15 protein-coding genes (1 of these 15 running past the window's edge) are annotated in these 57,671 nt (G+C 74.4%); 1 reads left to right on the top strand and 14 read right to left on the bottom strand.

Annotated elements, in window-relative coordinates; genetic code table 11:
- The 14 genes from ACIRQ9_RS34760 to ACIRQ9_RS34695 form a co-directional block, all read right to left on the bottom strand.
- Window positions 1-762, bottom strand: the 5' portion of a protein-coding gene (locus ACIRQ9_RS34760; protein WP_404182825.1) for a thioesterase II family protein. It extends 21 nt beyond the left edge of the window; the window shows 762 of its 783 coding nt (coding positions 1-762); it begins with the start codon at window positions 760-762; the stop codon falls past the left edge of the window.
- 304 nt (window positions 763-1,066) lie between these two features.
- Complete coding sequence (locus tag ACIRQ9_RS34755; protein WP_404182822.1) at window positions 1,067-2,299, bottom strand: cytochrome P450; 1,233 nt, start codon at window positions 2,297-2,299, stop codon at window positions 1,067-1,069.
- An 88-nt stretch (window positions 2,300-2,387) separates the two neighbouring features.
- Window positions 2,388-3,632 carry a cytochrome P450 gene (locus tag ACIRQ9_RS34750; protein WP_404182819.1) on the bottom strand — a complete coding sequence of 415 codons (1,245 nt, stop codon included), beginning with the start codon at window positions 3,630-3,632 and terminating at the stop codon, window positions 2,388-2,390.
- Between the two features lie 49 nt (window positions 3,633-3,681).
- The gene (locus ACIRQ9_RS34745) at window positions 3,682-5,175 is read right to left on the bottom strand and encodes an FAD-dependent oxidoreductase (RefSeq protein WP_404182816.1); all 1,494 of its coding nucleotides are present in this window, start codon (window positions 5,173-5,175) and stop codon (window positions 3,682-3,684) included.
- Complete coding sequence (locus tag ACIRQ9_RS34740; protein ID WP_404182813.1) at window positions 5,172-10,553, bottom strand: type I polyketide synthase; 5,382 nt, start codon at window positions 10,551-10,553, stop codon at window positions 5,172-5,174. The genes ACIRQ9_RS34745 and ACIRQ9_RS34740 overlap by 4 nt, the downstream gene beginning before the upstream one ends.
- Window positions 10,554-10,555: 2 nt before the next feature.
- Window positions 10,556-26,404 (bottom strand): type I polyketide synthase, encoded by a 15,849-nt coding sequence (locus tag ACIRQ9_RS34735; protein WP_404182810.1) that lies wholly within the window; start codon window positions 26,402-26,404, stop codon window positions 10,556-10,558.
- Window positions 26,405-26,418: 14 nt separating this feature from the next.
- On the bottom strand, window positions 26,419-36,696 hold the full coding sequence (locus ACIRQ9_RS34730; protein ID WP_404182807.1) for an SDR family NAD(P)-dependent oxidoreductase: 10,278 nt from the start codon (window positions 36,694-36,696) through the stop codon (window positions 26,419-26,421).
- A 12-nt stretch (window positions 36,697-36,708) separates the two neighbouring features.
- Window positions 36,709-49,602, bottom strand: a complete 12,894-nt coding sequence (locus ACIRQ9_RS34725; protein ID WP_404182804.1) for an SDR family NAD(P)-dependent oxidoreductase — start codon at window positions 49,600-49,602, stop codon at window positions 36,709-36,711.
- Between the two features lie 354 nt (window positions 49,603-49,956).
- Window positions 49,957-51,261, bottom strand: a complete 1,305-nt coding sequence (locus ACIRQ9_RS34720) for a cytochrome P450 (protein ID WP_404182801.1) — start codon at window positions 51,259-51,261, stop codon at window positions 49,957-49,959.
- 308 nt (window positions 51,262-51,569) lie between these two features.
- On the bottom strand, window positions 51,570-52,439 hold the full coding sequence (locus ACIRQ9_RS34715) for a carbohydrate ABC transporter permease (protein WP_404182798.1): 870 nt from the start codon (window positions 52,437-52,439) through the stop codon (window positions 51,570-51,572).
- Window positions 52,436-53,401 carry a carbohydrate ABC transporter permease gene (locus ACIRQ9_RS34710; RefSeq protein WP_404182795.1) on the bottom strand — a complete coding sequence of 322 codons (966 nt, stop codon included), beginning with the start codon at window positions 53,399-53,401 and terminating at the stop codon, window positions 52,436-52,438. Before ACIRQ9_RS34710 ends, ACIRQ9_RS34715 begins: the two co-directional genes overlap by 4 nt.
- Entirely contained in the window at window positions 53,395-54,711 is a 1,317-nt protein-coding gene (locus tag ACIRQ9_RS34705; RefSeq protein WP_404182792.1) for an ABC transporter substrate-binding protein, read from the bottom strand. Before ACIRQ9_RS34705 ends, ACIRQ9_RS34710 begins: the two co-directional genes overlap by 7 nt.
- Complete coding sequence (locus ACIRQ9_RS34700; protein WP_404182789.1) at window positions 54,708-55,694, bottom strand: GNAT family N-acetyltransferase; 987 nt, start codon at window positions 55,692-55,694, stop codon at window positions 54,708-54,710. The genes ACIRQ9_RS34705 and ACIRQ9_RS34700 overlap by 4 nt, the downstream gene beginning before the upstream one ends.
- The gene (locus ACIRQ9_RS34695; protein WP_404182786.1) at window positions 55,691-56,926 is read right to left on the bottom strand and encodes an exo-beta-N-acetylmuramidase NamZ domain-containing protein; all 1,236 of its coding nucleotides are present in this window, start codon (window positions 56,924-56,926) and stop codon (window positions 55,691-55,693) included. Before ACIRQ9_RS34695 ends, ACIRQ9_RS34700 begins: the two co-directional genes overlap by 4 nt.
- Window positions 56,927-57,210: 284 nt before the next feature.
- Between ACIRQ9_RS34695 and ACIRQ9_RS34690 the strand changes: the two genes are divergently transcribed.
- Window positions 57,211-57,525 (top strand): hypothetical protein, encoded by a 315-nt coding sequence (locus ACIRQ9_RS34690; protein ID WP_404182783.1) that lies wholly within the window; start codon window positions 57,211-57,213, stop codon window positions 57,523-57,525.
- Window positions 57,526-57,671: the final 146 nt, after the last annotated feature.

Raw genomic sequence — 57,671 nt, 5'->3', positions numbered from 1 at the left:
GCGACGGAACTCCGCCAGGTCCTCGGTCAGCGCGCGGACCACCCCGGCCTGCTGCTCGGCCAGGTAGAAGTGGCCGCCGGGGAAGTCGCGCAGGGTGAAGGCGCCCTCGGTGTGCTCGCGCCACTCCGCGGCCTCTTCCAGGGTGACCTGCGGGTCGTCGTCGCCGACGAGCACACTGATCGGGCAGCGCAGCGGCGGTCCCGGCCGGTACCGGTAGGACTCGACCGCCGTGTAGTCGCCGCGGACCGCGGGCAGGATCATCTCGATGACGTCCGGGTCCAGGAGCAGCCGTTCGTCGGTGCCGTTCAGCCGGCGGATCTCGTCGACGACCCCCGCGTCGTCCATCGACCGGACCCCGCGGTCGCGGACCTCGGGCGGCGCGGTGCGGCCGGAGGCGACGAGCCCCAGCAGGTCGAGGGAGGCCCGCTGCTCGATCCGCCGGGCCACCTCGAAGGCCACGCAGGCGCCCATGCTGTGCCCGAACAGCACCAGGCGGCGCCTCGGCAGCGTCTCCAGCACGGCGAGGATCTCGTCGGCCAGCCGGGAGATCGAGGTGCGGGGCGGTTCGGACCGCCGGTCCTGACGGCCCGGGTACTGCACGGACAGCACGTCGGCGACCGGAGCCAGCGCGTCGGCGAGCGGACGGAAGTAGCTGGCGGAGCCGCCCGCGTGCGGGAAGCAGACCAGCGTGAGGTCGGTGTCCCGCGGCGCCGGGCGGTAGCGGCGGATCCAGAGTTCCTGTGCGGTCAGGGTGTCGGTCATCCCCGTGGTCTCCCCGTGGTTCTTCGAGTGGTCGTGTGCCGTGCGCGGGACGCCGGGCGCGGACCGCGGTCGGCGCGGGGCCGGGTTCGGGCGTTCGCCTCGTCCTTCGGACGGGCTCCGCGGCCTTCGTACGGCTCTGTGAGCGGTTGCTGTGTGCGGTCGCCGTGTGCGGTCGCCGTGTGCGGTCGCCGTGTGCGGGGCCCAGGCCCCTTTCCGTAGGCGTGGCGAGGGTGCCTCCGGGTGAGCGGGCCGGGTGCGTGCGCGCCGGAGGACTCCGGTGGGCCCGCACCCGGTCGGCCGTCGGTCAGGCGGTGACGCGGACCGGCAGTTCGGCCAGGCCGCGCATGATGATGTTGGGCACCCGGGCCGGGCTGTCAGTGACCGGCTCCAGGTCGAGCGCGGCCAGCGCGGACACCGCGGCCTGCGCGGTGAGCCGGGCCAGCGGCGCGCCGACGCAGAAGTGGATGCCGAGGCCGAAGCCGAGGTTGCGGCCCGCGGGCCGGTCCAGGCGCAGTTCGTCGGGGTCGTCGTAGACGTCGGGATCGTGGCTGGCCGCACCGATCATCAGCATGACCTGCTCGCCCGGCTGGATGGTCTGCCCGGCGATCTCGGCCTCGGCCAGCGCGACCCGGGAGATCATCTGCACCGGTGTGTCGAAGCGCAGCATCTCCTCCACCGCGGCGGCCACCTGGCCGGGACGGGCCCGCAGCCAGTCCCGCTGGTCGGGCCGCCGGAGCAGCGCGAGCATGCCGTTGCCGATCAGGTTCACGGTGGTGGCGTACCCGGCGGAGAGCAGCAGGGTGCACGTGACCTCCAGTTCCTCGGGGGTCAGGGTGTCGCCGCCCTCCTCCACGGCGACCAGCTCGCTGATCAGGTCGGTGCCCGGTTCCGCCCGGCGGCGCTCGGCCAGTTCGCCGATGTACCGGTACAGCTCGGCGCGCGCGTTGTCGCGCTTGGCGATCTCCTCGGGGCCGAGCAGGAAGCTCGGGTCGAGGCCGCGCGCGATGTCGCCGGACAGCTCGTCGAAGCGGGCCGCGTGCTCGGCCGGCACGTCCAGGAGGGCGTTCTGCATGCGGCCGGGCAGCGGGTGCGCCACCGCGCTCATCAGGTCGATCGGACCGTCGCCGGCCTCGGCGCGCGCCGTCTCGATCAGCTCGCGCACGACCTGCTGGGCGGTGGTGCGCATCCGGTCCACCTGGCGGGCCGCGAACGCCTTGCTCACCAGGGCGCGGATGCGGGTGTGCTCCGGCGGGTCGGAGAAGATGAACGGCCGCACCACCGTGCCGTCGGCCTCGGTGCGGAAGTGGTCGGCGACGGTCGCGCCGTCGCCCCAGCCGAAGCGCTGGTCGCGCAGGACGGCCGAGCAGGCCTCGTGTCCGGTCACCGCCCACAGCCCGAGCGGCGTACGGGTCACCGGGCCCTTCTCCCGGATCTGCGCGTACACCGGGTAGGGGTCGGCCAGGAAGGCCGGGTCGAAGGGGTCGAAGGGCAGCAACTGGGCTATGAAGCCCGGGTCCAGCATCGGTGCCTCGGTCATCGCTGTCGTTCCCAACCCCGCGCGGGGACGGCCGTCGCCGCGCGGACGAGAGTTTCGGTACGGAGAGGGGCTTCAGGGGGCGGAGGGGTCAGCCGGCGGCGGCCGGGGCCGCGGCGGTGAACGTCACCGGCAGCTGGTCCAGGCTGTTGGCCACCAGGCTGGGCGTCCAGGTCAGCTTCTCGTCGGGGACGGCGAGCCGGAGGTCGTCGAAGCGGTCGAACAGGGTGCGCAGCGCGATCCGCGCCTTGAGCCTGGCCAGGGGCGCGCCGATGCAGAAGTGGGTGCCGTGGCCGAGCGCGAGGTGCCGGGAGGCGTCGCGGTGGATGTCCAGCGTCTCGGGGTCGCTGAACTGGTCCGGGTCGTGGTTGGCCGCGGCCAGCGAGATCATCACGTGGTCGCCCGCCTTGACCTTCGCGCCGCCCAGCTCCATGTCCTCGGTGGCGAAGCGGTACACCACGGTGAACACCGGGCTGGTCAGCCGCAGCAGTTCCTCGACGGCCGGGGTCAGCCCCTCGGGGTCGGCCTTGAGTTCGGCGAGCTGCCCGGGGTTGCGCAGCAGCGCGAGGATGCCGTTGGAGAGCAGATTGATGGTGGTCTCGGCGCCGGCGAGGAGCAGCAGCATGACGGTGGAGCGGATCTCCAGGTCGGCGAGCGCGTCGCCGTCCTCGTTGGCCTGCACCAGACCGGAGATCAGGTCGGGGCCGGGGTCGGCGCGGCGCTGCGCGGTCAGTTCGGTGAGGTACTCCTCGAACCAGCCGACCGAGGCGACGACCTCCTCGGGGCTGGAGGAGTTGCCGAGGCCGACGAAGATGTAGGTGTTGCGCTCGAACTCCTCGACGTCGGCGAGCGGTACGCCGAGCATCTCGTAGAGCACCGTGGAGATCAGCGGGGAGATGAACGAGGCCTTGAGGTCGGCGGTGCCGGCCTCGGCGACCGCGTCGAGCAGTTCGTCGGTGATCTGCTGGATCCGCTCGCCGAGGTCGGCGACCCGGCGCGGTGTGAAGGCCTTGGAGACCAGTCTGCGCAGCCGGGTGTGCTCGGGCGGGTCGGCGAGGTTCATGTGCTGGTTGAGGATGGACTTGCGGCCGTCGTAGCCCACCGAGGGCCACAGCTCCGGAGCCGCGTTGTCGAGGTGCTTGCTGAGCTTGCGGTTGGTGAGCGCGGCGAGCGCGTCGTCGTAACGGGTGATCATCCAGACCGGGTTGCCGTCGGGCAGCAGCAGTTGCTCCACGGGGCCGGGTTCGGGAAGTCCGGGTGCCCAGGGGCGGGGGGCCGCCGTGGCGTCGGCGTGCACGGGACAGCCGGTGGCCGGCGCGCCGTCGGGGTGGGGCATGTCGTGTCCTCTCGTCGTGGGGTGCTCGGCTGGTGGGGTGCCCGGACCGTCAGCGGGTCGGGGCCTGGGACGACGGGGCGGGGGCCAGCGCGGCGAGCTTCGCGGCGACGCCGGGGAACCGGTCGGCGGAGCCCGCGGCGGCCACGTAGCCGTCCGGGCGCAGCAGCACGAACTTCTCGGTGGTGCCGTCCAGCGGGAAGTGGGCGGCCAGGTCGGGCAGCCGGTCGGCCAGCTCGGCCGCCCGCGCCGCCAGTCGGGTGTCCTTGCCGCCGTAGGTGATCAGCTGGAAGCGGCCGGCGAGTTCGTCGGACGGTTTGGGGATCCAGCGGGGGTCGCGGGTGCCGGGGCGCGGCCGGGCGCGGTCCGTGCCGCCGAACAGCACGTCGGGGTAGTGGCTGCGCCAGCCGGCCAGCATCGGCGCGTAGCCACGGGTCAGTACGCCGGTGGCGTCGAGCAGCCGCCAGGTCAGGTCGCGGATCCGGCGGGCGACCGGGCCGACGACGGCCTGACGGGCCATGCGGCCGGTGGCCTGGAGGGTCTGTTCGATCGCGGCGCGGCGCTCGGGGTCGTAGGTGTCCAGGACCGATTCGTCGAGCCGGCCGTGCACCACGCCGGCCAGTTTCCAGGCCAGGTTGCGGGTGTCGGGGATGCCGAGGTTGAGGCCTTGGCCGCCGATCGGGCTGTGCACGTGGGCGGCGTCGCCGACCAGGAAGCAGCGGCCGGAGCGCAGCGCGCCGGCCACCCGCTCGTCGCTGGCGAACAGGGTGACCGTGCGTACCTCGGTGAACCGGAGCCCGCCGGGGCCGCGTTCGTCCAGCAGCGCCTGGGCCTGCTCGGCGGTGGCCTCGGTGCCCTCCGGGACCGCGCCGGAGACCCGGAACTCGCCGCCGGGCAGCGGGGCGATCAGCGCGACGCCGGTGTCGGCGAGGAAGTAGTGGATCTCCTCGGTGCTGATCCCGCCGGTGCCGGGCTCGCCGGTGATGCGTCCTTCGGCGAGCAGGAAGGTGGCCGGGAACCGCGCCCCGGAGAAGTCGATGCCCAGCTGGTCCCTGACCTGGCTGTGCAGGCCGTCCGCGCCCACCACCCAGTCGGCCTCGATCTCGGCGGTGGAGCCGTCCGCGCGGCTGCCGGTGACGGTCACCGTGTGGGCGTCGGGGACGACCTTGGTGACGCGGGTGCCCCACTCGACGTCGACGCCCCGCTCGGCCAGGGTCTCCGCCAGCAGCCGGCCGGTGCGTTCCTGGGGCAGGACCAGCGGGGCGTTGGCCTCGCCGAGCGGTACCCGCACGCTGCCGCCGGAACCCAGGTGGTAGTGGAGTGCGACGGGCTGGACGCTGTCGCGGGCGGCCCGCTCGGCGAGTCCCAGTTCGCCGAGCACCTCCCGTACCGGCGGCCACAGCAGGATGGCGCGGGAGCCGGTGTGCGGGTGGTCCGCGGCGTCGACCACGGTGACCGCCACGCCGAGCCGGCTGAGCTGGGCGGCCATGGCCAGGCCGCACGGGCCCGCGCCGACGACCAGAACGGTGGTACGTCGATGTGTCATTGCTTCTCCAGCCACTCGTGCACCGCCTGGGCAGTACGGTCGGCGTGCTCTTCCAGAACGGTGAAGTGGTCGCCGGCCAGCTCCACCACGTCGTGCGGGTAGGCCCAGGTGGCGGGCGGGCGGTCGAATCCGGTGAGCGGTCCGGTCGCGCGGGCCAGCAGGACCGGCGTCGCGGAGCCTGCCGGTTCCCAGTCGGTGAGCAGCCGCAGGTACCCGCCCATGGCGGTGAGCCGGGCGTCGGTGACCGCGCCGTTCTCGGCCAGCCTGGTGAACATCTGCTCGAACAGGGCGGCGCCGTCGGTGACCAGTTCGCGGCCGAAGACGAAGGTGTCGAGGAGGACCAGCCCGGCGGCCGGCCGGCCGCGTGCGGCGAGTTCGGCGGCGACGCCGTCGGCGAGCAGGCCGCCCGAGGAGTAGCCCACGAGCACCACCGGCCGCTCCCGGGCCGCCGCCTCCACCTGGCGGGTGACGGCCTCGATCGCGGCGGGCCGGTCGGCGGGCAGCGGTTCGCCGTCGAGGTAGCCGGGCAGGGCGAGCGCCGAGACCGCGCGCCGCTCGCGCAGTCCGGCGGCGAACCGGGCGTATTGATGGGGGCCGGAGGTGGCCAGGACGGTGGGCAGGCAGACCAGCAGCGGACCGTCGTCGCGGACGGTGAGCGGCACCGCTTCGGGCAGCGGGCCCGCCTCGTCGGCGGAGCCGAAGGACGGGCGCAGCTTGGCCGCGGCGCCGAGCAGTTCGACGAACTCGCCGGTCTTCCCGGCTTCTGCCGCGGTGCGGCTCAGCGCGGCGAACGTCCCGCTCCCGGGGTCGGCGGCCGGGTCGGGGCCGAGTTCGGTCCGCAGGTGCCGGGCCAGCGCCTCGGGCGTGTCGTGTTCGAACAGGGTGGCCGCGGTCAGCCGTAACCCGGTCGCCGCCGACAGGCGGTTGCGCAGCTCCAGGGTGGTCAGGGAGTCGAAGCCGTGTTCGAGGAAGCGGCGGGCCGGGTCGATGGCGGACGGGTCGGCGAAGCCGAGGACGGCGGCGGCCTGCCCGGCGATCGCGGCGAGCAGCGCGCCGTACCGCTCGGCGGCGGGCAGGGCGGCCAGCCGGCCGGCGTCCGGGGTGTCCGGGCCCCCGGGTTCGCGGCGGCCCCGGTCGGGGGTGAACTCGGCGATGAGCGGGCGCGGTCCGGTGACGGTGTACGCGGCCCGGAACCGCGGCCAGTCCACGTCGGCGAGGAGCAGCCGCGTGTCCCCGGCGGTGAGCGCGGCGCCGAGCGCGGAAAGGGCCCGCTGTCCGTCGAGGACGGCGATGCCGCGCCCGGCCAGCCGCTCCCTGCGGACGGCGGCGACTCCGGTGGTGTCGGCCGGGTCGTCCCAGGGCGCCCAGGCCACCGACAGGGCGGGCAGCCCGGCGGCGGCGCGGTGTTCGGCCAGGGCGTCCAGTGCGGCGGCGGCCGCCGCGTAGCCGGCCTGGCCGACGCCGCCGAAGGTGCCGGACACGGAGGAGAACAGCACGAACGCGGTGAGCGGGGTGTCGCGGGTGAGGTCGTGCAGGTGCCGGGCCGCGGTGACTCCGGGGTGGGGCGCGGCAGTGGGGTCGAGGGCGGTCAGCGGCGCCTCGGTGAGCGGGAGGTAGGTGTGCACCACGGCGGTGACCGGCTGTCCGGCGAGCAGGTCGGCCACTTGCTCACGGTCCGGCAGATCGCAGGAGACGGTGTGCACTTCGGTGCCCAGGTCGCGCAGTTCGGTGACGAGGCCGTCGGCCACGGCGGCGTCGGGTCCCGCGGTCAGCAGCAGCGCGGGGGCGCCCTCGGTGGCCAGCCAGCGGGCGGTGGCGGCGCCGACGGCGGTGTCCGCGCCGGTGACCAGGGTGGTGCCGGTGGGCCGCCAGCCGGTGCCGGCCGGGAGGCTCAGGGGGCTGCGCACCAGGCGGCGGGCGAACAACCCGGCGGGGCGGACGGCCAGTTGCTCTTCGCCGGTCCGTCCGGACAGCGCGGCGCACCAGCGGGTCAGCGCGCGTTCGTCGGCCTCGGCGGGCAGGTCGACGATGCCGCCGGTGAGGGTGGGGTGCTCCAGGGCCACGGTGGGGGCGAGGGCCCACAGCGCGGCCCGGTCGGGGTCGCCGTCCGGTGCGGCGTCCAGGGCGACCGCGGCGGTGGTGGTGAACCACAGCGGGGCCGCCACGCCCGCCTCGGCGAGGGCGCGGACCAGGGTCACGGCGGCCGGCCAGGCCAGCAGGGCCAGCACGCCGGAGGGCCGGACGTCGGCCAGGGCCGCACGCAGGGCTTCCTGGTCCGTCGTACCGGCGGTGACCTCGATGCGGACGACCCGGGCGCCGTGCTCTGCGAGCACGGCGGGTTCGGGCCCGGTGAAGCCGGGCGGTACGGCGACCAGCCAGTCCCCGGAGAGCCGGGAACTGGCGGGTTCGGGCACCGGCCGCCAGTCCAGGGTGTGCCGCCAGGAGTCCACGACGGACCGCTCGCGCCGCTGCCGCCGCCACGCCGACAGCGCGGGCAGCACGGCGGCCAGCGGTGCGGTGTCCACTTCCAGGACGTCGCCGAGACCGGCCAGGTCCTCGTTCTCGACGGCTTCCCAGAAGCCGGACTCCACCGGATCGGCGCTCGCCGTGGCGGCGCCGGGATCGGGCTCGGGCCAGTAGCGCTGCCGCTGGAAGGGGTAGGTGGGCAGGTCGACCCAGGCGGTGGCGCGGTCCGCCGGGGCGGCACCGAGGTCGACCGGGGCGCCGCGCGTGTAGGCGTCGGCCGCCGAGCGCAGGAAGCGGTCCAGGCCGCCCTGGCCGCGGCGCAGCGATCCGACGGCGGCGACGTCGGTGCCGGCGTCCTCGGCGATCTCCTGGACCGCGGTGACCAGGACCGGGTGCGGGCTGACCTCGACGAAGAACCGATGTCCGGCGGCCAGCAGGGTGCGCACGGCCGGGTCGAAGGCGACCGGGCGGCGGGCGTTGTCGAACCAGTACTCGGCGTCCAGGGTGCCGGTGTCGGTGAAGTCTCCGGTGACGGTGGAGCAGAACGGCACGTCGGTGGCGACCGGCCGGACGTCGGCGAACATGTCCACGATGCGGTCGTGCAGCGGGTCGACCTGGTCGCAGTGCGAGGCGACCGTGGAGGCGACCAGCCGGGCGCGCAGCCCGTCGGCGGTGGCCTCGGCGACGAACCGGTCGAGCCCGGCCGGTTCGCCGACCACGGTGACCGCGTTCGGTCCGTTGACGCCGCCGATGTGCAGCGCGTCGCCCTGGGCGGCCAGCCGGGCGCGGACCCGCTCCTCGGGTGCGGCCACCGACACCACCGCGCCGTTGCCGCGCAGTTCGTCGGCGAACAACTGGCTGCGCAGCACCACGATCTTCAGCGCGTCGCGCAGGGACAGCGCCCCGGCCGCGCAGGCGGCGGCGATCTCGCCCTGGCTGCTGCCGACCACGGCGGCCGGGACGAGGCCGTGGGAGCGCCAGAGTTCGGCCAGGGAGACCATCACCGCGAAGAGCACCGGCTGCAGGATCTCGATGCGCTCCATGTCGGGCGCGCCGGGCGCCTCGCGCAGCACGTCGGTGAGGGACCAGTCGACGAACTCGCGGGCCGCGGAATCGCACTCGGCGAAGCGCGCGGCGAACACCGGCGCGGAGTCGAGGAGTTCGGCGGCCATGCCGGTCCACTGCGAGCCCTGGCCCGGGAACACGAACACCACCCGGTCCTCCGGTGCGCCGGTGGCGGCGGCCAGGGCGTCGTGCGAGCGGCCGGCGGCCAGCGCGGACAGCGCGTCGGCGGCGGTGTCCGGGTCGGCTGCGACGACCACGGCCCGGTGTTCGAGGGCGGCCCGGGAACGGGCCAGGGCGGCGGCGAGGTCGGGCAGCGGGGTGCCGCCGCGCACCAGCGGCAGCAGGCGTTCGGCCTGGGCGCGCAGGGCGTCACGGGTGCGGGCGGAGACCATCAGGGGTACCGGCGCGGGCGTGCCGCCCGCCGCTGTCTCCGTGGCCGGGGCCGGTTCCGCGGGCTCGAACTCGTCGGCCGCTTCGAGGAGTACGTGGGCGTTGGTGCCGCTGATGCCGAACGCGGAGACGCCGGCCCGGCGCGGTCGGCCGGTCTCGGGCCAGGGCTGTTCCTCGGTGAGCAGGGCCACCGCGCCGGAGGCGAAGTCGGCCTCGGAGGTGGGTTCGTCCACGTGCAGGGTGCGCGGCAGCCGGTCGCCGCGCAGCGCCATCACCGTCTTGATGATGCCGCCGACCCCGGCGGCCGCACCGGCGTGGCCCAGGTTGGACTTGAGCGAGCCCAGCCACAGCGGCCGGCCGGCGGGGCGGTTGCGGCCGTAGGTGGCGAGCAGCGCGTTGGCCTCGATCGGGTCGCCCAGCGCGGTCCCGGTGCCGTGCGCCTCGACGGCGTCGACGTCGGCGGCGGCCAGGCCCGCGTCGGCGAGCGCGGCACGGATGACCCGCTCCTGGGAGGGGCCGTTGGGCGCGGTCAGGCCGTTGGAGGCGCCGTCCTGGTTGACCGCCGAGCCGCGCACCACGGCCAGCACCCGGTGCCCGTTGCGGCGCGCGTCGGAGAGCCGCTCCAGGACCAGGATCCCGGCGCCCTCGGCCCAGGCGGTGCCGTCGGCCGCCGCGGCGAACGCCTTGGCGCGGCCGTCCGGGGCCAGGCCGCGCTGGCGGGACAGCTCCACGAACCCGGCCGGGGTGGACAGCACGGACGCGCCGCCGGCCAGCGCCAGCGAGCACTCGCCGCGGGCCAGCGACTGGCGGGCCAGGTGCAGGGCGACCAGGGAGGCGGAGCAGGCGGTGTCCACGGACAGCGCGGGCCCCTCCAGGCCGAGGGTGTACGACAGCCGCCCGGAGAGCACGCTGATCGCGTTGCCGGTCAGCAGGTAGCCCTCCAGGTCCTCGGCGGCCTGCGCGGCGAGCATCCCGTAGTCCTGGGCGCCGCTGCCGACGAACACGCCGGTCCGGCTGCCGCGCAGCGACAGCGGGTCGACGCCGGCCCGTTCCAGCGCCTCCCAGGAGGTCTCCAGGAGCAGCCGCTGCTGCGGGTCCATGGCCAGCGCCTCGCGCGGCGAGATGCCGAAGAACGGGGCGTCGAAGTCGGCCACGTCGTAGAGGAACCCGCCCTCCTTGACGTAGGTGGTGCCGGGCCGGTCCGGGTCGGGGTCGAAGAGGCGGTCCAGGGGCCAGCCGCGGTCGGTGGGGAAGGCCGCCATCACGTCCCGGCCGGCCGCGACCACTTCCCACAGGTCCTCGGGCGAGGCGATGCCGCCGGGGAAGCGGCAGGCCATGCCGACGACGGCCACCGGCTCGGTGTCGCGCTGCTCGTAGTCCCGCAGCCGCTGCCGGGTCTCGTGCAGGTCGACGGTGACCTTGCGCAGGTAGTCGCGGAGACGCTCGACATCACTCATGATCAGCTCAACTCCGAGTCGATGAACCGGAAGATCTCTTCGTCGCTGGCGGCCCCCAGCTGCTCGGTGACCGACTCGCGGTCGCCGTCGGCGCGCGGCGTCAGCCTGCCGACCAGTGACTGCAGCCGGGCGAGCGCCCGGCGCCGGTCGTCCTCGCCGGACACGTCGGCCAGGACACCGGCCAGCCGGTCGAGTTCCTCGTCCAGCGAGCCGACGGCGGCGGTGGCCGGCACCACCAGCTGCCTGCGCAGGTGGTCGGCGAGCCCGGCGGGGGTCGGGTGGTCGAACACGGCGGCGGCGGACAGCCGTACGCCGGTGGCGGCGCCGAGCCGGTTGCGCAGGTTGACCGCGGCCAGCGAGTCGAAGCCGAGGTCGGTGAAGGGCCGTCCGGTGGGCAGCGCCGCCGGGTCGCCGTGCCCGAGGACGACGGCGACCTCCCGACGTACCAGCTCGACGAGTTCGCGCTGCTGGTCTGCCTCCGGCAGGCTGCCGAGCCGGTCGGCGAGTCCGGACTCGCCGGTGTCCGGTGCGCCGGTGACGGCGGTCAGCGCCTCCCGTACCTCGGGCAGGTCGCCGAGCAGCGGGCTGGGCCGGGCGGCGGTGAACGCGGGGGCGAAACCGGCCCAGTCGACGTCGGCGACGGTCACCGTGGTGTCGGCGTGCCGTACGGCGTCGGCGAGCGCGGCCAGCGCCTCGCCGGGCGGCAGCGCCAGCACGCCCCGGCGGCGCAGCTCCTCGCGCCGCCTGGCCTCGGTGCCGGCGTCCGCCGCGCCGAATCCGGCGCCTTCCCAGGGGCCCCAGGCGATCGCGGTGGCGGGCAGTCCGCGGGCGCGCCGGTGCTGGGCCAGCGCGTCGAGGTAGGCGTTGGCGGCGGCGAACGCGCCCTGTTCGCTGCCGCCCCAGGTGGCGGCGACGGAGGAGAAGAGCACGAAGGCGTCCAGGTCACCGGTGAGCCGGTGCAGGTTGGCCGCGCCGCGCACCTTCGCGTCGAGGGTGGCGCCGACCTCCGCGAGTCCGGTGCCGGCCAGCGTCCCGGAGCGCAGGGTGCCCGCCGTGTGGACGACGGCGGTCAGCGGTGTGCTGGCCGGGACGGCGGCGAGCAGCGCGGCCAGCGCGGTCGCGTCGGCCGGGTCGCAGGTGCTGACGGTGACGGGCACGCCGAGGTCGTCCGGTGCGGTGGCGGCGGGGTCGTCGGTGGTGAGGACCAGGGCCTGCGCGCCGGCCGCGGCCAGCCAGCGGGCCACCGGCAGCCCCATCGGGCCGAGGCCGTCGGTGACCAGCACGGTCCCGGTGGGCTGCCACGGCCGGGCCGGGGTGCGGCCGTTCAGCGGGGCGTGCGCGAGGCGCGGCACGAGCAGCCCGGTGTCGCGGACGGCGGCCTGGTCCTCGGTGCCGGTCAGCAGGGCGGCCAGCCGGTCGAGGCCGCGGCCCGGGTCCTCGGGCAGGTCGACGATGCCGCCGAACAGTCTGGGCTGTTCCAGGGCGAGGGTGCGGCCCAGGCCCCAGAGCATGGCCTGTTCGGGGCGGGGCAGCCGGTCGGCCGGGGTGGCGGCGACCGCGCCGGAGGTGACGAGCCACAGCGCGGTGCCGGTGTCGGCCAGGGCGGCGACCAGGTCGAGGGTGGCGGCCAGTCCCGCGGGTACGGCGGGATGGTCCGGGTGGGCGCCCGCGGCCAGTCCGAGCAGCGAGACCACTCCGGAGGCGGTGGCGGCCTCGGCCACGGCGGTGTCCCGGTCGACCGCGCGGGCGTCGGCGCCCGCGCGGCCGAGCGCGGCGGCGCACCGCTCGGCGAGGGCGGGGTCGTCCGGGCCGACGACCAGCCAGGTTCCGCCGAGCACCGCGTCGGGTGCGTCGACGGGCCGCCAGCCCACGGTGTACCGGCGGCTGTCGGTGACGGCGGTGGCCTCCTGGGCGGTGCGCCAGGCGGCCAGACCCGGCAGGACCTCCGCGAGCGGTTCGGCGGGGACGCCGAGCAGGTCGGCCAGGGCCTTGGGGTCGGCCGGGTCGACGGCCGCCCAGAACGCGCCGTCCGCCGTGCCGGTGCCGGTGGGCTCCGGGGCGGCCAGCCAGTACCGGTGCCGCTGGAACGCGTAGGTGGGCAGGTCCGGTGCGGCGGCCCGGATGCCGTCGAAGGCGGCGGTCAGCCGTACCGGGAGGCCGGCCACCTGTGCCTCGGCGACGGAGAGCAGGAACCGGCCGAGGCCGCCTTCGTCGCGGCGCAGCGAGCCCACGACGGTCGCCTCGTCCAGTGTCTGGTCGATGCCGGGCGTGAGCACCGGGTGCGGGCTGACCTCGACGAACCCGCGGTGCCCCTGGTCGGCCAGGGCGCGTACGGCGGCTTCGAAGCGCACGGTCCGCCGCAGGTTGCGGTACCAGTACGCCGCGTCCAGCGTGGCGGGGTCGGCCCAGTCTGCGGTGACGGTGGAGAACATCGGTATGTCCGCCGCCCGCGGGCGCACCTCGGCGAGTGCCTCGGCCAGTCGCTCCTCGATGCGTTCCACGTGCGGGGAGTGGGAGGCGTAGTCCACGGCGACACGGCGGGCGCGGACGCCGCGTTCCTCGCAGTCGGCCAGCAGCAGGTCCAGGGCCGCCGGGTCGCCGGAGACCACCGTGGCGGCGGGGCCGTTGACGGCGGCGACCGTCACGCCCGGCGGCAGCAGGGCGGTCACCTCGTCGGCGGGGAGCGTCACGGACGCCATGCCGCCGTGTCCGGCGAGTTCTCCTGCGATCAGCCCGCTCCGCGCGCAGACCACCAGTGCGGCGTCGCGCAGGGACAGGATCCCGGCCACGCAGGCGGCCGCGATCTCCCCCTGCGAATGCCCCACCACCGCGTCCGGCTCCACACCGAACGACCGCCACAACGCCGCCAACGACACCATCACCGCGAACGACACCGGCTGCACCACATCCACCCGGTCCAACCCCGGCTGACCCACCTCCCCCCGCAACACACCCGCCAACGACCACTCCACGAACTCACCCAACGCCACCGCACACTCGGCCATCCGCTCCGCGAACACCGGCGACGAATCAAGCAGTTCGACCGCCATCCCCGCCCACTGCGCACCCTGACCCGGGAACACGAACACCGTGCGGCCGGTGTCCCCGGCGGTCGCGGTGGCCAGGTGCGGCGCGCTCTCCCCGGCGGCCAGCGCGGTCAGTCCGGTCAGGAGTTCCTCCCGCTCGGCCGCGACCACCACGGCCCGGTGGGTCAGCGCGGTGCGCCCGGCCGTCAGGGCGGCGGCCAACTCGGCGACCGGGGCCTCCGGTTCGTCGGCCAGCCAGGTGCGCAGCCGGCCGGCCTGGGCGCGCAGCGCGGCCTCGGAGTCGCCGGACAGCGGTACCGGCACGGTCCGCCGGGGCTCCGGCCGCGGGACCGAGACGTCCGGGGCCTGTTCGATGATCACGTGGGCGTTGGTGCCGCTGATCCCGAACGAGGACACCGCGGCCCGGCGCGGCGCGTCCCGGTCCGGCCAAGGCCGTGCCTCGGTGAGCAGCCGTACCTCGCCGGCCGACCAGTCGACGTGCGAGGTGGGTTCGCCGACGTGCAGGGTGCGCGGCAGCACCCCGTGACGCAGCGCCTGGACGACCTTGATCACGCCGGCCACCCCGGCGGCGGCCTGGGTGTGCCCGATGTTGGACTTCACCGACCCGAGCCACAAAGGCTGTTCACGGTCGGCGCCGTAGGTCTCCAGCAGCGCCTGGGCCTCGATCGGGTCGCCCAGGGCGGTGCCGGTGCCGTGCGCCTCCAGCAGGTCGACGTCCGACGGGGACAGCCGGGCCGCGGCGAGCGCGGTGCGGATCACCCGTTCCTGCGCGGGGCCGTTGGGGGCGGTGAGGCCGTTGGAGGCGCCGTCCTGGTTGACCGCCGAGCCGCGCAGCACGCCGAGGACGCGGTGGCCGTTGCGGCGGGCGTCGGACAGCCGTTCCACCACGAGCAGGCCGACGCCCTCGGACCAGACGGTGCCGTCCGCGTCGGCGGAGAACGCCTTGACCCGGCCGTCGGCGGCCAGGCCGCGCTGCCGCGAGAACTCGATGAAGGTGCCGGGCGTGGACATCACGGTCGCGCCGCCGGCCAGCGCCAGCGAGCACTCCCCCGCGCGCAGCGCCTGCGCCGCCAGGTGCAGGGTGACCAGCGAGGAGGAGCAGGCGGTGTCGACGGTGACCGCGGGTCCTTGCAGACCGAAGGTGTAGGCGACCCGGCCGGAGGCGACGCTGCCCGCGGTGCCCGCGCCGAGGTAGCCCTCGACGTCCTGCGGGGTGCTGGGGAGCCGGGTGGCGTAGTCGTGGTACATGACGCCGACGAACACGCCGGTGTCGGTGTCCCGCAGGGACATCGGGTCGATGCCGGTGCGTTCCAGCGCCTCCCAGGAGGTCTCCAGGAGCAGCCGCTGCTGCGGGTCCATGGCCAGCGCCTCGCGCGGCGAGATGCCGAACAGGCCCGCGTCGAACTCCGCGGCGTCGTGCAGGAATCCGCCGCGGGTCAGGTAGGTGCGCCCGGCGCGGTCGGGGTCGGGGTCGTAGAGCCGGTCGGTGTTCCAGCCGCGGTCGGTGGGGAACGGCGTGATGCCGTCGCCGTCCGCGGTCACCAGCCGCCACAGGTCCTCCGGGGAGCGCACGCCGCCCGGGTAGCGGCAGGCCATGCCGACGATGGCGATCGGTTCGTCGGCGGGGCCGGTGCGGCGGGATGGGGTGGGTGCCGGTGCGGCGGCCGCGGTGAGCCTGCGCAGCAGGTAGGAGGCGGTGGCCGCGATGCTCGGGTGGTCGAAGGCGAGCGTGGCGGGCAGGGTGAGGCCGGTGGCCGCGGCCAGCCGGTTGCGCAGTTCCACCGAGGTCAGCGAGTCGAAGCCGAGGTCGGTGAAGGCACGCCGGTCGCCCAGTCCGGCCGCGTCGCCGTGGCCGAGGGTGGCGGCGACCGCGGTGCGGACGGTGTCGTGCACCAGCCGGTGGCGGGCGGCTTCGTCGAGGCCGGCGAACGCGGCCTGGAGCGGGCCGGTGCCGGCGGTGCGGCGGACCGGGACCCGGACCAGGGCGCGCAGCACCGGGGCGGGCGGTACGGTGCGGGCCTGCTCGCGCAGTGCGGCCAGGTCGAGCCGGACGGGTACGGCCAGGGCGCTCCGGCCGGGTACGGCGGCGTCGAACAGCCGCATTCCCTCGGCGGGTTCGAGCGGCACCACGCCGAGCCGTTCGATGCGCTGGCGGGCGGTGCCGTCCGCCGTGTCGCCCATGCCGCCGGCCCACAGGCCCCAGGCCAGCGACACCGCGGGCAGTCCGGCCGCGTGGCGCCGGGCGGCGAGGCCGTCGAGGACCGCGTTGGCGGCGGCGTAGTTGCTCTGTCCGGGGCTGCCCAGGATGCCGGCGGCCGAGGAGAACAGCACGAAGGCGGACAGGTCCAGATCGCGGGTCAGTTCGTCGAGGTGGAGGGCGGCGATCGCCTTGGGCCGCAGCACCCGGTCGATCCGCTCGGGGGTCTGGGCGGCGAGCATGCCGTCGTCCAGGACGCCGGCGGCGTGCACCACGGCGGTCAGCGGGCGGGTTTCGGGGATGCCGGCCAGCAGCGCGGCCAGCGCGTCCCGGTCGGCGGCGTCGCAGGCCACCACCTGTGCGGTGGCGCCGAGTTCGGCGAGGTCGGCGACCAGTTCGGCGGCGCCGGGTGCGTCCGGGCCGCGGCGGCCGGTGAGCAGCAGGTGCCGCACGCCGTGTTCGGCCGCGAGGTGCCGGGCCAGGACCGAGCCGAGCGCGCCGGTGCCGCCGGTGATCAGGACCGTGCCCGCCGGATGCCAACCGGTGGGGTCGCCCGCTTCGGTACGGACCAGCCGCGGCACGCTCACCACGCCGTCGCGGACGGCGAGTTGGGGCTCCGCGGCGGCGAGTGCGGCGGTGTCGGGGAGGCTGCCGTCGCTGTCCAGCAGCACGATCCGGTCCGGGTTCTCCGACTGGGCGGAGCGGGCCAGGCCCCAGACGGCGGCGGCGCCCAGGTCGGTGCCGTCGACGGCGCCGGTGGTGCGCAGGGCGAGTGTGGTGCCGGCGAACCGCTCCTCGGCCAGGAACGTGCGCAGCAGGGCGAGCGCCCGGTGGGCGGCGGCGGTGAGGGAGGCCGGGTCGTTCTCGGTGGCGGGCCAGGCGGCCAGCAGCCACGGTCCGGGGTCGGTCACGGCGTCGAGGTCGAGATCCGTGCCGAGACGGACGGGAGCGGGCTCGTCCGCGCCGGCCGTGGCCGGGGGCAGGGGTGTCCACTCCACCGTGTGCAGTGCCTCGGTCCCGGGGTCCGTCCCTGCGGGGACCGGGCGCAGCGTGAGGCCGTCCGCCGTCAGCACCGGGGTGCCGTAGCCGTCGTAGGCCAGGAGGGAGAAGCCGCCGTCGGCCGGGGTCAGTCGTACCCGCAGTGCCGTGGCGCCGGGCTGCCGGACGGTCACTCCGGTCCAGGAGAACGGCAGGGCGGCCTCGGTCGCCGCCGGGTCGGTGGCCAGTGCGTGCAGTGCGGCGTCCAGCAGCGCCGGGTGGACTCCGAAGCCGGTGGGCCCGGCCTCTTCCGGCAGGGCGACCTCGGCGTACACGTCCTCGCCGTGCCGCAGGACCCGGCGCAGTCCGCGGAACACCGGTCCGTAGGACAGTCCGCGGTCGGCCAGCAGCTCATACAGGCCGTCGGGTTCGCTCCATCCGGCGTCGGCGGTGGGCCAGGGGTCGGACGGCGGCGGGGTGTCGTCCGACGGTTCGACGGCGCCGGTGGCGTGCCGGGTCCAGGGTGCGTCGGCGGTGCCGGCCTCGGCCCGGGAGTACAGGTGCACGGTCCGGCGGCCCCGCTCGTCGGGCGCGCCGAGGACCAGTTGGAGTGCGGCACTGCCCCGCTCGGGCAGCACCAGCGGTGTTTCCAGGGTGAGTTCGGCGATCCGGCCGCATCCGGTCTCGTCCCCGGCGCGGGCGACGAGGTCGACGTACGCGGTGCCGGGCAGCACGATCCGCCCGGCCACCACGTGGTCGGCGAGCCAGGGCTGGGCGGTGGCGGAGAGCCGTCCGGTGAACAGCGTCCCCGCGCCGTCCGCGAGCGTGACGGCGGCGCCGAGCAACGGGTGCCCGATGGCGCCGAGTCCGGCCGCCCCGGCGTCGGCGGCGGTCTCGCCGGTCATCCAGAACCGGCGGTGCTGGAAGGGGTAGGTGGGCAGCGCGACGGGTGCCGGCGCGCGGTCCTCGGTGACCGCCGTCCAGTCGGCGGAGATGCCGTGCACGTGCAGCCGCGCGAGGGTGTCCAGCAGGGCGGGGACCTCGTCCCGGCCGTCGCGCAGGGTGGGCAGTACGACGGTGGCGGCGGTCCCGGCGGGGGACGCGGCGTCGGGTCCGGTCGCGGTCAGGCAGTCGCGGGCCATCGCGGTCAGCGCGGCGGCCGGGCCGATCTCGACGAACGCGGTGACTCCGGCCTCGGCCAGGGCGCGCACCGCGGGCAGGAAGCGCACGCTGTCGCGGACGTTGGCGACCCAGTGCTCCGGGTCCGTGATCTCCCGCTCGGACAGGACCGTTCCGGTGACCGTGGACACGACCGGCAGCCGTGGCGCGCTGAACGGGATGCCGGCGACGATCTCCCGGTACTCGGCCAGGATGCCGTCCACGTGCGGCGAGTGCGGGGCCATGGTGACCCGCAACTGCCGGGTCCGGCGGCCGCGTTCGCGCCAGTGCGCGCCGATCTCGTCGACCGCGTCGGCGTCGCCGGAGACCACCGCCGCGCGCGGGCCGTTGACGGCGGCCAGTCGCACCCGTCCGGTGTACTCGGCGAGCAGCGGGGCGAGTTCGGCCTCGGTCGCCTCGACGGCGACCATCGCGCCGCCCGTCGTGGCCGCGGCCATCAGCCTGCCGCGGGCGGTGACCAGCGTGGCCGCGTCCGGCAGGGCGAGCGCCCCGGCGACGTGCGCGGCGACGATCTCGCCGACGGAGTGGCCGGCCACCAGGTCCGGGCGCAGTCCCCAGCTGTCGGTGAGCCGGACCAGGGCGACCTCGACGGCGAACAGCGCCGCCTGCGTGAAGTCGGTACGGTCCAGGAGGGCGGCCTCGGGGCTGCCCTCGGCCGCGAACAGCACCCCGCGCAGCGGCCTGGGCAGGTGCCGGTCGAGTTCGGCGCAGACCGCGTCGAACGCCTCGGCGTAGGCGGGGAATTCCGCGGCCAGGGCGCGGCCGGCCGCCAGTCGCTGGGAGCCCTGTCCGGGGAAGAGGAAGGCCAACTTTCCGGCGTCGGCGGCGAGTCCGGTGACCACGTCGGCGTCGGGCGTCCCGGCGGCGAGGGCGGCCAGTGCGGCATGCGGACCGGTCAGGACGGCGGCGCGGTGGGCGTGGGACGCCCGGGTGGTCAGCAACGCGTGGGCGAGTGCTGCCGGTTCGGTGTCCGGGTGGTCGCCGAGGTGGGTGAGCAGGCGGGCCGCCTGGGCGTGCAGGGCGGCCTCGGTGCGGGCGGAGAGCACGACCGGCAGCGGCAGCGGGGTCCGGGCCGGCGGCGGGGCCGGTGCCTCGGCGGGGGCCTGTTCGACGACGATGTGCGCGTTGGTGCCGCTGACGCCGAACGAGGACACGGCGGCGCGGCGGGGCCGGCCGGTCTCCGGCCAGGGCCGTGCCTCGGTCAGCAGGGACACCTCGCCCGCGTCCCAGTCCACGTGCGGGCTGGGATCGCCGACGTGCAGGGTGCGGGGCAGCACGCCGGCCCGCAGAGCGAGGACGGTCTTGATGATCCCGGCGACTCCGGAAGCGGCCTGGGTGTGCCCGATGTTGGACTTCACCGACCCGAGCCACAGCGGTTCGCCGTCCCGGTCCTGGCCGTAGGTGGCGAGCAGGGCCTGCGCCTCGATGGGGTCTCCCAGGGTGGTGCCGGTGCCGTGCGCCTCCACCGCGTCGACGTCGCCGGTGGACAGTCCGGCCGAGGCCAGCGCGGCGCGGATCACGCGCTGCTGGGACGGGCCGTTGGGGGCGGTGAGGCCGTTGGAGGCGCCGTCGGAGTTGACCGCGGAGCCGCGCACCACGGCCAGCACCGGATGCCCGGCCGCGCGGGCGTCGGAGAGCCGCTCCACCAGCAGCATCCCGGCGCCCTCCGACCACGAGGTGCCGTCCGCGTCGGCCGAGAACGACTTGCAGCGGCCGTCGGCGGCCAGGCCGCGCTGCCGGGAGAACTCCACGAACAGTCCGGGCGTCGCCATCACGGTGGCGCCGCCGGCCAGCGCCAGGTCGCACTCGCCGCGCCGCAGCGCCTGCGCGGCCAGGTGCAGCGCCACCAGGGACGACGAGCAGGCGGTGTCGACGGTCAGGGCCGGGCCCTCCAGCCCGAACGCGTAGGCGAGCCGCCCGGAGGCGACGCTCGCCGCGGACCCGGTCAGCCGGTAGCCCTCCACGCCCTCGGCGGCGTGGTGCAGCATCGGACCGTAGTCCTGGCGCATGACGCCGACGAACACGCCGGTCCGGCTGCCGCGCACCGTGGCGGGGTCGATCCCGGCGTGCTCGAAGGTCTCCCAGGAGGTCTCCAGGAGCAGCCGCTGCTGCGGGTCGGTGGCCAGCGCCTCGCGCGGGTTGATGCCGAAGAAGTCGGCGTCGAAGTCGGCGGCGGCGCGCAGGAACCCGCCGTGCCGGGTGTAGGAGGTGCCCGGCCGGTCGGGGTCGGCGTCGAACAGCGAGTCCAGGTCCCAGCCGCGGTCGGCCGGGAACTCGGTGATGCCGTCGCCGCCGTCGAGCAGGAACCGCCACAGCTCTTCCGGGGAACGGATATCCGACGGGAACCGGCAGGCCATGCCGACGATCGCGATGGGCTCGTCGGCGTCGGCGACGGCCGGAGGCGGCACGGCCGCGTCCTCGGGCGAGTCCTGTCGGAGGTGGGCGGCGACCGCGGCCGGGGTGGGGTAGTCGAACACGAGGGTGGCGGGCAGGGCGGTGCCGGTGACGGCGGTGAGCCGGTTGCGCAGCTCCACCGCGGACAGTGAGTCCACGCCGAGCGCCCGGAACTCCGCCCGCGGGTCGACGGAGTCGGCGTCGGCGTGGCCGAGCACGGCGGCCGTCTCGGCCCGCACCAGGGCCAGCAGTTCCTCGGCGCCGAGCCGGGCGGCACCGGTGGCCGTGCCGGGTCCGGCGGCCGCGGCGGTACGGCGTCGTGGGCCGCGAACCAGGCCGCGCAGCAGGGGTGGCAGCAGTGCCGGATCGGCGGTGCGCACCCGGATCTTGGCGGGCAGCAGCACGGGCTCGTCGACGGCGAGCGCCGCGTCGAGGAGTGCCAGTCCTTCCTCGGCGGACAGCGCCTGCACTCCGGCTCGGGACATCCGGGCCAGGTCCGCGGGCGAGAGGTCGCCGGTGATGCCGCTGGGAGGGGCCCACAGCCCCCAGGCGAGCGACTGCGCGGGCAGTCCGGCGGCGCGCCGGACTTCCGCCAGTGCGTCGAGGCAGGCGTTGGCGGCCGCGTAGTTCGCCTGGCCCGGTCCGCCGAGGGTGCCGGTGGCCGACGAGAACAGCACGAACGCGGCCAGGTCCAGGCCGCGGGTCAGCTCGTCCAGGTGCAGCGCTGCGGCCACCTTGGGCCGCAGCACCCGCTCGACGCGCTCCGGGGTGAGCGCGGTGAACAGCCCGTCGTCGGAGACGCCGGCCGCGTGCACGACGGCGGTCAGCGGACGGTCGGCGGGGATGCCGGCCAGCACCTGCGCCAGCTCGTCCCGACGGGTCGCGTCGCAGGCCACCGTGCGCACCTCGGCGCCGAGTCCGGCGAGTTCGGCCGCCAGCTCGGGCGCGCCGCCCCGGCGGCTGGTCAGCAGCAGGTGCCGTACGCCGTGCTCGCGCACCAGGTGCCGCGCGACCAGGCCGCCGAGGGTGCCGGTGCCGCCGGTGATCAGGACGGTGCCCCGTGGATCGAGCCGGCGGGGCAGGGTGAGCACCAGTTTGCCGGTGTGCCGGGCCTGGCTGAGGTACCGGAACGCGTCGACGGCGCGGGAGACCGGCCACACGGACGGCGGCGGGACGGTCAGCGCGCCCGCCGCGAACAGTTCGAGGGCCGCGACCAGCAGCCGCCGCATCTCCTGCGGCGGAAGCCGCATCAGGTCGTACGGCAGGTAGTCGATGTCCGGGAAGTCCGCCGGATCGCGCAGGTCGGTCTTGCCCATCTCCAGGAACCGGCCGCCGGGGCGCAGCAGTCCGGCCGAGGCGTCGACGAACTCACCGGACAGCGAGTTCAGTACGACGTCCACCGGACCGAACTTCGTGGCGAACCCGGTGTCCCGGGAGGACGCGATGTGTGCCTCGTCCAGGCCGAGTTCACGCAGCACCTGCCACTTGCCCTCGCCCGCCGTGCCGTAGACCTCGGCGCCGAGGTGCCGTGCCAGTTGCACGGCGGCCATGCCCACGCCGCCGGCCGCGGAGTGGATCAGCACCTTCTCCCCCGCGCGCAGTTTGGCGAGTTCGACCAGGCCGAGGCGTGCGGTGAGGTGGGCGATCGGCATGGCGGCCGCCTGCTCGAACGTCCAGCCGTCCGGGATCGGGGCCACGGCCGCCCGCTCGGCCACCGCGACGGGCGCGAACGCGTCACCGAAGAGGCCGGTGACACGGGTCCCCGGGACCAGGTCGGTGACGTCGTCGGCCACCTCGGTGACCACGCCGGCGCCCTCGCCGCCGAGGGCGACCTCACCGGGATACATGCCCAGGGCGATCAGCACGTCCCGGAAGTTCAGTCCGGCGGCCCGCACCTCGATGCGCACCTGGCCCGGCCGCAGGGCCGCCGCCGCGGCCGGAGCGGGCACCAGCGCGAGGTTGTCCAGGGTGCCCGGACGGGTGACGGCCAGCCGCCAGTGCGGCTCCGCCGGCGGCACCAGCTCGGGCCTGGCCAGCCGAGGTACCCGCAACGAGCCCTCGCGAAGGGCCAGTTGAGGCTGTTCGGCGGCCGGTACGGCGGCCAGCGCGCGGCGGGAGGCCGCGGTGCCGTCGAGGTCGGCGAGCACGATGCGCCCGGGCTGTTCGGCCTGCGCGGCACGGAGCAGTCCCCACACGGCCGCGCCACCCGGATCGGCCGGGCCGTCGGCGGGTTCGGTGGTGACCGCCCCGGTGGTGACGACAAGCAGCCGGGCGGGCTCCGTACTGCCGCCCAGCCAGTCCTGCACCTGCCGCAGCACGGTCGCGACGGCCGCTTCAGGGGGCTGCTCCGCCGGGACGGCCAGCACGGTGAGGTCGGCGGCGCCGTCACCGGCGAGGCCGATGCCGCAGGCGCCCAGGTCGGCGGCCAGGGGCTCGGGGAGCGTACCCAGTACCGCCCAGGGTCCGAGGGCCGGTCCTTCGAGGACCGGCACGGTGTCCCAGTCCAACCGGAACAGCGAGTCCCGCGGCACCCGGTCCGCCGCCTGCGCGGCGGCGGCACGCAGCGTCAGGGACTCGACGGAGGCCACCGGGGCTCCGGTGCCGTCGAACAGGTCGAGCCTGAAGGCTCCGGAACCGGCCGGGGCGAGCCGCACCCGGACGGCGCCCGCACCGGCCGCGTGCAGCCGGACCCCGGACCAGGAGAACGGCAGGCGCGCGCCGCCGGTGTCGTCCGTGAGCGCGAGCGCGTGCAGGGTGGCGTCCAGCAGCGCCGGGTGCAGCCCGAACTCCTTGGCCCGCTCGCGAAGTTCATCCGGCAGTGCGACATCCGCGAAGACCTCGTCGCCGCGCCGCCAGGCCGCGCGCAGTCCCTGGAACGCCGGTCCGTAACCGAGCCCGCGAGTGGCGAGATCCGGGTAGGCCGCGTCGACGGCCACCGGAGTGGCGTCCGCGGGCGGCCAGACCTCCTCGGCGCCGGAGGGGGTGACGGTGTCGTGCGGGCCGACGGCGAGCGTGCCGGTGGCGTGCAGGACCCACGGTTCGTCCTCGGAGGCGTCCTCGGCGAGGGAGTAGACCTCCAGGGCGCGCCGACCGGAGTCCTGGGCCTCGCGCACGGCCAGCTGCAACCTGACGGCACCCGTCTCGGGCAGCACCAGCGGGGCCTGAAGGACGAGTTCCTCGACCCGGTCGCACCCGACACGGTCGGCGGCCTGCACCGCCAGCTCCACGAACGCGGAGCCCGGCAGCACGATCGCCTCGGACACCCGGTGATCGGCCAGCCAGGGCTGGGACCCGACCGAGAGCCGCCCGGTGAGCAGGTAGGCGTCCGACCCGGCCAACGCGGTGGCCGCCCCGAGCAACGGATTCCCGGCCGGAAGCAGCCCCGAGGCGGCAAGGTTGCCACCGGGAGCCGACTCCAGCCAGTAGCGGCGGTGCTGGAAGGCGTACGTCGGCAGATCGACCCGAGCGGCCGGCGGTAGATACGCGGCCCAGTCGACGCCACCACCGTGCACATGGAACCGCGCCAACCCGGCAGCCAGCGAGCGCACTTCAGGCTGCCCACGACGCAACAGCGAAACGAACGCAGCAGTGGCGTCCTGCGGCAGACAGTCCGGGCCCACGGCACTGAGCGCCGCATCCGGACCGACTTCCACAAACCGCGTCACACCCTCGCCATAGAGACGAGCCACCGCATCAGCGAACCGCACGGTCTCCCGCACATTCCGCCCCCAGTAATCCGCATCCACCGGAGCCGCATCCACATCCACCGTGGACACGAACGGAATCCTCGCAGCGCCGAAGGAGACTCCCGCGACGGCTTCCCGGAACCGCTCCACCACCGGCTCCATCAACACCGAATGAAAGGCATGACTGACCCGCAAACGCGTATTCCGCCAGCCTCGCTCCCCCGCCACCTCCGCGACCGCCTCCACCGCGGACTCCGCGCCGGACACCACCACCGAACGCACCCCGTTCACGGCCGCGATATCCACATCATCGGGCAGAACATCAGCGACTTCCGCCTCCGCGGCATTCACCGCCAGCATCGCCCCGCCCGACGGCAACTCCTGCATCAACCCCGCACGCGCACACACCAAAGTGACCGCATCATCCAGCGACAACACCCCGGCCACATGAGCAGCCGCCACCTCACCCACCGAATGCCCCACCACGAAATCCGGCACCACACCGAACGACTCCAGCAGCCGGAACAACGCGACCTCGAAAGCGAACAGACCACACTGCGCGAACAACGTCTCGTCCAACCGCTCACCACCGTCCAGAACCACCCCCCGAACCGGCCGCCCCAACACCGACTCCAACCGCCCGCAAATGTCGTCGAATGATTCCGCGAACACCGGAAAGCCATCGGCCAGCTCCCGGCCCATCCCCGACCACTGCGACCCCTGACCCGAGAACAGGAACCCCGTCAACCCACCCCGGTCGGCCAGCACGGCGTCCGGCATCTGGGCGAGGACGGACAGCAGTTCCTCGCGATCGGCCGCCACCACCGCACCGCGGTAGTCCAACGCGGACCTGGACAGCGCCGCCGCGCGGGCCACCTCCGCGACCCCCACAGCCGGGTCGGCAAGCACGAACTCACGCAGCCGGGCCGCCTGATCACGGAACGCCTCGGCCGTACGACCGGACACCACCACCGGCACCGGCACCGGCACCGGCGTCACCGACTTCGGCACCTCCCCCGACTCGGCCACCGGCGCCTGCTCGATGATCACGTGCGCATTGGTCCCGCTCACACCGAACGCCGACACCGCCGCCCGACGCACCTCGGACTCCGGCCACGGCTGTGATTCGGCGAGCAGTTCCAGCGGTCCGCCGGTCCAGTCGACATGCGGGGTCGGGGTGTCGACGTGCAAGGTGCGCGGCAGCACCCCGTGACGCATCGCCTCCACCATCTTGATGACGCCCGCCACACCAGCCGCCGCCTGCGTGTGCCCGATGTTCGACTTCACCGACCCCAGCCACAACGGCCGGTCCCGATCAGCGCCATAGACCCCGTGCAGAGCCTGCGCCTCGACCGGATCGCCCAGCGACGTACCGGTCCCATGTGCCTCCACCGCGTCGATGTCCCCCGGAGACAGGGCCGCGTTGGTCAGCGCCTCGACGATGACCCGGCGCTGCGCCTGGCCGTTGGGGGCGGTCAGGCCGTTGGACGCACCGTCCTGGTTGACGGCGGAGCCACGGATGACGGCGAGCACCGGGTGGCCGTTGCGCTCCGCGTCGGACAGACGCTCAAGGAGCAGCATGCCGACGCCCTCGGACCAGCCGGTGCCGTCGGCGTCCGCGGAGAACGCCTTGCAGCGGCCGTCACCGGCCAGGCCGCCGAGCCGGTCGAACTCCACGTAGGTACCCGGCGTGGACATGATGGTCACGCCGCCGGCCAGAGCCAGCGTCGTCTCCCCGGAACGCAGCGACTGGACCGCAAGGTGCAGGGTGACCAGGGAGGAGGAGCAGGCGGTGTCCACGGTGACGGCGGGGCCTTCGAATCCGAAGGTGTAGGCGACCCGGCCGGTGGCGATGCTGGCGGCGTTGCCGTTGCCGATGAACCCTTGCAGTTCCTCGGGCACGTCGTCCATCAGCGTCGCGTAGTCGTGGTACATCACGCCCGCGAAGACGCCGGTACGGCTGCCGCGCGCGGTGAGCGGGTCGATCCCGGCACGTTCGAAGGCCTCCCAGGAGGTCTCGAGGAGGAGTCGCTGCTGCGGGTCCATCGCCAGCGCCTCACGCGGCGAGATCCCGAAGAACCCCGGATCGAAGTCGCCGGCTCCGGCGACGAACCCGCCGAGTCCGACCGGCAGTCCGGCCAGGTCCCAGCCGCGGTCGGTGGGGAACCCGGAGATGCCGTCCCGGCCTTCGGCGAGCATCTCCCACAGTTGCTCGGGGGTGCCGACGCCACCGGGATAGCGGCAGGCCATGCCGACGATCGCGATGGGCTCGCGCCGGGCCTGCTCGATCTCGGCGAGCCTGCGCTGCGCGCTCTGCGCCTCGGTCAGCGCACGCCGGAGATAGTCCCGGAGCTTGTCCTCGTTAGCCACGCGGTTTTCCTTCCTCACCCTTGGTCGGCGCCGAGGCCGTCGACTAGGCCGAACAGTTCGTCGTCGGAGGCCGACGACAGGTCGTGCTCCGCCGCCGCGCCGGTCTGTTCCTCGCCGCCGTACTTGGCGAGTAGTGCGGTGAGCCGCATGCGCAGCTTCGCCTGGTCCACGGCCCCGGGATCGGCGCCGGCCAGTGCTTCTTCGAGTTGGTCGAGCCCGGCGAACGGCGAGTCGGCCGGTGCGCCGTCGGCGGCGGGCATGGAGGCGTGCAGGTGTGCGGCGAGTGCCACCGGCGTGGCGTACTCGAACACCACCGCGGCGGGCAGCCGGATGCCGGTGGCCTCGGAGAGCCGGTTGCGCAGTTCGACGGCGGCGAGCGAGTCGAAGCCGAGTTCGGCGAAGGTGCGGTGCTCCGCGACGGCGGCCGGTGAGTCGTGGGCGAGCACCTTGGCCGCTTCGGCGCGGACCAGTTCCAGGAGCGCCTTCTCGCGGCCGGGTCCGGACCACGCGGCCGGTGCGGCGGCGGAGGCGGAGCGCGTGCGGGCGACGGCATCGGGAGCGGGCGCTTCCCGGACCAGACCGCGCAGGACCGCCGGTACGGGGCCGCCGCTTCGCAGGGCCGCGCGGTCGAGGCGGATCGGCGCGAGCACCGGTTCGTCGACGGCCCGCGCGAGGTCGAAGAGTTCGAGCGCCTCGACGGTGGTCAGCGGCCGCAGCCCGGCGCGGGCGATCCGGGCCAGGTCGGTACCGGACAGTTCACCGGTGATGCCGCTGCCGTCACGCTGCTCCCACAGCCCCCAGGCGAGCGAGGTCGCCGGGAGACCGGCGGAGTACCGGGCCCTGGCGAGCGCGTCCAGCGCGGCGTTGGCGGCCGCGTAGGCGCTCTGTCCGGCGGCGCCGAGCACCCCGGCGGCGGAGGAGAAGAGGACGAAGTCGGTCAGCTCCCGGTCGCGGGTCAGTTCGTCCAGCCAGCGCGCGCCCAGCACCTTCGGCGCGAGCACCGCCGCCAACCGCTCCTCGGAGAGCCCGGTGACCAGACCGTCGTCCACCACCCCGGCCGCATGCACCACAGCCGTCACCGGATGCTCCACGAGCAACGCGGCCACCGCCTCCCGGTCGGCCACGTCACACGCCACCACCGACACCTCGGCACCCAGTTCCCCGAGTTCCGCGACCAGTTCGGCCGCGCCGGGGGTGTCCGGGCCGCGGCGTCCGGTGAGGACGAGTTCGCGTACCCCGCGGACGCCTGCGAGGTGACGGGCGAGGGCCGCGCCGAGCGCACCGAGACCGCCGGTGATCAGCACCGGGCCGTCCGGAGCCCAGGCCGCTGCGTCCCGGTCGGTGATCCTGGACAGCGGGACATGCGCCAGCCGCGGCACGAGCACCGTGCCGTCGCGCACCACCATCTGCCCGCCGGGCACGTTCCACATCGCGGCGGGAACGTCCAGGCCGTCGGCGTGCTCGAAGTCGGCCAGCAGGAACCGGCCGGGATGCTCCTGCTGCACCGAGCGCAGCAGGCCCCAGACCGCGGCGGCGGCCGGATCGGTACGGGCGTCGCACGTCCGCAGGGCGAGCCGGGAGCCGGTGAACCGGTCATCGGCCAGCCAGGCGCGCACCGCGTCCAGCGCCCGGCCGGCCGCGGCAGCGGGATCGCCCTCGGCCCCGGCCGCCAGCACCACCACGTCGGGGAGTTCACCGTCGGGCAGTGCGGCCAGGTCGACGCATTCCAGCACGGACGGCGCCGGGCCGCCCGGCAGTCCGGCGGGCACCAACTCCTCGGCGTACAGGGATTCGTGGTGGCCGAGTTGCTCGGCCGAGATCGGCCGCACGGCGAGGGATTCCACCACCCCGACGGGGGCGCCGGACGCGTCGGCCAGTTCGATCCTGGCCGACTCCGCGGCGACCGGCGAGATCCGTACCCGCAGTGCGGACGCCCCGGTACGGCGCAGCGCGACGCCGTTCCAGGCGAAGGGCAGCAGGGTGCGGTCGCCTTCGTCCTCGTGCAGGTAGCGCAGCGCGTGCAGCGACGCGTCCAGCAGGGCCGGGTGCAGTCCGTAGCGGCCTGCGTCGGTCAGGTCGGGCAGCTCGATGTCGGCGAGGATCTCGTCGCCGCTGCGCCAGGCCGCGCGAAGTCCCTGGAACGCCGGACCGTACTCCAGCCCGCCGGCGGCGAACTCGGCGTAGGCCGAACCGACGTCGAGGGCGACCGCTCCCGGCGGCGGCCAGGCGGCGGGCACCTCCGCGGGCTCCGTCGGGACCGAGCCGAGTACGGCACGGGCGTAGCAGGTCCACGGTGTGCCGTCCTCGGCCGGACGGGCGTGCACGGTCAACGGCCGCTCTCCCCCGGCGTTCCGCGCACCGACCCTCATCTGTACCTCGACGCCGCCCTCCTCGGGGAGCACCAGCGGTGCCTGGAGGGTCAGTTCGACGACTTCGCCGACTCCGGTCGCCGCGGCGGCGTGCAGGGCCAGCTCGGCGAACACACTGCCGGGCACGACGGTCGCACCGAGCACGGTGTGCTCGCCCAGCCAGGGCTGTGACCGTGTGGCCAGCCGCCCGGACAGCAGGAAACCGTCCTCCTCGGCGAACTCCACCACCGAGTCCACCAAGGGATATCCGCTCCGGGGCGGTGGCTCGACGTCGTCCAGCCAGTAGCGGCGGTGCTGGAAGGCGTACGTCGGCAGATCGACCCGAGCGGCCGGCGGCAGATACGCGGCCCAGTCGACGCCACCACCGTGCACATGGAACCGCGCCAACCCGGCAGCCAGCGAACGCACTTCAGACTGCCCACGACGCAACAACGAAACGAACACAGCAGTGGCGTCCTGCGGCAGACAGTCCGGGCCCACGGCACTGAGCGCCGCATCCGGACCGACTTCCACAAACCGCGTCACACCCTCGCCATACAGACGAGCCACCGCATCAGCGAACCGCACGGTCTCCCGCACATTCCGCACCCAGTAATCCCCATCCACCGGAGACGCATCCACATCCACCGTGGACACGAACGGAATCCTCGCAGCAGCAAAGGAAACTCCCGCGACGACTTCCCGGAACCGCTCCACCACCGGCTCCATCAACACCGAATGAAAAGCATGACTGACCCGCAAACGCGTATTCCGCCAGCCTCGCTCCCCCGCCACCACCGCGACCGCCTCCACCGCGGACTCCGCGCCGGACACCACCACCGAACGCACCCCATTCACGGCCGCGATATCCACATCATCGGGCAGAACATCAGCGACTTCCGCCTCCGCGGCATTCACCGCCAGCATCGCCCCACCCGACGGCAACTCCTGCATCAACCCCGCACGCGCACACACCAAAGTGACCGCATCATCCAGCGACAACACCCCAGCCACATGAGCAGCCGCCACCTCACCCACCGAATGCCCCACCACGAAATCCGGCACCACACCGAACGACTCCAGCAGCCGGAACAACGCGACCTCGAAAGCGAACAGACCACACTGCGCGAACAACGTCTCGTCCAACCGCTCACCACCGTCCAGAACCACCTCCCGAACCGGCCGCCCCAACACCGACTCCAACCGCCCGCAAATGTCGTCAAAAGCCTCCGCGAACACCGGAAAGCCATCGGCCAGCTCCCGCCCCATCCCCGACCACTGCGACCCCTGACCCGAGAACAGGAACCCCGTCAACCCACCCCGGTCGGCCAGCACGCCGTCCGGCATCTGGGCCAGGACGGACAGCAGTTCCTCGCGGTCCTCGGCCACCACCGCACCGCGGTAGTCCAACGCGGCTCGGGACAGCGCCGCCGCGCGGGCCACCTCCGGGACCCCCACATCTGGGTCGGCGAGCACGAACTCACGCAGCCGGGCCGCCTGATCACGGAACGCCTCGGCCGTACGACCGGACACCACCACCGGCACCGGCACCGGCGTCACCGACTTCGGCACCTCCGCCGACTCGGCCACCGGCGCCTGCTCGATGATCACGTGCGCATTGGTCCCGCTCACACCGAACGCCGACACCGCCGCCCGACGTACCTCGCTCTCCGGCCAGTCGATCGCCTCGGTGAGGAGCCGGACGTCACCGGCGGTCCAGTCGACGTGCGGGGTCGGGGTGGCGACGTGCAAGGTGCGCGGCAGCACCCCGTGACGCATCGCCTCCACCATCTTGATCACACCCGCCACACCAGCCGCCGCCTGCGTGTGCCCGATGTTCGACTTCACCGACCCCAGCCACAACGGCCGGTCCCGATCAGCGCCGTACACCCCGTGCAGAGCCTGCGCCTCGATCGGGTCGCCCAATGAGGTGCCGGTCCCGTGCGCCTCCACTACGTCCACGTCCGAGGGCGACAGGCCCGCCGTCCTCAGCGCGGCCTGGATGACGCGTTCCTGCGAGGGGCCGTTGGGTGCGGTGAGGCCGTTGGAGGCGCCGTCCTGGTTCACCGCCGAACCGCGGACCACCGCCAGCACCCGGTGGCCGTTGGCGCGCGCGTCGGGCAGCCGCTCCAGCACCAGCATGCCGATGCCCTCGGACCAGCCGGTCCCGTCGGCATCGGCGGAGAAGGATTTGCAGCGGCCGTCGGCGGCCAGGCCGCGCTGCCGGTCGAACTCCCGGAATGGAGTCGGGCTGGACATCACGGTCACTCCGCCCGCCAGCGCCAGTGTGGACTCGCCGGAGCGCAGTGACTGGGCGGCCAGGTGCAGCGCCACCAGCGAGGACGAGCAGGCGGTGTCCACGGTGACGGCCGGGCCGGTGAGGCCGAAGGTGTAGGCGACCCGGCCCGTCGCGATGCTGCCGAGGTTGCCGTTACCCAGGTAGCCCTCCAGTTCTTCGGGCACATGGGTCAGCCGGGTGGCGTAGTCCTGGTACATCAGCCCGGCGAACACCCCGGTTTGGCTGCCTCGGACGCCGGTCGGATCGATTCCGGCGCGTTCCAAGGCCTCCCAGGACAGCTCGAGGAGGAGTCGCTGCTGCGGGTCCATCGCCAGCGCCTCACGCGGCGAGATCCCGAAGAACCCCGGATCGAAGTCGGCGACGTCGTCGAGGAACCCGCCGAGTCCGACGGGGAGTTCGCCGATGTTCCACCCGCGGTCGGCGGGGAACGCGGAGATCCCGTCCCGGCCCTCGGCGACCAGGTCCCAGAGCTGCTCGGGCGTGGCGATCCCGCCGGGGTAGCGGCAGGCCATTCCCACGATCGCGATCGGCTCGTCCACGGCGGCCGTGGCCGCGGGGGGCGTGGGCTCCCGGCCGGTCCGGACGTCGCCGCTCTCGGCGAGGACGAATGCGGCGAGCGCCGCCGGGGTCGGATGGTCGAAAACCAGGGTGGTCGGCAGGCGCAGTCCGGTCGCTGCGCCGAGGCGGTTGCGCAGTTCCAGCGCGGTGAGCGAGTCGACCCCGAGGTCCGCGAACGACTGATCGGCGCCGATCTGCTCGGCCCCGGCCAGATCCAGTACCCCGGCCGCCTGCGTGCGCACCAGGTCCAGGGTGGCACGGCGGCGCTCGGCTTCTGTCAGCGCGCGCAGCCGGTCGGCCCAGCCGGACTGCTGCCGGGCGCGGTCACGGCCCCGGACCAGGCCGGTGAACACCGCGGGCAATGGGTCGAGCCGATGCAGGGCCGCGGTGTCCAGCCGCATCGGCAGTACGGCTGCGGCGTCGAGCCCCACGGTGGCGTCCAGGAGGGCCAGCGCCTCCGCGGTGGGGAGCGCGGCGATGCCTCCGCGGGCGATGCGGGCGAGGTCGGCGTCGGACAGTTCGCCGGTGATGCCGCTGCGCTGCTCCCACAGTCCCCAGCCCAGCGAGGTGGCGGGGAGTCCGGCTGCGCGGCGCTGCACGGCCAGCGCGTCGAGGTAGGCGTTGGCCGCGGAGTAGGCGGCCTGCCCGGCGTTGCCCAGGGTCGCGGAGGCGGAGGAGAACAGGACGAACCGGCGGAGGTCCAGGTCGCGGGTCAGTTCGTCCAGCCAGCGCGCGCCCAGCACCTTCGGCGCGAGCACCGCCGCCAGCCGCTCCTCGGAGAGCCCGGTGACCAGACCGTCGTCCACCACCCCGGCCGCATGCACCACAGCCGTCACCGGATGCTCGGCGAGCAAAGCGGCCACCGCCTCCCGGTCGGCCACGTCACACGCCACCGCCGTCACCTCGGCACCCGACTCGCGGAGTGCGGCGGCGAGTTCGGTCATGCCCGGCGCTTCCTCGCCGCGCCGGGACGCCAGTACGACGCCCCGCACATGGTGGTGCTCCACCAAGTGTCGTGCCACCAGGCCGCCGAGCGTCCCGCTCGCGCCGGTGACCAGCACTACGTCGTCGACGGACCAGGGTGCGTCCTCGACCGTCTCCGTCACCGGGGTCAGTCGCGGCACCAGCACCCGGTCCGCGCGCAGGGCCAGTTGAGGTTCGTCGGTGGCCAGCGCGGTGGTCAGGTCCGTGTCCGTCACGGCGGGGTCCGTCGTGTCCAGCAGCACGAACCGGCCCGGCCACTCGACCTGCGCCGAGCGCACCAGCCCCCACACGGCCGCTCCGGCCGGATCGGGCACCTCGTCGGCGGTGACCGCGACCGCGCCATGGGTGACCAGGACCAGCCGGGCGCCGGGCGCGGACTCCTCGGCCAGCCGCTCACGTATTCGTTCCAGTACGGCGGCGGTGCGCTCGGCCACGGATGTGTCCCCGACGCGGAACAGTACGTCGGCGCCCGCGGCGCGGGAGCGCCCGACGCGGGCGGGCGTCCAGTCCAGCCGGTAGACCGAGTCCAGCCGTGCGGGCGCGCTCAGATCAGAGGTGAGGGCCCGCAGCACCACGCGCTCGACGGTGCCGACCGGGGCGCCGCTGCCGTCGGCCAGGTCCAGCCGGACCGCGTCGTCGTCTACGACGGTGAGCCGCACCCGCAGTGCCGTCGCTCCCGTGTCGTACCAGCGGACCCCGCGGAAGGCGAAGGGCAGCCGCAGACCCTGGTCGCCTCGCAGGGCGAGCGCGTGCAGGGCAGCGTCGAGGAGCGCGGGATGCAGGCCGAACTCCTGTGCCTGGCCGCGCTGCTGGTCGGGCAGGGCCACCTCGGCGTAGATCTCGTCGGCGCGCCGCCAGGCCGCCCGCAGCCCCTGGAACGCCGGTCCGTAACCGAGGCCGGTGTCCGCCAGCCGCGGATAGAACCCGTCCAGGTCGATCGGCTCGGCGTCGGCCGGGGGCCACCGTACGAGATCCGCGCCGGGGCCGTCGTCGACGCTCTCGGACAGCACACCGCCGGCATGTCGGGTCCAGGCTCCCGAGGAACCCTCCGGCCGTGAGTACACCTCGACCGCGCGGCTGCCGGTGGCATCGGGTTCCGCGACCACGACCCGCAGGGCGAGACCGCCCTCGGCGGGCAGGACGAGCGGTACCTCCAGCGTCAGCTCGTCCAGCTGGTCGCCTCCGAGCAGGTCGGCCGCGTGCCGCGCGAGTTCGACGAACGCCGTGCCGGGCAGCAGCACGGTGTCGGTGACCTGATGGTCGGCGAGCCACGGCTGGGTCCGCAGGCTCAACCGTCCGGTCAGGACGGTGTCGACGGCACCGGGCAGGGCGACCAGCGCGCCGAGCAGCGGATGCCCTGCGGGCAACGCGCCGAGCGCGGCCGGGTCGGCCGATTCAGCGCTGTCCAGCCAGTAGTGACGGTGCTGGAAGGCGTACGTCGGCAGATCGACCCGAGCGGCCGGCGGCAGATACGCGGCCCAGTCGACGCCACCACCGTGCACATGGAACCGCGCCAACCCCGCAGCCAGCGAACGCACTTCAGACTGCCCACGACGCAACAACGAAACGAACGCAGCGATGGCGTCCTGCGGCAGACAGTCCGGGCCCACGGCACTGAGCGCCGCATCCGGACCGACTTCCACGAACCGCGTCACACCCTCGCCGTACAGACGAGCGACCGCATCAGCGAACCGCACGGTCTCCCGCACATTCCGCACCCAGTAGTCGGCGTCGGCCGGAGCGGCCTCGACATCCACCGTGGACACGAACGGAATCCTCGCAGCAGCGAAGGAAACTCCCGCGACGGCTTCCCGGAACCGCTCCACCACCGGCTCCATCAATGCCGAATGGAAGGCATGACTGACCCGCAAACGCGTGTTCCGCCAGCCTCGCTCCCCCGCCACCTCCGCGACCGCCTCGACCGCGGACTCCGCGCCGGACACCACCACCGAACGCACCCCATTGACGGCCGCGATATCCACATCATCGGGGAGGACATCAGCGACTTCCGCCTCCGCGGCATTCACCGCCAGCATCGCCCCACCCGACGGCAACTCCTGCATCAACCCCGCACGCGCACACACCAAAGCGACCGCATCATCCAGCGACAACACCCCGGCCACATGAGCAGCCGCCACCTCACCCACCGAATGCCCCACCACGAAGTCCGGCACCACACCGAACGACTCCAGCAGCCGGAACAACGCGACCTCGAAAGCGAACAGACCACACTGCGCGAACAACGTCTCGTCCAACCGCTCACCACCATCCAGAACCACCCCCCGAACCGGCCGCCCCAACACCGACTCCAACCGCCCGCAAATGTCGTCAAAAGCCTCCGCGAACACCGGATAACGACCGGCCAGCTCCCGCCCCATCCCCGACCACTGCGACCCCTGACCCGAGAACAGGAACCCCGTCAACCCACCCCGATCGGCGATCGCGTTGATGCCTCCTGGGTCACCGTCCGCCAGCGCCGTCAGGCCCGTCAGCAGTTCCTCGCGGTCCTCGGCCACCACGGCACCGCGGTGTTCCAGTGCGGCCCGGGTGGTGGCGGTGGCGAGGGCGATGCGGGTGACGGTCAGTTCGGGGTCTGCGGCGACCAAGTCGTGGAGTCGCCTCGCCTGGTCGGCGAGGCCGGTCGTGCCACGGGCGGAGAGCACCACGGGCAGCGGGATCGCGGGCGTCGGCCGTGGGGCCGGCGTCGGCTCGGCCTCTTCCGGGTCGGGTGCCTCTTCCAGGATGACGTGGGCGTTGGTGCCGCTGATGCCGAACGAGGAGACCGCGGCGCGGCGCGGTCGTTCACCGCGTGGCCAGGGGATCGCCTCGGTGGCCAGGGAGAGGGTGCCGGTGGACCAGTCGATGTGGTGGGACGGGGTGTCCGCGTGCAGGGTCTTCGGCACGGTCTCGTGGCGCAGGGCCAGCACGGACTTGATCACTCCGGCCACTCCGGCGGCCGCGAGGGTGTGTCCGATGTTGGACTTGACCGTGCCGAGGAGCAGGGGGCGTTCGCGGTCGGTGCCGTAGGTGGCGAGCAGGGCCTGTGCCTCGATGGGGTCGCCCAGGGAGGTGCCGGTGCCGTGCGCCTCCACCACGTCGACGTCGGCGGGGGTCAGGCCGGCCGCGTTCAGGGCGGCGCGGATGACGCGTTGCTGGGAGGGGCCGTTGGGGGCGGTGAGGCCGTTGGAGGCGCCGTCCTGGTTCACCGCCGAGCCGCGCAGCACCGCCAGTACCTGGTGGCCGTTGGCGCGCGCGTCGGACAGTCGCTCCAGCACCAGCATGCCGACGCCCTCGGCCATGCCCATGCCGTTGGCGTCGGCCGAGAACGCCTTGCAGCGGCCGTCGGGGGCAAGGACTCGCTGGCGGCTGAACTCGACGAGCGGTCCGGGTCCGGCCAGGACGGTCACGCCTCCCGACAGGGCGAGCGTGGACTCTCCGTTGCGCAGGGACTGCAGGGCCAGGTGCAGGGTGACCAGGGAGGTCGAGCAGGCGGTGTCCAGGGTGACGGCCGGGCCCTCGATGCCGAGGGTGTAGGAGATACGGCCGGACAGCACGCTGGGGACGACTCCGGTGACCAGGTGTCCTTCGACGCCGGCCGGGGCGTGGGCCAGGCCGGTTCCGTATTCCTGGTAGTTCTGGCCGACGAAGACTCCGGTGCGGGTGCCGCGCAGGGTGGTGGGGTCGATGCCGGCGCGTTCCAGTGCCTCCCAGGAGGTTTCCAGGAGGAGCCGTTGCTGCGGGTCCATGGCCAGGGCCTCGCGGGGCGAGATGCCGAAGAAGGCCGCGTCGAACGCGCCGGGGTCGTCGAGGAAGCCGCCGCGTCGTACGTAGCTGTGGCCTGAGCGCTCCGGGTCGGGGTCGTAGAGGCCGTCGGTGTCCCAGCCGCGGTCGGTGGGCAGGTCGCCGGTGACGTCCAGGCCTTCGGTGAGAACGCGCCACAGGTCTTCCGGGGAGCGGACTCCGCCGGGGTAGCGGCAGGCCATGCCGATGATCGCGACGGGTTCGGTGCGGGCCTGTTCGACGTCCTGCAGACGGCGGTTCGCCTTGCGGAGGTCGACCATGACGCGGTTGAGGTAGCCGCGCAGCTTCTCTTCTTCGGACATGTGCAACCCCTTTCAGTTCGCGCCGAGTTCGCGGTCGATGAGGTCGTACATCTCCTCGTTCGACATCGGGTCGAAGTCCTCTTCGTCGCTGCTGAACAGGGCGAGCAGGGCCCGCAGTCGCCGTTCGATGGCGTCGCGGTCGTCGTGGGCGTCCTTCCGGGACAGCCGCTCGGCGAGCCGGTCCAGTTCGGTGAGGACGGGTGGTTCGGGGGGTGCGAGGCGGGTGCGGAGGTAGTCGGCGACCGCAGCCGGGGTGGGCCGGTCGAAGACGAGGGTGGCCGGCAGTGTCAGGCCCGTGGCCTCGCCGAGCCGGTTGCGGAGTTCGATCCCGGTCAGGGAGTCGTAGCCCAGGTCGCGGAAGGCGTGGTCGGGGCCGATCGCCGCCGGGCCGGAGTGGCCCAGGACGACGGCCGCCTGTTCGCGGACCAGCCGGAGCAGGGTGCTGCGGCGTTCGGTATCCGAGAGTCCGGCAAGGCGTTGCGCCCACGGGGAGCCGGTCGGTGCCGACTGCGGTTCGGACCGGGTGTCGAGCGCGCGCCGGGCCTCGGGGATGTCGGTGAACAGGGGCCTGCTGCGGGCCGAGGCGAACAGCGGCATGAACCTGGCCCAGTCGACGTCGGCGACGGACAGTCCGCTCTCGGCGCGTTCCAGGACGGTGCGCAGGGCGTCGAGGGCGGGCCCGGGTGCGATCAACGGCAGTCCCTGGCGTCGTAGTTGGTCGGCGTCGACGCCGTCGGGGAAGCGGGCGCCGTCCCAGACGCCCCAGGCCACCGAGGTGACCGGCAGGCCGGCGGCGCGGGCTTGTTCGGCGAGTGCGTCGAGTTCGGCGTTGGCGGCGGCGTAGGCGCCGTGGTCGCCGCTGCCCCACACTCCGGCGATGGAGGAGTAGAGGACGAGGGCGTCCAGTGGGGCCGGGTCGAGGAGTTCGATCAGGTGGCGGGCGCCCTGGACCTTGGCGGTGAGGACGTCGGCGTACTCGTCGAGGTCGGTGTCGGGCAGGGCCGCGAGCCGCATCAGCGCGGCGGCGTGCACGACCGTGCGGACCACCTCGCCCTGCTCGCGCAGCCCGGTCAGCAGGGCGGCGACGGCGGCCCGGTCGCCGATGTCGCAGGCGAGCGCGGTCAGCCGTACGCCCAATCCGGCGAGTTCTTCGGTCAGTTCGGTGATCCCGTCGGCGTCGGGGCCGCTGCGGCTGGCCAGCACCACGTGCCGGACGCCCTGCGCGGCGAGCCAGCGGGCGACCTCGGGGCCGAGCGCGCCGGTGCCGCCGGTGACGAGCGCGGTGTCCCGGGCCCGCCAGTCGCCGGCCGCGCCACCGCCGAGCGGGGCGCGCACCAGCCGTCGTAGCAGCGTGCCGGATCCGCGCACCGCGAGCTGGTCCTCCTCGCCCCGGCCGCCCGCCAGCACCGTGCGCACCTGTTCCAGCGCGGTGTCGTCGAGGTCGGCGGGCAGGTCGAGGAGGCCGCCCCAGAACGCCGGGTGTTCCAGCATCGCCACCCGGCCCAGCCCCCACACCTGCGCCGCGCCCGGCTCGCGCGGCGGGTCGTCGGCGCCGGTGCTCACCGCGCCGGACGTCACCAGCCACAGGGGGACGGTCGCTTCCAGATCGCCGAGCGCCTGGATCAGTGCCAGGGTGGCGGCCGCTCCGGCGGGCACCACCGGGTGGTCGGGACGCGGGCGGCGATCGGCGGCCAGCAGGGAGAGCACACCGCGCGGTGGCTGTTCGGCCAGCGCGCGGCGCAGCCGGTCGGTGAGGTCGCCGCGGTCTGCGTGCTCGGTGTCCACGGCGAGGGTGCGCACCGGCAGGCCGCCGGTGAGCGTCTTCAACCAGTCCGGGTCCGCGCCCGAGGCGGGCACCAGCGCCAGCCACTCGCCGTCCGTCCCGGTGGACTCCGGCGGGCCCGCGGGGCGCCATTCGACGCGGTAGCGCCAGGTGTCGGACCGGGGTCCGGTCTGTTCGGCCAGCCAGTACCAGCGGTGCTGGAAGGCGTAGGTGGGCAGGTCCACGCGGCGGGCGCCGGTGCCCTTGAACGCCTCGGTGAGCCGCACTCCGGCTCCGCGCACCTGCGCCTCGGCCAGCGACTGCGCGAAGCGCGGCCAGCCGCCGTCGTCGCGCCTCAGGGTGGCGAGCACGGCGGCCCGCGCGCCGGCGGCGTCCACCGTCTCCTGCACGCCGGGCGCGACCACCGGATGCGGGCTGATCTCGATGAAGGTGCCGATCCCGGCGTCCAGCGCGCTGCGGACCGCGTCCGCGAACCGGACGGTGCTGCGCAGGTTGGTGTACCAGTACGCGCCGGTGAGGTCGCGGGTGTCCAGGCGCTGCCCGGTGACCGTGGAGTACAGCTCCGTGCGCGCCGCCCGCGGGGTGATCCCGGCCAGCAGTCCGGCCAGACCGTCCTTGACGGCGGTGACGTGGGTGGAGTGCGAGGCGTAGTCCACGGCGATACGACGGGCCCGTACCCCGCGTTCCTCGCAGGCGGCTCGCAGCTCCTCCAGGGCGTCCGGGTCGCCGGACACGACGGTGGAGGTGGGGCTGTTGACCGCGGCCACGCCGAGGCGGTCGTCGGCGAACAGGGACCGCACCTCGTCGGCGGGCAGCGCCACCGACATCATGCCGCCCTTGCCGGACAGGGCGGTCAGCGCGCGGCTGCGCAGGCAGACCACCGCGGCGGCGTCCTGCAACGACAGGGCCCCGGCCACGCAGGCGGCGGCGATCTCGCCCTGCGAGTGACCGATCACCGCCTCCGGTTCCACCCCGTACGAGCGCCACAGCGCGGCCAGCGACACGTTGACCGCGAAGGTCACCGGCTGCACCACGTCCACCCGTTCCAGGGGCGGCGCGTCCGGCAGGCCGCGCAGCACGTCCAGCAGCGCCCAGTCGACGTACGCCTCGATCGCGGCGGCGCACTCGGCCAGCCGGGCGGCGAACACCGGTGCGGAGTCGAGCAGTTCCAGTGCCATCCCGGCCCACTGCGCGCCCTGCCCGGGGAACACGAACGCCACTCGCCGTGCCGCGTCGGCGGCGGTGCCGCGCACCACGCCGGGGGCGTCCCGGCCGTCGGCCAGCGCGCCGAGCCGTTCGCGCAGTGCGGCCGGATCGGCGGCCAGGACGACCGCGCGGTGCTCCAGCGCGGCCCGGCCGGCCACACTGGACCAGCCGATGTCCCGTACCCGGTCGCCGGGGCCGGCGTCGAGGTGTGCCGCGAGCCGTGCGGCCTGCGCGCGCAGGGCCTCCTCGCTCTGCCCGGACACGGCGACCGGCACGAGCCACGGCTCGGCGTCCGGCCCGGCTGAGGCGTCCCGCCCGACAGCGGCCGACGTGTCCGGCCCGGCCTCGCCCCGCACGTCCGGCCCGGCACCGGCTGAGGCGTCCCGCCCGACAGCGGCCGACGTGCCGGTCCCGGCCTCTCCCGACCGGACCGCCCGGCCGGGCGCCGGTCGCGTGGCGGCGGACGTCTCCGGTTCCGCCTGTTCGATGACGACGTGGGCGTTGGTGCCGCTGATGCCGAACGAGGACACCCCGGCCCGGCGGGGACGGCCGTGCTCCGGCCACGGGCGGGATTCCGTCAGCAGCCGTACCTCGCCGGAGGCCCAGTCCACGTGGGGGGAGGGTTCGTCGACGTGCAGGGTGCGGGGCAGCACGCCGTGCCGGATGGCCTGCACCATCTTGATGACGCCGGCCACTCCGGCCGCGGCCTGCGCGTGCCCGATGTTGGACTTGACGGACCCGAGCCACAGCGGATCGCCGTCGCGCTCCCGGCCGTAGGTGGCCAGCAGGGCCTGCGCCTCGATCGGGTCGCCCAGTGGCGTCCCGGTGCCGTGGCCCTCGACGGCGTCGACGTCCTGGGCGGCGACGCCGGCGGCGGCGAGCGCGGTGCGGATCACCCGTTCCTGCGAGGGGCCGTTGGGGGCGGTGAGGCCGTTGGACGCGCCGTCCTGGTTGACGGCCGAGCCGCGCAGCACGGCGAGCACCGGGTGCCCGTTGCGGCGGGCGGCGGAGAGCGGTTCGAGCAGCAGCAGGCCGACGCCCTCGGACCAGCCGGTGCCGTCGGCGGCACCGGCGTAGGGCTTGCAGCGGCCGTCGGCGGCGAGGCCGCGCTGCCGGGAGAACGCGGTGAACGTGGTCGGTTCGGCCATCACGGTGACTCCGCCGGCCAGGGCCAGCGAGCATTCGCCCGAGCGCAGCGCCTGGGCGGCGAGGTGCATCGCCACCAGGGAGGAGGAGCACGCGGTGTCGACGGTGACGGCGGGCCCCTGGAGGCCGAGCGTGTAGGCGACCCGGCCGGAGGCCACGCTGCCGGCGGTGCCGGTGAGCAGGTGCCCCTCGACGCCGTCGGGCAGTTCGCGCAGCGTGCTGGCGTAGTCGTGGTACATCACGCCGGTGAAGACGCCGGTCTGGCTGCCGCGTACCGAGGACGGGTCGATCCCGGCGCGTTCCAGCGCCTCCCAGGCGGTCTCCAGGAGCAGCCGCTGCTGCGGGTCCATGGCCAGCGCCTCGCGCGGCGAGATCCCGAACAGGCCCGCGTCGAAGCGGCCGGCTTCGTGGAGGAAGCCGCCGTGCCGGGTGTAGCTGGTGCCCGGGTGGTCCGGGTCGGGGTCGTACAGGCCGGTGAGGTCCCAGCCTCGGTCGGTGGGGAACCCGCCCACGGCGTCGGTGCCTTCGGCGACCAGGTTCCACAGGTCCTCGGGGGAGGTGACCCCGCCGGGGAAGCGGCAGGCCATGCCGACGATGGCGATCGGCTCGTCCGCGGCCGGCACCGGGGTGGCGGCGGCCGGGACGCCCGCGGTCTCGGTGTCCGCGAGGAATGCGCCGCGCAGGTGTGCGGCGAGTGCGGCGGGAGTGGGATGGTCGAAGACCACGGTCGCGGGCAGTCGTGTCCCGGTCGCCCGGCCCAGCCGGTTCCGCAGTTCCACCGCGGTCAGCGAGTCGAAGCCGAAATCCTTGAAGGGCCGGTCCGGTGACAGCCCGGCGGGGTCGGCGTGGCCGAGGACCAGCGCCGCCTGGGTGAGCACCAGGTCCTGGAGGACCCGGAGCGGCTCGCCCTCGGTCAGTCGGCGCCGCAGCGCGCCTGCGTCGTCCGTGCTGCCCTCCGCGGCGGCGGCGCGGCGCGCCACCGGCACCAGGGCGCGCAGGACCGGCGACAGCGTGCCCTCGGCCGCCCGTTCGCGCATCGCCGCCGGGTCGAGGCGGGCGGCGACCAGGGCCGGGTCGTCCAGCGCGACGGCCGTGTCCAGCAGGTCGAGGGCGGTGGCGGTGTCCAGGGGGAGGACACCTGCGCGGGCCAGCCGGGCGCGGTCCGTGTCGGCCATGCCCCCGGTCATGCCACTGCCCTCGGCCCACAGTCCCCAGGCCACCGAGGTCGCCGGACGTCCGGCGGCCCCGCGCTGCGCGGCCAGCCCGTCCAATGCGGCGTTGGCCGCCGCGTAGGCGGCCTGCCCGGCGTTGCCGAGCGTCCCGGCCACCGACGAGAACAGCACGAACGTCCTGAGTTCAGGTCCGGTCAGTTCGGCCAGGTGGCGTGCGCCGTCCGCCTTCGCCCGGGACACCTCGCGCACCCGCTCGGGGGTGAGGGCGGCCAGGACTCCGTCGTCGAGGACTCCGGCGGCGTGCACCACGGCCGTCACCGGATGCGCGGCCAGCAGCGCGGCCACCGCGTCCCGGTCGGCCACGTCGCACGCCACCGTCGTCACGTCGGCGCCCGACTCCTCCAGTTCGGCGCCCAGTTCGGTCATGCCCGGGGCGTCGGCGCCGCGTCGTGAGGCGAGTACCAGGGTCCGCACGCCGTGCCGTGCCACGAGGTGGCGCGCGACCAGCGCGCCGAGGGTGCCGCTCGCGCCGGTGACGAGTACGACGTCGTCGGCGGTCCAGGGGGCGGCACCGGCCGTCTCCGTGACCCGCGTCAGCCGGGGTACGCGCAACCGTCCGTCGCGCAGGGCGATCTGGTCCTCGCCGGTTGCCGGCAGCCGGGACAGCAGTGCCTCAGAGGCGGGCCCGCCGTCGGTGTCGGCCAGGACGAAGCGGTCCGGGTTCTCGGTCTGCGCGCTGCGCACCAGGCCCCACACCGCCGCCGCCTCGGGATCGGCGGGCTCGTCCGGGCCGGTGGCGACCGCGCCGCGGGTGAGCAGCACCAGCTTCGCCCCGGCGAACCGCTCCTCGGCGAGCCAGCGTTGCGCCACGGCCAGCGCGTCGCCCACGCCGGTCACGCGGACACCGACGGCCGCGGGCACCGGCGCGTCCGGCTGCAGGTCCGGCAGCCACGCCCAGGTCCCGGCCTGTTCGGGGGACGCCTGCGGGACCCACTCGGTGCGGTACAGGTGATCGCGGCGGACGGCGGCGAGCTGCTCGGGGCCGACCGGGCGGAAGGCCAGCGAGTCGACCACCGCGACGGGGTGGTTCTCGGCGTCGGTCACGGTAAGGGACACGGCCCCGTCGCCCGCCGGGCGCAGCAGGACCCGTGCCGTGGCGGCGCCGGAGCGGTACAGCCGGACCCCGGTGAAGGCGAACGGCAGCCGCACGCCGGTCGCGTCGTCGGTGCCGACGGCCGGGTGCAGGGCCGCGTCCAGCAGGGCCGGGTGCAGCCCGTAGGCTGCCGCGTCGGCCGACGCCGGTTCGGGCAGGGCGACTTCGGCGAACAGGTCGTCGCCGTGCCGCCACAGCCGGCGCAGGCCCTGGAAGACGGGTCCGTAGCCGTAGCCGAGCCGGGCCAGTGCCGGGTAGCGGTCGGCGAGATCGACGGGGGTGGCGCCCGCCGGTGGCCAGTCGCCGGTCGCCGGCGGGGCGGTCTGCGTCGTCGCGAGCCGGCCGGCGGCGTGGTGCGTCCACGCGGCCGCGTCGCCCGGCCGGGAGTACACGTCCACGGCGCGGCCGCCGTCCTCGCCGGGCGCGCCGAGCACCACCTGCACGCGTACGCCGCCTCGCTCGGGCAGTGTGAGCGGCGCGTGCACGGTCAGCTCCTCCAGTTCCCGGCAGCCCGCCTCGTCGCCGGCGCGTACGGCCATCTCGACGAACGCGGTGCCGGGCAGGACGGCGGTGCCGAGGACGGTGTGGTCGGCCAGCCACGGCTGCCGTTGCCGGGACAGCTCGCCGGTGAGCAGCAGTTCGCCGGTGGAGGCCACCGGTGCGGCGGCGCCCAGCAGCGGGTGGTCGGTGGCGTCCAGTCCGAGTCCGGCGGGGTCCGTGCCGGCCGCCGGGGTGGGCAGCCAGTAGCGTCGGCGCTGGAAGGCGTAGGTGGGCAGGTCCGCGCGCGGTCCGACCGCGCCGAAGGCCGGGGTCCAGTCGACGAGGACCCCGCGTACCTGTGCCTCGGCGAGCGACTGGAGGAACCTGGCCGGCCCGCCCTGGTCGCGGCGGAGCGAGCCGACGACGACGGCGGTGCTGCCGGCCGCCTCCACGGTGTCCTGGACTGCCGTGGTGAGGATCGGGTGCGGGCTGGTCTCGATGAACACGCGGTGCCCGGTGCGGTCCAGTTCGCGGATGGTCGCTTCGAAGTGCACGGTCCGGCGCAGGTTCCGGTACCAGTACTCGGCGTCCAGGGCGGTGGTGTCGAGCCGTTCGCCGGTCACGGTGGAGTAGAACGGGATGTCGGCGTCGCGGGGTTGGAGTCCGGCGAGCTTGTCGAGGAGTGCGGTGCGGATGCGTTCCACGTGCGCGGAGTGCGAGGCGTAGTCGACGGCGACCAGCCGGGCGCGGGCGCCTTCGGCGGTCAGTTCGGCCTCCAGTTCGCGGAGGGCGCCGGGTTCTCCGGACAGGACCACCGAGGACGGGCCGTTGACGGCGGCGACCGCGAGCCGCCCGGCCCAGCGCGCGAGGCGTGGTTCCAGGTCGGCGGCCGGGAGGGCCACCGACATCATCCCGCCGGCGCCGGACAGCGCGCCGAGTGCGGCGCTGCGCAGGGCGCTCACCTTCGCGGCGTCGCGCAGGGACAGGGCTCCCGCCACGCAGGCGGCCGCGATCTCCCCCTGCGAATGCCCCACCACCGCGTCCGGCTCCACACCGAACGACCGCCACAACGCCGCCAACGACACCATCACCGCGAACGACACCGGCTGCACCACATCCACCCGGTCCAACCCCGGCTGACCCACCTCACCCCGCAACACACCCGCCAACGACCACTCCACGAACTCACCCAACGCCACCGCACACTCGGCCATCCGCTCCGCGAACACCGGCGACGAATCCAGCAGTTCGACCGCCATCCCCGCCCACTGCGCACCCTGACCCGGGAACACGAACACCGTGCGGCCGTCGACGTCGGCCATCCCGCGCACCAGGCCGGGCGTCTCCTGGTCGGCGGCGAGGGCGCGCAGTCCGTGTACCAGGTCCGCGCGGTCGGTGGCGGTGTACACGGCGCGGTGCGGCAGTCCGGCCCGGGTGGTGGCGGCGGCGCGTGCGACGTCCGTGACAGGGATGTGCTGCTCGGCGTCCAGGTGGGCCGCCAGGCGGGCCGCCTGTGCCCGCAGCGCGGTCGCGGTCTGCCCGGACACCACGACCGGCACCGGCGTGGCGTGCGGCGCCGGGTCCGGGGCGGGCGCGGGGTCCGCGGGCGGTGCGTCGGGGGCCTGTTCCACGATGACGTGGGCGTTGGTGCCGCTGATGCCGAAGGAGGACACCCCCGCCCGGCGCGGCCTGCCGTGCTCCGGCCAGGGCCGCTCCCGCGTCAGCAGCCGCACCTCGCCGGAGGCCCAGTCGACGTAGGGCGAGGGTTCGTCCACGTGCAGGGTGCGCGGCAGCACTCGGTGCCGCAGCGCCTGGACGACCTTGATCACGCCGGCCACGCCGGCGGCGGCCTGGGTGTGCCCGATGTTGGACTTCAGCGAGCCCAGCCAGAGCGGGTCGCCGGCGCGGTCGCGGCCGTAGGTGGCCAGCAGCGCGTGGGCCTCGACGGGGTCGCCCAGGGTGGTGCCGGTGCCGTGCGCCTCCACCAGGTCCACGTCCGTGCCGGTCAGCCCGGCGTTGGCCAGCGCGGTGCGGATCACCCCTTCCTGTGCGGGGCCGTTGGGGGCGGTGAGGCCGTTGGAGGCGCCGTCCTGGTTGACCGCCGAGCCGCGCAGGACCGCGAGCACCCGGTGGCCGTTGCGGCGGGCGTCGGAGAGCCGTTCCAGGACCAGTTGGCCGGCTCCCTCGGCCCAGCCGGTGCCGTCGGCGGCGGCCGCGAACGACTTGCACCTCCCGTCCGGGGCGAGGCCGCGCTGGCGGGAGAACTCCACGAAGATGCCCGGCGTCGGCATCACCGTCGCTCCGCCGGCCAGGGCCAGCGAGCACTCCCCCGAGCGCAGCGCCTGCACCGCCAGGTGGACGGCGACCAGCGAGGAGGAGCACGCGGTGTCCACGGTGACCGCGGGCCCGCGCAGTCCCAGGCTGTAGGCGACGCGGCCGGAAGCGACGCTGGCGGTGGTGCCGGTCAGCACGTACCCGTCGAGGCCGTCGGCGCCCTCGTGCATGCGGGGGCCGTAGTCCTGTGCCATGACCCCGGAGAACACGCCGGTCGCGCTGCCCCGCAGGGACAGCGGGTCGATCCCGGCCCGCTCCAGGGACTCCCAGGCGGTCTCCAGGAGCAGCCGCTGCTGCGGGTCCATGGCCAGCGCCTCGCGCGGCGAGATGCCGAACAGGTCCGCGTCGAACTCGGCTGCGTCGTAGAGGAATCCGCCGGTGCGCGCGTAGCTGCGGCCCGGCCGGTCCGGGTCGGCGTCGAAGAGCCCTTCCAGGTCCCAGCCGCGGTCGGCGGGGAAGCCGCCGATCGCGTCGGTGCCCGCGGTCACCAGGTCCCACAGGTCCTCGGGCGAGCCGACGCCGCCGGGGAACCGGCAGGCCATTCCGACGATCGCGATCGGGTCGGCGTCGGCTGCGGGCTCGGCGGGCGGCTGCGCGGTCGGGGCGTCCGGTGCCGTCCCCGCGGCCAGTTCAGCGGTCAGGTGCGCGGCGATGCGTTCGGGGCTGGGGTGGTCGAGGACGGCGGTGGCGGTCAGTCGTACGCCGGTCACCTCGGCGAGGCGCTGCCCCAGCTCGACCGTCATCAGCGAGCCGAAGCCCAGGTCCTTGAAGGGGCGCCGCATGTCGAGCCCGTCGGCGGAGTCCAGTTCCAGGGCCGCGGCCACCTCGGCGCGCACCAGGTCCCGCACCGCCTGTTCCCGTTCGGCCGCGGGCCGTGCCGCGAGCTCCGAGTCCGGCCGGGGCGCCTGGACGGTCTTCGGCGCGGTGGTGACGGCGGGTGCGGCGGGGGTCGCGCCGCCGGTCGCGGTCACTCCGGTGAGCCAGTGCCGCCGCCGCTGGAAGGGGTAGGTGGGCAGCGGGATCCGGCGGGCGCCCGAGCCGTCGTAGAAGCGGGTCCAGTCGACGGGGACGCCGCGGGTGTGCACGCGGGCCACCGCGGTGAGCAGGGACCGCAGGTCGGGGCGTTCGGCGCCGGCCATCGCGGAGACGAAGGCGACGTCCTCGGGTGCGCTGCCCGGGCCCATGGCGCTCAGGGTCCCGTCCGGGCCCAGCTCCAGGAAGGTGCGGGCGCCGTCCGCGCAGGCGGTGGCGACGGCGTCGGCGAACCGTACCGTGCCGCGGGTGTGCCGGGCCCAGAACTCCGGCCAGTCCAGGCCGGTGACGTCCAGTGCGGCGCCGGTGAGGGAGGAGATGACCGGCAGGTCCGGGGTGCGCCACGCGATCCGTGCCGCGGCGGCGCGCATCCCGTCGAGGATGCCGTCGACGTGCGGGGAGTGGCTGGCCATCGTGACCTGGATCCGGCGAGTGCGCCGGCCCCGCGCGGACCAGCGGCCGGCGATCGACGCGGTGGCGTCCGCGTCCCCGGACAGCACGGTCGCGGTGGGGCTGTTGAGGGCGGCGATGGACACCCGTCCGCCGCTCGCCTCGACGTCCGGCAGCAGTTCCGCCTCGGACGCCTCGACGAGGATCATCGCCCCGCCGGGCGGGATGTCCTGCATGAGCCGGCCGCGGGCGGCGACCAGCGCGCAGGCGTCGGGCAGCGACATCGCTCCGGCGACGTGCAGGGCGGCGAGTTCGCCGAAGGAGTGGCCGAGCACGGCGTCCGGGGTGATGCCCCAGCTCTCCATCAGCCGGTACAGCCCGACCTGGACGGCGAACAACGCGGGCTGGGTGTAGGCGGGTTCGTCGAGCAGGGCCGCGTCCGCCGAGCCCGGCTCGGCGAGGAGCACGTCGAGCAGCGGCCGGGCGAGGTGCGGGCGCAGTTCCGCGGCGACGGCGTCAACGGCGGCCGCGTACGCGGGGTGGCTCCGGTAGATCTCCCCTCCCATGCCGGGCCGTTGGTTGCCCTGTCCGGCGAAGAGGAACACGGTCCGTCCCTCGACGGCCGTGCCGCGCACCACCCGGGCGTTGGCCGTGTCCGTGGCCAGTGCCGTCAGGAGTGCGGGCATCTCCTCGGCGGACTCGGCGACCAGGACCGCCCGTCGTTCCAGCGGGCTGCGGGTGGTGGCCAGCGAGTAGGCGAGGTCCGCCGGGGACGCCGTCGACTCGCCCACCAGCCCTGCCAGTTCGGCGAGCGCCGCCGGGGTGCGGGCGGTCAGCGGCAGGAGGACGGGGCCCTGGCGCGTGGCCGCGGGGGGCGGCGGTGCCGGGGCGGGGGCGGGCGGCTCGGTGAGCACCACGTGGCAGTTGGCGCCGCCCATGCCGAACGAGCTGACCCCGGCGAGCAGCGGGCGGCTCGTGGAAGGCCACGGGCCGGTCTCGGTGACCACGCGCAGGCCGAGTTCGGTGAGCGGGATCCGCGGGTTGGGGGTGCGGAAGTCGACGTCGGGCACCAGTTGCCGGTGCGAGAGGCACAGCACCGTCTTGAGCAGCCCGGCGACACCGGCCGCGCCCTCCAGGTGCCCGATGTTGGTCTTCACCGAGCCGACCAGCAGCGGCCGCTCGGGGCGCCGTCCGGTCCCGGCCACCGAGCCGAGGGCCGCGGCCTCCACAGGGTCGCCCAACGGCGTTCCAGTGCCGTGGAGTTCGACGTAGTCCAGGTCGGCCGGCGCGATGCCGGCCGCCGTGCAGGCCAGACGGAGCACGTCCTCCTGGGCCTGTCGGCGCGGTGCGGTCAGCGCGTCGCCTCCGCCGTCGTTGTTGACGGCGCTGCCGCGGATCACGGCGTGCACGGTGTCGCCGTCGGCGAGTGCCGCCGACAGCGGTTTGAGGACGAGGACGGCGCCGCCCTCGCCGCGTACGAACCCGTCGGCCCGCTCGTCGAAGGTGTGGCAGCGCCCTGACGGTGAGATCGCGCCGAGCGCCTCGGTGAGGTCGTAGCCGTCCTGGGTGATGTTCAGGTTGACGCCGCCGGCCAGCGCCGTCGTGCACTCCCCGGCCGCCAGCGCCTGGCAGGCCAGGTGGACGGCGAGCAGCGCGGAGGACTGGGCGCCGTCCACGACCAGGCTGGGCCCGCGCAGCCGCAGCGCGTAGGAGACCCGGTTGGCGATCATCGCGCGGTTGCGTCCGGTGGCCGAGTGCGGGCTGAGCCGGGCGCCGCGCAGGGTCGCGTAGTCGTCGTAGGTGGCGCCGACGTAGACGCCGGTGCCGGCCTGCCGTCCGGTGTCGCCCGGCCGTCCGGTGTCGCCGGGGACGATCCCGGCGTCCTCGAAGGCCTCCCAGGCGAGTTCGAGGACCAGCCGCTGCTGCGGGTCGAGGACGGCGGCCTCGCCCGGGGAGACGCCGAAGAAGGCGGCGTCGAAGGAGTCGACCTGGTCGAGGAAGCCGGCCCGTACCGGTTCGCCGGTGGGCAGCAGGGGTATCGCCGGGCCGTCCGGGTGGCAGCGCCGCGGGCCGGGTTCGGCCAGGGCGTCGCGTCCGTCGCGCAGCAGCCGCCAGAACGCGGCGGGGTTCGCCGCCCCCGGCAGCCGGCACGCCAGGCCGACGACCGCGACCGGTTCCTGGTCGGCGGCGTTGCCCACTCGGTTACCCACGCCGGACTCCTCCTCCACGTCCTCGCGCGGAGGACACGTCTGATCCGTCCGGCACCTGGTGTTCCGGACGTGCGGGGTCGCGCTGTGCCACGGGCAGGCCTCGGTGGCCTCCTGGTCGGGGCAGCCCCGGACCCGCCGACGGGTGCCCTCGGCGTGTTGGTCCGGCCGGCATGCCGCGGACCCGGGCCGGGCGGTGCCGGGCCGATCGGATCGCGGGCGGGGCGCGGACCGGTGACGGGCACCGGTCCGCCGCAGGCTGCCGCGGTCACTGTGTCGTGACCGTCGTCCCCTGGGCCGCGGCAGGGCGCGGCCGGGGTACGGGCGTCCGCCGTTCGCGGCGGGACGCGGGTCCGCTCAGGCGCGGACGAACTCCACGGGGACTCTGAGGGCCACCGTGTGCTTGCTGTTGTTGGCCCAGGGCACCGGACCGGTCAGCCGGATCTCGGCGACCCGGTCGAGCAGCGCGCCGAACAGCGTGCGCAGTTCGATGCGGGCGAGGTCGACGGCGAGGCAGCTGTGCGGCCCCATGCCGAACGCGACGTGCGGGTTGGGGTTGCGGCGCACGTCGAAGGACATGGCGTCGTCGAAGACGGTCTCGTCACGGTTGGCCGAGGACCACCACAGGGTCACCTTGTCGCCGCGGCGGAACTGCACGCCGTTGAAGATGAAGTCCTCGGTGGCGGTGCGCCGGTTGTACGGCGTCGGCGTGGACCAGCGCATCATCTCCTCGACCGCGCCGTCCAGCAGCGCGCGGTCGGCGCGCAGCGCCTGCCACTGTTCGGGCCGTTCGGCCAGGGCGTGCAGGCCGACGGCGATCACGTTGCGGGTGGGTTCGCTGCCGGCCAGGGTCAGCAGGTTGACGAAGACCTCGCGCTCGTAGTCGCGCAGCGGCGGTTCGCCCTGGCCCTCCGGGAGGTCACCGGCGGCGATCACGGACAGGAAGTCCTGCGCCGGTTCGGCGCGCTTCTCCGCGATCAGCTTGACGCCGTACTGGTACATGGCCAGCAGGGAGGCCTGGCTGCGGGAGGAGGCCTCGCCGGACTCGCGGTCCTCGTAGCCCATCACGACCTCGGTCCAGTCCACGAACTGCGGCCAGTCCGCGCGAGGTATGCCCATCAGCGCGGCCATGACCTCGACCGAGTAGCGGCCGGCCACGTCGTTCTGGAAGTCGCAGGAGCCGCGTTCGACGACCTCGTCGACGATCGCCTCGGCGCGTTCGGTGATGGTCGGGGCGAGTGCCTCCAGGACCGGGCCGGTGACCGAGGGGCTGACCAGGTCGCGCAGCAACCGGTGCCGGGGGTCGTCCATCATGTTCAGCATCGCGCCGGAGTAGGTGCCGGCGGGCAGGTCGTCGAGGTGGGTGCCACCGCCCTCGCGGTCGCCGCCGCCCTGGGAGGACAGCAGCGGGTGGGCCGCGGCCTCGACCACGTCGGCGTACCGGGACAGGACCCAGAAGTTCTCGCCGTCGCGGGTGCGGCCCGGCGGGTGGAGCAGGATCGGTGCCTCCCGGCGGAGCCGGGCGAAGACCTCGTGCGGGAAACCGGCGCCGAACCGGTCCTGGTCACTGAGATCGAACCCGTCGAGAACGGCGGGTAACTCGTTCTGGGAAACCTCGGTGGCGCTTCGTGATAACGGGAGGGCGGGCTGTTCCAATGACATTAGCTCTCCATTTTTTGCACTGACGTATCGAGGATCGTCAAAAGCAACATCAGTGTCACCCGATCGTGGAATTGACGTCAAGCGTCACTTGAAGAAGTTGGGCTGACGCTGGGGTGTCCTTTAGGCGGGGTCCGCAAGGAACGTCCCTGGCCAGGGCAGTTGAGGCCGCCCGCCACAAGGGGTGTGCCAGAACTGTTGCATGGTGCAGGCGTAGCGCACGACCGGTGAGAGAACAAACCCCCCAGGGGCAATCCGCTGTGCTACGACAAACAGCGTATCGACACCACGATCTGGGTAGGATCGGCGGTTCACTTGAGGCCGCTGAGCATCGCACCACGGACGTAGTGCTTCTGCAGCAGCAGGAACAGCACCAGGACCGGCAGGGTGCTCAGGACCAGACCTGCCATGACGATCGGGGTGGTGCGGGTGGGGTCGACGTGGTCCTGGAGGAGCTGGATGCCGACGGGCAGCGTCATCACGTCCGGGTTGGCGGTCGACACCAGCAGCGCCCAGATGTACTCGTTCCAGGCGTCGACGAACGTCAGCAGTCCCAGGGTGACGAGCACCGGCCTGGTCTGCGGGACGACGATCCGCCACCACACGGTGAACTCCCCCGCGCCGTCCATGCGCGCGGCCTCCAGCACCTCGTCCGGGAGGGAGACCATGAACTGGCGCATCAGGAAGATCCCGAAGCCGCTGACGAGGAACGGCATGGCGAGCGCCGCGATGCTGACGGTCAGCCCCGCGCCGCCGCGCCCGAGGAGGTCGTTGCCGCCCGCCAGCGGCCAGTGCACCAGGATCAGGAAGTGCGGGACGAGGAACAGGAACGGCGGGAACATCATGGTCGAGAGCACCAGGCGGAAGACGAAGTCCCGTCCGGGGAAGCGGAGTTTGGCCAGCGCGTACCCGGCGAGCGACGAGGTGACCAGCACCGAGGCGCTGATCACGGCGGTGGCGACGACGCTGTTGCGGAAGAGGACCGGCAGGTCCAGCTGGTGCACGGCGGCACGGTAGTTGGACAGGTCGAAGGCGTCGGGCAGGAACCGGTAGGGCAGCCTGCCGGCCTCGTCGGCGCCCTTGAAGGACGTCATCACCATGTCGAGGAACGGCACCACCGTGAGGACGGCGCCGGTGACGACCAGCAGGTACGACAGCCAGGGGAACCGCCGGCGCGTCACGCGTCCTCCCCCTTGCGCCGGAAGAGCCACAACTGGACCAGCGTGACCGCGAGGACGACCGCGAAGAGCACGAAGGCCGCGGCGCTCGCGGTGCCCCAGTCGCCGTAGGAGAAGGCCTGCCGGTACATCTCCAGGGCGGCCACGTCGGTCGCGTCCCCAGGGCCGCCCCTGGTCATGACGGTGATCAGCGCGAACGACTGGAGGCCGGTGAGGAACTGGGTGATGCACACGAACAGCAGGGACGGCCTCAGCAGGGGCAGCGTGATCCGCCAGAAGACGGTGACGGGCCCGGCGCCGTCGAGCGCGGCGGCCTCGTAGTACGACGGCGGAACGGACTTCAGTCCGGCGGTCAGCACCAGGATCGCCGAGCCCACCGACGCCCAGGCCTGGACGACGACGACCGCGGGGAGCGCGGTGTCGGGGTCCTGGAGGAACGCCACCGAGCCGAGTCCGACGGCGTTGAGGACGCCGTTGACGAGGCCGCCGGGTTCGTACATGTACTTCCAGACGTTGCCGACGGCCACGACGGTCGTGACGATCGGCAGGAAGTACAGGGTGCGCCACAGTCCCTGGAACCGGAGCTTGTCGATGCAGGTGGCGACGAGCACGGAGCCGGCCAGGGCGAGGGCGACGGTACCGAGGGCGAACAGCAGCGTGTTGGTGAGGACCGGGGTCAGGAACGTCGCCCCGTCCGCGAACAGGCGGGCGAAGTTGTCCGTGCCGACGGGTTCGATGTCGCCGAGGTCGAAGCCCGCCCAGCGGGACAGCGACAGCAGCAGCGCGAAGCCCAGCGGCAGGGCGAGGAAGACGGCGTAGAACAGCAGGGTCGGGGCCAGGAAGAGGTAGGCGACGACGGCCTGGCGGTGCCGTTGCCCGGCGCGGCCGCTGCCGCGGACGCCGACGGCGGACGGGTGTGGAGCCGCCCGTTCGGCAGCCTCCGCTGTCAGGGTGGCGTTCACCATGAGCGCGACACCTCCTGGTCCACCTGGCGTCGGGTGGTGCGCAGGGCCTCGTCCACGGACTGCCGGCCGGTCCACAGCGCCTCGATGTTCCTGCGCAGCAGCGACTTGGCCTGCTGGGCGCCCGGTCCGTTCGGTTCGGGCACGGCGTAGCCGAGCGCGTCCAGGAACGGCCGCAGGTTCGGGTCGCCGCCGGTGCCGAGCAGGGTGCGCATGTCGTCGGCGCGGCCGGTCAGGGAGCCGACGGACGCCTGCAGGGCGCTCATCCGGGTGGCGCCGCGCACCTTCTCGGTGTTCAGCCAGCGCAGGAACTCCCAAGCCTCGTCAGGGTGTTCGCTGGCGGTGTTGACGCCGAGCATGAACCCGGTGGAGAGCGTGGCCTGCTCGCCGTCCGCCTCGGGCAGTGGCACGGGCGCCACGCCGACGTCCCGGTAGGCACCGCCCATCAGGGACTTGAGGTTCGCCGTCCACCAGCCGGCGCTGATCACCATGGCGACCTGCCCGGACGCGAACGCCTTGTAGACGTTGACGCCGGGATCGCTCGCGCCCCTGGCGACGAGCCGGTGCTGGAGGTCGAGCACGGCCCGGCCGGCCGGCGAGTCGATGGCGGTGCTCCGGCCGTCCGCGGTGACGAACCGTCCGCCGGCCGCGTTGAGCAGCGCGAGGGTCTGGCCGACGGTGGTGGAGTCGTCGTAGGTCGACAGCCCGAACCCCTGGACCAGGGTGTTGCCGTAGCCGTCCCGGCGGGCGGTGCGGTAGGCCGTCTCCTCCAGTTCGCGCCAGGTGGCGGGCGGCCGGGCGACGCCGGCCGCGCGCAGCAGCCGCTTGTTGTAGTACAGGGCGTACGTCTGCGTCTCGGTGGGATAGCCGTAGACCCGGCCGGCCACCGACGAGGATCCGACGGCCGCGGCGCCGTAGCCGTGCCTGATCTCCTCGGCGTGTCGGGCCGGCGCGGGCCGCAACACGCCGGCCCGGACCAGCTGGCCGTTCCACAGGCAGTACGGCTGGAGGAGATCGGCGCCCTGCCCCGCGGCCTGACGGACCATGAAGGTGGTCAGCAGGTCGGTGAACTCGACGGCCTTGGTCGCCACCCTGACCCGGTCGTGGGTGGCGTTCCACTCGTCGACCGGGCGCTGCAGGGCCGCTTTCAGCTCACCGCTCGCGTAGTGGGAGAGCAGGGTGAGGACGATGGGGTCGCCGGGCTTTCCGGTGCCCCGGCGGGGCGCGGCGCAGCCGGCGGCGAGCAGCGCCGCGGGCAGCGCGAGCGCGAGGTGGCGGCGGCTCGGCCGGCTGCCGGGGCGGGGCGCTGTCATCGGGCGGCCGCCTCCCGGCGCAGCACGCGGAAGACCCGGGTGGTGGTGAAGCCGGTCTTCCGGTAGAGGTGGCCGGCCGGGGACCGGGCGCCGGTCCACAGGAACCACGCGGAGTGCGCGCGCCGGGCCCGCATCCGTTCCAGGACCAGGTGCAGGAGGACCTCGCCGAGCCCGGTGCCGCGCATCTCCTCCAGCACGCCGATGGGACCGAACCGCTCGTCCACCCCGTCGAACGCGCCGTGCATGGCCCAGCCGACCATGCGGCCGTCCGGGTCACGGGCGACGACGATCCGGTCCAGCGGGGTGCCCGCCGCCAGGCACGCCCGGATGGTGCACGCCCAGTCGGGCCCGAAGTGGCGTCCGGCGAGCGCGAGGAGGTCCACCAGGTCGTCGTCGGCCGGGGTGGCGAACCGGTGGCCCTGCCCGGTCAGGTACTCCAGGCGGCGGGTGACGTCGTCGGGGCGGCGGTAGCCGACCAGGCCCCGGTCCATCGCGGCCGCCTCGTACAGCGTGCGGAACCCCAGGGACTCCAGGAGCCCGGCCGCCTCCGGGTAGGCCTCGGCGTCCAGGCCGGGGACGACGTAGTTCGGCGTGTACGACGAGAAGTCCACCCGGGTACGGCCGTGGCCGTGCAGCCAGTCGAGGGCCTCGGTGAGCAGCCGTCGGCCGAGACCGCGTCCGCGGGCCTCGGGGGCGACGAAGAAGAAGGGGATCCAGCCCTGTTCCGGTTCCAGGTCGGTCCCGGCCAGGGGGGTCAGCCGGCGCACCGCGTAGGCGGCCCCGACCACGTGGTCGCCGTCCACGGCGACCCGTAGTCCCGCGGGATCGAAATTGGGGTCGAGCAGGACCAGGGTGCGGAAGCGGTCGAGGCTGATGGGGTCGGCGTCCGCGCTGCGCCGCCAGGCCTCCACCACCCGCGGGCCGTCGCCCGCGCGGAAGTCGCGGATCCCGGCCTGGGTCGTGGTCGTGAGGAGGTCGGTCATCGGGGGGATCGTCCTTCCGGGCTGGGCGCCAGGTCCGTGGGATAGAGCAGCACGTCCTCGCCGGCCCACCGGCCGGGCGGGGCGGGCGGAGCGCACAGCGGCAGCGGGTCCTCGCCCGCGTCGACGGCGCGCCGCAGCCGGTCGGAGCCCCACAGCAGGTCGACGAAGTACCGGTGGCCGGTGCCTTCGGCCCCGCCGTCGGCCGCGTGCCAGGCGAAGTCGTCCGGGTACAGGCGGCGCAGTACGGCGAGCATCGCGACGGCGGTGCGCACGGGGGCGAACGCCTCGCGGTCGGTGACGTGCAACTGGACTCCCCGCAGCGGCCGTCCGGCGTGTTTGTGGAAGGCCGGCACGTAGCGCAGGTCGCGGAAGCGCACGCCGGGCAGGCCGAGTCCGGCGAGGGCGGGCGCGAACCGCCCGTCGAGGTAGGGGGCGCCGACGATCTCGAAGGGCTGGGTGGTGCCCCGGCCCTCGGAGAGGTTGGTCCCCTCGAACAGGCAGGTGCCGGGGTAGACGAGGGCGGTGGCGGGGGTGGGGATGTTCGGCGAGGGGGCGATCCACGGCAGCCCGGTGGCCTCGGCGGTCATGGCCCGCCGCCAGCCGGTGGCCTCGATCACCGTCAACTCGACCGGCCTGCCCGCGGCTTGCGCCACGGCGGAGATGTTCAGGTGCCGGGCGAGTTCGCCCGCGGTGAGGCCGTGCCGGACCGGGACCGGGGCGCGTCCGACGAAACTGGCCCAGGCCGGCTCCAGGAGCGGGCCCTCGGCGACGAGTCCGCCGAGCGGGTTCGGGCGGTCGGCGACCACGAACCGGCGGCCGGTGCGGGCCGCCGAGACCATCAGGTCGAACATGGTCCACACGTAAGTGTAGAAGCGGGCGCCGATGTCCTGCAGGTCGTACACCAGGGCGTCGGCGCCGCTGTCGATCAGCTGCTTGTCGAGGCGTTCGCCCGCGCACCGGTAGGTGTCGTACACCGGCAGGCCGGTGTCGGGGTCCGCGCGGGCGGCCTCGGACTCACCGGCCTGGCCGGTGCCGTGCAGGCCGTGTTCGGGTCCGAAGAGGGCGACCAGGGGCGCGCCGGCCGCGAGCAGTGCGGGCGCGGCCGGGCGCAGATCGGGCAGCACTCCGGTGTGGTTGGTGACGAGGGCGAGCCGGCCGGGCCCGGCGAGTCCGGGCGAGTCGTGGAGCCGCGCGATCCCGGTCGTCGTCGCGGCACCGCCGTCCGTGCTCATCCCCTGCCCCGTCCGCCGGTGACACCTCTCTCAGGCAACGGTCGGGAATTTACTCTTATGTCCGTCCTTCGGCGGTGAGGAATCGCCGAGGGTCGTCACCTCCTGTACCACGACACGCCGGTGGACGTCCCTCGGACGTGGGACCTTCCCGTGTCGCCGGGCGGTCGGGGCGCGGTGACGGTGTGTGATGACGACGGAGCACCGGCCTGGTCGGCGACCGAGTCGCCGCCGATTTCAGGCCGTTGCCTCTTTCCTCGTTCTCACCGTTCACGAAGGACATCACGATGCGCTTCACCCGTCCGCTCGCCGCCGTTCTCGGCGGACTCGCCCTCGCCGCCATCACCGCCGGTCCGGCCGCCGCCGCCGACGGGTCGTTCGTCTGGGTGGGACCCAAGGGCAAGGCGTATGCCATCCAGAGCCCGCCGGAGCGCAAGTGCCTGGACATGGCACAGGAGGCGCGCGGTCCGCAGAACTCCACGAAGAAGGCGCTCGTCGTCTACAGCAAGAAGAAGTGCAAGGGCACCGCGCTGCGCATCGCCTCCGGCCACTCGGCGCCCGGCAGCGTCCACTTCGCGAGCGTGGTCTTCAACCCCCGCTAGGGGAACCGCGGTCGAAGCCCTTCCGGTGGTGCCGGTCACGACACGGTGACCGGCACCACCCGTGCGTGTGAGGGGGGCCCCCCCCCCCCCCCCCGAGGCGTCCGACAACCGCACCGACCCCGCCAGCCCCGGCACCACCCCCACCC

The organism is Streptomyces sp. NPDC101237 (genome assembly GCF_044767465.1).
GTDB lineage: Bacteria > Actinomycetota > Actinomycetes > Streptomycetales > Streptomycetaceae > Streptomyces > Streptomyces gramineus.
Note: the sequence above shows the minus strand (reverse complement) of the source record. Positions and strands in the feature narration are given on the sequence as shown.

Bases quoted from the DNA above. Each gene is read 5' to 3' on its own strand.
- ACIRQ9_RS34750 (WP_404182819.1), bottom strand. From the start codon at position 3,632: ATGCCCCACCCCGACGGCGCGCCGGCCACCGGCTGTCCCGTGCACGCC.
- ACIRQ9_RS34710 (WP_404182795.1), bottom strand. From the start codon at position 53,401: ATGGTGAACGCCACCCTGACAGCGGAGGCTGCCGAACGGGCGGCTCCA.
- ACIRQ9_RS34740 (WP_404182813.1), bottom strand. From the start codon at position 10,553: ATGAGTGATGTCGAGCGTCTCCGCGACTACCTGCGCAAGGTCACCGTC.
- ACIRQ9_RS34745 (WP_404182816.1), bottom strand. From the start codon at position 5,175: ATGACACATCGACGTACCACCGTTCTGGTCGTCGGCGCGGGCCCGTGC.
- ACIRQ9_RS34695 (WP_404182786.1), bottom strand. From the start codon at position 56,926: ATGAGCACGGACGGCGGTGCCGCGACGACGACCGGGATCGCGCGGCTC.
- ACIRQ9_RS34755 (WP_404182822.1), bottom strand. From the start codon at position 2,299: ATGACCGAGGCACCGATGCTGGACCCGGGCTTCATAGCCCAGTTGCTG.
- ACIRQ9_RS34690 (WP_404182783.1), top strand. From the start codon at position 57,211: ATGCGCTTCACCCGTCCGCTCGCCGCCGTTCTCGGCGGACTCGCCCTC.
- ACIRQ9_RS34730 (WP_404182807.1), bottom strand. From the start codon at position 36,696: ATGTCCGAAGAAGAGAAGCTGCGCGGCTACCTCAACCGCGTCATGGTC.
- ACIRQ9_RS34705 (WP_404182792.1), bottom strand. From the start codon at position 54,711: ATGACAGCGCCCCGCCCCGGCAGCCGGCCGAGCCGCCGCCACCTCGCG.
- ACIRQ9_RS34700 (WP_404182789.1), bottom strand. From the start codon at position 55,694: ATGACCGACCTCCTCACGACCACGACCCAGGCCGGGATCCGCGACTTC.
- ACIRQ9_RS34720 (WP_404182801.1), bottom strand. From the start codon at position 51,261: ATGTCATTGGAACAGCCCGCCCTCCCGTTATCACGAAGCGCCACCGAG.